This is a genomic window from Streptomyces sp. NPDC057702, from assembly GCF_042799315.1.
GTDB lineage: Bacteria > Actinomycetota > Actinomycetes > Streptomycetales > Streptomycetaceae > Streptomyces.
This window is the reverse complement of sequence record NZ_JBHVJC010000030.1, coordinates 1-57529: the sequence shown is the minus strand read 5'-3', so window position 1 is coordinate 57529 and position 57529 is coordinate 1. Positions and strand designations below refer to the sequence as shown.

The following is a 57529-nucleotide window of genomic DNA, read 5'->3' as shown; positions in this document are numbered from 1 at the left end:
GCGCACCCGGACGACGACCTGTACTTCATGAACCCGGACGCCCGGCACGTGCTGGACGCCGGCGTCCCGGTGGTCTCCGTCTACGTCACCGCGGGCGAGGCGCTGGGCGTCAACAACGCGCCGGGCCGCCCGCTGCCACCCGCCGACAAGCCCGGCTACACCTCCTCCCGCCAGCAGGGACTGCGCCAGGCGTACGCCGAGATGCTCGGGATGCACCGGTTCACCCGCTGGCAGCGCTCGGTGCTCGACCTGCCGGGCGGGCTGAGCGCCGAGAGCAACGTCCTCGCGCAGGGCGGCCGTTCGGTGCGGCTGATCTTCCTCAACATCGCCACGCTCTCCGCCGACGGCTCACGCACGCCCCACCTGTGGGACGTGCCCGGCACCACCATGGAGACCCTGCTGCCGACCGGGTCGCCGCTGCGCCGCGTCAGCACCTACCGGCACGCATCGCTGGTCGATGTCCTCGTGCACCTCATGGACCACTTCCGCCCCACCCTCATCCACACCCTGGACCCCGATCCGGACTTCCAGGTCCACGACGCCAGGCACCGGCGCGACAGCGACCAGCCGGGCTGTTCCGACCACCGCGACCACACGCCGGTCGCGCTGTTCGCCTGGAAGGCCATGTTCCAGTGGGCCGGCGACGCCGCGCGCCGCGACGGTCGCGCCCCGCGCTTCTCCACCACCGCCTTCCGCGGCTACTACAACCAGCGCTGGCCGCACAACCTGCCGGGCGACGTCGTGGGCGACAAGGCCCGCTTCCTGGCCGCGTACGGCGGCAGCCCCGACTGGCGGTGCGGCAACACGGCGGGCTGCGGCGACTACGGCCAGGGCGGCACCCGCCCGCTGCGCAACCGCAAGGGCTGGGTCCGCAGCACCCACTACCGCCACCCCGGCCCCCGGCTGGCCCCCCTCACCGAGCGCGACGGCCGGCTGGTCGCGTACGGCGTGCTCGGCACCCAGGCGGTGCGCTGGCGCGAGACCGCGCCCGGCAGCGGTCGCTGGGGCGCCCCCGGCAACCTCGGCGGCGGGCCGCTGGCCCCCTCGCTGTGCGCGGTGGTCGACCGGGCCGGCCGCCAGCTGGTCTTCGCGCTGCGCTTCGCCGCCCTGGAGGGCCAAGGAGGCGCCAACACGCGGGAGTTGGTGGTCCTTGAGCAGCGCGTCGCGGACGGCCCGTTCCGCCCCTGGCGCGGGCTCGGCACCCCGGACGAGACCCCCGAGCGGGGCCGCCGCGTGGGCTGCCCGGTCGCGATCGCGACCCCGGACGGCCAGGTGCACCTGTTCGCCCGTACGGCCGACAAGGGGCTGGCCACCCGCGTACGCGACGCGCGCGGCTCCTGGTCACCCTGGCAGCCGCTGCCCGACGCGGGGGCGCCCGGTGCCGGCTCGCCGCCCGTCGCCGAGGTCGACGAGATCCAGGACGGGCTGAGCGCGACGCTCGACGCCCACGGCCTGGTGCACGTCTTCGCGGCGGGGCGCGGCGGACTGCGGCACTGGGCCCAGCCCGGGGCCGGCCAGCCGGTCAGCGCTCGGCCGGCCACCGGACTGCCGGTCCCCGGCGAGCAGCCGGCCGCCACCCTGACCCCCTCCGGCGCCCTGCTGGTGACCTACCGCTCCCCCGCCGCGACCGAACCGGTCAGTTACACGATCGGCGCCGGCCGTGCGCGCACGCGCGCCACGCCGCTGCGCGGCTTCGCCGGATACGGGCCGCTGAGCACCTCGTACGCCCCCCTCGACACTGACGCCGAGGCGCCCGGACCGGTCGTACTCGGGCGCGGCCGGGACGGCGAGGCGATCCTGCGGTACGGCTCGGGCCCGACCGCCCGGCCGCTGCGCTCCCCGCACCGGCTCCAGCCGGTGGGCCTGCCGGCGCTGGTGCCACCCGGCCCGAGCGCCGCGCCGACCCGCGTCGTCGGCCTCTCCCCCGCCGCCACGCCCTGGCTCTGGCAACCCCGCCCCACCGGCCAGGCGTAAGGCTCCCGGCGCGCGAGGGCGGCGTGTGGCGGGCTCATGGGGCCGCGCCGCACCGCGCCGGGGGCGGGCCTCCCCTCCCCTCGCCCACGCAAAAGACCTGGGCCCCACTCGCGGTGAAGCGAGTGGGGCCCAGGTCGGTGTGCCGCGCGGGCGCGCGGCCTTCCGCTCCGGTCAGCGTGCCTCACGCGGAGGCGTCGGCTCGGGCGGGGCCGCCGCGGAGACGGTCCCGGTCCGGAGCCGGCCTCGCCCGGAGGCGGGGCCGGCTGGGGAGCGGAAGGATCAGATCACTTGTTGATCTTCGTGACCTGACCGGCGCCCACCGTCCGGCCACCCTCACGGATGGCGAACTTCAGGCCCTCTTCCATGGCGACCGGCTGGATGAGCTGGACGGACATCTCGGTGTTGTCGCCCGGCATGACCATCTCGGTGCCCTCGGGGAGGGTCACCACGCCCGTCACGTCCGTGGTACGGAAGTAGAACTGGGGGCGGTAGTTGTTGAAGAACGGGGTGTGACGGCCACCCTCGTCCTTCGACAGGATGTAGGCCTGGGCCTCGAACTCGGTGTGCGGCGTGACCGAACCGGGCTTGATGATGACCTGGCCGCGCTCGACGTCCTCGCGCTTGATGCCACGGAGGAGCAGACCGACGTTCTCACCGGCCTGGCCCTCGTCGAGCAGCTTGCGGAACATCTCGATGCCGGTGACCGTGGTGGTGGTCTTCTCCTGCTTGATCCCGATGATGTCAACGGTCTCGTTGACCTTCAGGATGCCTCGCTCGATACGACCGGTGACGACGGTGCCACGACCGGTGATCGTGAAGACGTCCTCGATCGGCATCAGGAACGGCTTGTCGACGTCGCGCTCGGGCTGCGGGATCGACTCGTCGACGGCCTTCATCAGGTCGAGGACGGACTTGCCCCACTCCGCGTCGCCCTCGAGGGCCTTGAGCGCGGAAACCTTGACGACCGGCAGGTCGTCGCCCGGGAACTCGTACTCGGAGAGCAGCTCGCGAACCTCAAGCTCGACGAGCTCCATGATCTCCTCGTCGTCCACCATGTCGGCCTTGTTCAGGGCGACAACGATGTACGGCACGCCCACCTGGCGGGCGAGGAGCACGTGCTCCTTGGTCTGCGGCATCGGACCGTCGGTCGCGGCGACCACGAGGATCGCGCCGTCCATCTGGGCGGCACCGGTGATCATGTTCTTGATGTAGTCCGCGTGACCCGGGCAGTCAACGTGGGCGTAGTGACGCGACTCGGTCTGGTACTCGACGTGCGCGATGGAGATGGTGATACCGCGCTGGCGCTCCTCAGGAGCCTTGTCGATCTGGTCGAAGGCCGAGGCCTCGTTCAGGTCCGGGTACGCGTCGTGCAGCACCTTGGTGATCGCCGCGGTAAGCGTCGTCTTACCGTGGTCGATGTGACCGATGGTGCCGATGTTGACGTGCGGCTTAGTCCGCTCGAACTTCGCCTTCGCCACTGGGGTCCTCCTGTGGACTGGTGCTGTACTCCATCCACACGGTGCGGATGGGTTCAGGTGGTCTTACCGAACCGACCAGGACCCCGAGGGGATGCCCTTGGCCGTATTCGCTTGGGGGCCGGCACCCGGGGCCCCGCCACAGGACGCGTGGTGCGTTCTGTGGCGGAATGCCCCGATGCCTTTGCTCCAGCCTAAAGGCTGAGCAACGGAGTGGGCTCATCCCCGCTGCTGCGGGGACGGTCCCTCGTTACTCGCCCTTGACCTTCGCGATGATCTCCTCGGCGACGTTCCGCGGAACCTCGGCGTAGGAGTCGAACTGCATGGAGTAGCTCGCACGACCGGAGGTCTTGCTCCGCAGGTCACCGACGTAGCCGAACATCTCCGAGAGCGGAACCAGGCCCTTGACGACCTTGGCGCCGCTGCGGTCCTCCATGGACTGGATCTGTCCACGGCGGGAGTTGATGTCGCCGATGACGTCGCCCATGTAGTCCTCGGGAGTGATGACCTCGACGGCCATCATCGGCTCCAGCAGAGCCGGCGACGCCTTGCGAGCACCCTCCTTGAACGCCATGGAGCCAGCGATCTTGAACGCGAGCTCGGAGGAGTCGACCTCGTGGTAGGCGCCGTCGAGCAGCGTCACCTTCACGCCGGTCAGCGGGTAGCCGGCCAGCACGCCGAACTCCAGGGCCTCCTGGCAGCCCGCGTCCACGGACGGGATGTACTCCCGCGGGATGCGGCCACCGGTGACCTTGTTCACGAACTCGTATCCGTCGCCCTCAAGCGGCTCGATCGCGATCTGCACCTTGGCGAACTGGCCGGAACCACCAGTCTGCTTCTTGTGCGTGTAGTCGATCCGCTCGACGGCCTTGCGCAGCGTCTCGCGGTACGCGACCTGCGGCTTGCCGACGTTGGCCTCGACCTTGAACTCGCGCTTCATACGGTCGACCAGCACGTCGAGGTGCAGCTCGCCCATACCCGCGATGATGGTCTGGCCGGTCTCCTCGTCGGTGTGGACCTGGAAGGACGGGTCCTCCTCGGCGAGGCGCTGGATGGCGATACCCAGCTTCTCCTGGTCACCCTTGGACTTCGGCTCGATGGCGACCTGGATCACCGGGGCCGGGAAGTTCATGGACTCCAGGATCACCGGGTTGCCAGCGTCGCAGAGGGTCTCGCCGGTGGTGGTCTGCTTGAGACCCATGACGGCGACGATGTCGCCGGCACCCACGCTGTCGATCTCCTCACGCTTGTTCGCGTGCATCCGGTAGATCTTGCCGATCCGCTCCTTCTTGCCCTTCACGGAGTTCAGCACCTGGGTGCCGGCGTCCATGCGGCCGGAGTAGATCCGGACGAAGGTGAGCTTCCCGAGGTGCGGGTCGCTCATGATCTTGAAGGCGAGGCCGGCGAACGGCTCGTCGTCCGAGGCCTTGCGGAAGATCTCGGTGTCCTCGTCGTCGACCTTGTGGCCGGTCACGCCCTCGACGTCCACGGGGGACGGCAGGTAGGCGACCACCGCGTCGAGCAGGGGCTGGACGCCCTTGTTCTTGAACGCGGTGCCACAGAAGACCGGCGTGAGGTTGCCGGCGATGGTGGCGCGGCGGATGCCGGCCATGAGCTGCTCCTCGGTGGGCTCCTCGCCCTCCAGGTACAGCTCCATCAGCTCTTCGTCGCCCTCGGCGGCGGTCTCCAGGAGCTTGTCGCGCCACTCGGCCGCGGCCTCGGTGTGAGTGTCCGGGATGTCCAGGGTGTCGTACATCTCACCCTTGGCGGCATCCGCGGACCACACGAGCGCCTTCATGCGGACCAGGTCGACAACGCCCTTGAAGTCCGCCTCGGCGCCGATCGGCAGCTGCATGACGAGCGGGGTCGCACCGAGACGGTCGACGATCATGTCGACGCAGCGGTGGAACTCGGCACCGACGCGGTCCAGCTTGTTCACGAAGCAGATGCGCGGAACGTTGTAACGGTCGGCCTGACGCCAGACCGTCTCGGACTGCGGCTCCACACCGGCGACACCGTCGAACACCGTCACGGCGCCGTCGAGCACGCGCAGCGAACGCTCCACCTCGACGGTGAAGTCGACGTGGCCCGGGGTGTCGATGATGTTGATGGTGTGGTCGACGTTGTTCACCGGCCAGTGACAGGTGGTCGCGGCCGACGTGATCGTGATGCCGCGCTCCTGCTCCTGCTCCATCCAGTCCATCGTGGCAGCGCCGTCGTGGACCTCACCGATCTTGTAGCTCACACCGGTGTAGAACAGAATCCGCTCGGTGGTCGTCGTCTTGCCCGCGTCGATGTGGGCCATGATCCCGATGTTGCGGACCCTGGCCAGGTCAAGTGAAGTGGTGGCCATCTGGCTCAGTCTTCTCTCGGTTCTCGATGGGGGTAGCGACTACCAGCGGTAGTGCGCGAAGGCCTTGTTGGACTCGGCCATCTTGTGGGTGTCCTCGCGACGCTTGACCGCGGCGCCCAGACCGTTGCTGGCGTCCAGGAGCTCGTTCATCAGACGCTCGGTCATGGTCTTCTCGCGACGGGCGCGCGAGTAGCCCACGAGCCAGCGCAGCGCGAGGGTGGAGGCGCGGCCGGGCTTGACCTCGACCGGCACCTGGTAGGTGGCGCCACCGACTCGGCGGGACTTCACCTCAAGGGTCGGCTTGATGTTCTCCAGCGCGCGCTTGAGCGTGATGACCGGGTCGTTGCCGGTCTTCTCGCGCAGCCCCTCCATGGCGCCGTAGACGATGCGCTCAGCGGTGGAGCGCTTGCCGTTCAGCAGCACCTTGTTGATGAGGGAGGTGACAAGAGGAGAGCTGTAGACCGGGTCGATGATGACCGGGCGCTTCGGGGCGGGGCCCTTACGAGGCATTCTTACTTCTCCTTCTTGGCGCCGTAGCGGCTGCGAGCCTGCTTGCGGTTCTTGACGCCCTGGGTGTCGAGCGAGCCACGAATGATCTTGTAGCGAACGCCCGGCAGGTCCTTCACACGACCGCCACGCACGAGCACGATCGAGTGCTCCTGCAGGTTGTGGCCCTCACCCGGAATGTAAGCGGTGACCTCGATCCCGCTGGTCAGACGCACACGCGCGACCTTACGCAGGGCCGAGTTCGGCTTCTTCGGGGTGGTCGTGAAAACACGCGTGCAGACGCCACGACGCTGGGGGGAACCCTCCAGCGCGGGCGTCTTGTTCTTCTCGACCTTGTCCTGCCGGCCCTTGCGGACCAGCTGCTGGATCGTAGGCACCGTTTCTCCGGTTTCTGTGTGCCGTCTAGTAAAGCTAACCTGGGGTTTCTCCGACCCACGCGGTCGGGTGTGTCGCACGCTCTAGACCGCCGCGATGAGCGAAAGAGTGCGGAGTTTGGTGTAGAACACCTTGGACCCCCAAAAACTTGGGGGTACTCCTCCGAGCTCCGTCCGGGACACCTCACCTCGACGGAAGCCGAGGAAGCGCGCGCGCACGGGAGCCCAGGGACACGCCAGGCACAAGGTCAGAGCGTACCTACCGCATCGGCTCCGGTCAAAACAAATGCACACGCGTAGGACACGCCGGGCGGCTCACGGCGTTGCGGCTTACCGTAGTGCGCCCGCTCCCCGCGCGAAAGCACATCTCAGCCGCTGAACACCGGCCGCGCCCCCGCCCCGCCCCACGGCCCGGCAGCGCAGCCCCCCGCCGACGGACACCGGCCGAGCAGCGACGCCGTCCGCGTCCGCCCAGGTCACAGCCCCGTCGGCGGGTCAGGTCAGAGGGCGACCGCCAACACCACGGCCAGCACCATCAACGCCACGAAGCCCATCACCACGTACCCGAGCACCAGGCCCGCGATCGCCATCCCGTCGCCCTGCTCCCCCGTACGGCGGATCTCGGCGCGCGCCTTGTGCCCCAGGATCACCGCCGGAATCGCGGTGACGCCGACCATCGTGCCGAGGATGCCGCACACCAGGGAACCCGTCGCGCTCCCGTTAGTCCGCGCCTGCGCCGGCAGGAAGGTCTGCGGCACCGCCGGCGCCATCGGTCGCGGGACGAACTGCGCCTGGGACAGCGGCCCTTGGGGAAGATCCGCGACCAACACCTGGAGTTCGCCGTACGTCTGCGCCTGGTAGGCCCGGGTGATGCGCTGCTCGTACTCGGGCTGGGGCAGCCGCCCCTCGACGAAGCCGGCCTTCAGCACGTCGACCGCCCGCTCGCGCTCGGCGTGTGAGACCCGCATCATCGGTGACTGGATCATCGGCTGGGCCGGTTGTCCGCCCTGCCACGGTTGGAACGCCACCTGAGAAACCTCCCCCAGCTAGACAGCTCCCTCCATCATCCACGACGAACCGCGGGGCGGTCATCCCACACTGGGATGACCGCCCCGCGGTTTCGGCCTTCTCGCGCCGCCCCGGCCGGCCCGGTCACGCCCCGCCGAAGCGGGCACGCACCCGGACCTGACGCCGGATCGGGTCCTACTGGTTGTACGGACCGTAGTCGTAGTCCTCCAGCGGAACCGCCTGGCCCGAACCCGTCCCGAAGGGCGAGTAGTCGATGTCGTCGTAGCCGACGGCCGAGTACATCGCGGCCTTGGCCTCCTCGGTCGGCTCGACCCGGATGTTGCGGTAGCGGGACAGGCCCGTACCGGCCGGGATGAGCTTGCCGATGATGACGTTCTCCTTGAGGCCGATCAGGGAGTCCGACTTGGCGTTGATCGCCGCGTCGGTGAGCACCCGGGTCGTCTCCTGGAAGGACGCCGCCGACAGCCACGACTCGGTGGCCAGCGACGCCTTGGTGATGCCCATGAGCTGCGGACGACCCGAAGCCGGGTGACCACCCTCCTGCACCACGCGACGGTTCTCGTTCTCGAAGCGCGAGCGCTCCACGAGCTCGCCCGGCAGCAGCTCCGCGTCGCCGGACTCGATGATCGTCACCCGGCGCAGCATCTGCCGGATGATGATCTCGATGTGCTTGTCGTGGATCGACACACCCTGCGAGTTGTAGACCTTCTGGACCTCGCCGACCAGGTGCACCTGCACGGCCCGCTGGCCGAGGATGCGCAGCACGTCGTGCGGGTTGGTGGCACCCAGCGTCAGCGCCTGACCCACCTCGACGTGGTCGCCCTCGCCGACCAGGAGTCGGGCTCGCTTGGAGACGCCGTACGCGGTCTCCTCGGAGCCGTCGTCCGGGGTGACGACGAGCTTCTTGGTCTTCTCGGTCTCCTCGATGCGCACCCGACCGGCCGCCTCCGAGATGGGGGCGACACCCTTGGGCGTACGGGCCTCGAAGAGCTCGACGACACGCGGCAGACCCTGGGTGATGTCGTCACCGGCCACACCACCGGTGTGGAAGGTACGCATCGTGAGCTGGGTGCCGGGCTCACCGATGGACTGGGCCGCGATGATGCCGACGGCCTCGCCGATGTCCACGAGCTTGCCGGTGGCCAGCGAGCGGCCGTAGCAGAAGGCACAGGTGCCGACGGCGGACTCGCAGGTGAGCACCGAGCGGGTCTTGACCGTGGTCACACCGTGCTTGACGAGCTGGTCGATGAGGACATCGCCCAGGTCGACGTTGGCCGGCGCGATGACCTTGCCGTCCACCACGACGTCCTCGGCGAGCATCCGCGCGTACACGCTGGTCTCGACGTCGTCCGTCTTGCGCAGCACGCCGTCCGTGCCCTTGGTGGCGATGGCCAGCTTCAGGCCGCGCTCGGTGCCGCAGTCCTCCTCGCGGATGATCACGTCCTGCGAGACGTCCACCAGACGACGGGTCAGGTAACCCGAGTCGGCGGTACGCAGGGCGGTGTCCGCGAGGCCCTTACGGGCACCGTGGGTGGCGATGAAGTACTCGAGAACGGACAGGCCGTCACGGTAGGACGCCTTGATCGGACGCGAGATGGTCTCGTTCTTGGCGTTGGACACCAGACCACGCATACCGGCGATCTGACGCATCTGCATCATGTTTCCACGCGCGCCGGACTCGATCATGATGAAGATCGGGTTAGTGCGCGGGAAGTTGCGCTGCATGGCCTCGGAGACCTCGTTGGTCGCCTTGTTCCAGATGACCACGAGCTCCTGGTGCCGCTCGTCGCGCGTGATCAGACCGCGCTCGAACTGCTTCTGGACGTGCAGTGCCTTGGCCTCGTACTCGTCCAGGATCGCCGGCTTCTCCGGCGGGCCGAGGATGTCGGAGAACGCGACGGTCACGCCCGAGCGGGTGGCCCAGTGGAAACCGGCCGCCTTCAGGTTGTCCAGCGTCGCCGCCACGATGACCTTGGGGTAGCGCTCCGCCAGGTCGTTGACGATCTCGGAGAGCTGCTTCTTGCCCACCGAGTAGTCGACGAACGGGTAGTCCTCGGGCAGCAGCTCGTTGAAGAGCGCGCGGCCGAGCGAGGTGGTGAGCCGGAAGCTGTCGCCCGGCTGGTACGGCCGAGCCAGCTCGCCGTTCTCGTCCTCGGTGGGCTCCGGCGGGGTCCAGCCCCGCGGCGGCATGGTGCCGACCGGGAAGCGGATGTCCACCTTGGCCTGGAGCGAGAGCTCCCGGTTGTCGAACGCCATGATCGCCTCGGCGGTGGAGCCGAAGGACCGGCCCTCGCCGACGGTCTTGCGCTCCGCCTCGTCGGTGGTGAGGAAGAACAGACCGAGGACCATGTCCTGGGTCGGCATCGTCACCGGCCGGCCGTCGGCGGGCTTGAGGATGTTGTTCGAGGACAGCATCAGGATGCGGGCCTCGGCCTGCGCCTCCGCGGACAGCGGCAGGTGCACGGCCATCTGGTCGCCGTCGAAGTCCGCGTTGAACGCGGTGCACACGAGCGGGTGGATCTGGATGGCCTTGCCCTCGACGAGCTGCGGCTCGAAGGCCTGGATGCCCAGGCGGTGCAGGGTCGGCGCACGGTTGAGGAGCACCGGGTGTTCGGCGATGACCTCTTCGAGCACGTCGTAGACGACCGTGCGACCGCGCTCGACCATTCGCTTGGCGCTCTTGATGTTCTGCGCGTGGTTCAGGTCCACCAGGCGCTTCATCACGAACGGCTTGAACAGTTCGAGGGCCATGGCCTTGGGCAGACCACACTGGTGCAGCTTGAGCTGCGGGCCGACGACGATGACCGAACGGGCCGAGTAGTCGACGCGCTTGCCGAGCAGGTTCTGACGGAATCGACCCTGCTTGCCCTTGAGCATGTCGCTCAGGGACTTCAGCGGGCGGTTGCCCGGGCCGGTGACCGGACGGCCGCGGCGGCCGTTGTCGAACAGCGCGTCGACGGCCTCCTGGAGCATCCGCTTCTCGTTGTTCACGATGATCTCGGGGGCACCGAGGTCAAGGAGACGCTTGAGACGGTTGTTCCGGTTGATGACCCGACGGTAGAGGTCGTTCAGGTCCGAGGTCGCGAAGCGGCCACCGTCGAGCTGCACCATCGGGCGCAGGTCCGGCGGGATGACCGGGACGCAGTCCAGAACCATGCCGTTGGGGCTGTTGCGGGTCTGCAGGAACGCGGAGACGACCTTGAGGCGCTTGAGCGCACGGGTCTTCTTCTGGCCCTTGCCGGTGCGGATGATCTCCCGCAGCCGCTCGGCCTCTTCCTCCAGGTCGAAGGACTCCAGGCGCTTCTGCAGCGCGGCGGCGCCCATGCCGCCCATGAAGTAGGTGCCGAAGCGGTCCCGCAGCTCGCGGTAGAGCAGCTCGTCACCCTCCAGGTCCTGGACCTTGAGGTTCTTGAAGCGGTTCCACACCTCGTCCAGGCGGTCGATCTCGCGCTGGGCACGGTCGCGGAGCTGCTTCATCTCGCGCTCGGCGCCCTCGCGCACCTTGCGGCGCACGTCGGCCTTGGCGCCCTCGGCCTCCAGCTCGGCCAGGTCGGTCTCGAGCTTCTTGGCCCGGGCCTCCAGGTCGGCGTCGCGGCGCTGCTCGACCTGCTGACGCTCGACGGAGACGTGCGCCTCCAGGGAGGGCAGGTCGCGCGTGCGGCGCTCCTCGTCCACCCAGGTGATCATGTACGCGGCGAAGTAGATGACCTTTTCCAGGTCCTTCGGCGCGAGGTCGAGCAGGTAGCCCAGGCGCGACGGGACGCCCTTGAAGTACCAGATGTGGGTGACGGGGGCGGCCAGCTCGATGTGGCCCATCCGCTCACGGCGCACCTTGGCGCGCGTGACCTCGACGCCACAGCGCTCGCAGATGATGCCCTTGAAGCGAACGCGCTTGTACTTGCCGCAGTAGCACTCCCAGTCCCGGGTGGGGCCGAAGATCTTCTCGCAGAAGAGTCCGTCCTTCTCGGGCTTCAGGGTGCGGTAGTTGATGGTCTCCGGCTTCTTGACCTCGCCGTGGGACCACTGCCGAATGTCGTCCGCGGTGGCCAGGCCGATCCGCAGCTCGTCGAAGAAGTTGACGTCGAGCACTTGTCGTCAATCCCTCTTTCAGGGTCGTGCCCCTCGCGTCAGCGAGAATTGGGGCTCTTCATCATGGTCTGTACGGGTCCTGGGCGACCGGGGCACCCGGGCGAGTGCCCCGGTCAGGCCCGTCAGACCTCTTCGACGCTGCTCGGCTCGCGCCGGGACAGGTCGATTCCGAGCTCCTCCGCCGCGCGGAAGACATCTTCGTCAGTGTCACGCATCTCGATGGACATGCCGTCCGAGGAGAGCACCTCCACGTTCAGGCACAGGGACTGCATCTCCTTGATGAGCACCTTGAAGGACTCCGGGATGCCGGGCTCCGGGATGTTCTCGCCCTTGACGATGGCCTCGTAGACCTTCACGCGACCGGTGACGTCGTCGGACTTGATGGTCAGCAGCTCCTGGAGGGCGTACGCGGCGCCGTACGCCTCCAGCGCCCACACCTCCATCTCGCCGAATCGCTGGCCACCGAACTGGGCCTTACCACCCAGCGGCTGCTGGGTGATCATGCTGTACGGGCCGGTGGAGCGGGCGTGCAGCTTGTCGTCCACCAGGTGGTGCAGCTTGAGGATGTACATGTAGCCGACCGAGACCGGGTCCGGGAACGGCTCGCCGGAGCGGCCGTCGAACAGCCGCGCCTTGCCGGACGGCTGGACCATCCGCTCGCCGTCCCGGTTCGGGATGGCGGCCTCGAAGAGACCGGCGATCTCGTCCTCGCGGGCGCCGTCGAAGACCGGGGTCGCGACGTTGGTGCCCGAGGCCACCTCGTCGGCGCCGATCGCCTGGAGACGCCGCATCCACTCCGCGTCGCCGTCGACCTTCCAGCCCTGCGAGGCCAGCCAGCCGAGGTGGATCTCCAGGACCTGTCCCGGGTTCATTCGGGACGGGACGCCGAGCGGGTTCAGGATGATGTCGACCGGGGTGCCGTCCTCCATGAACGGCATGTCCTCGACCGGCAGGATCTTGGAGATGACGCCCTTGTTGCCGTGGCGGCCGGCGAGCTTGTCACCGTCGGTGATCTTGCGCTTCTGTGCGACGTAGACACGGACGAGCTGGTTGACGCCGGGCGGCAGCTCGTCGCCCTCCTCGCGGTCGAAGACGCGGACGCCGATGACCTTGCCGATCTCGCCGTGCGGCACCTTGAGCGAGGTGTCGCGGACCTCACGGGCCTTCTCACCGAAGATCGCGCGCAGCAGCCGCTCCTCGGGGGTCAGCTCGGTCTCGCCCTTCGGGGTGACCTTGCCGACCAGGATGTCGCCCGCGACGACCTCGGCACCGATGCGGATGATGCCGCGCTCGTCGAGGTCGGCCAGGACCTCCTCGGAGACGTTCGGGATGTCCCGGGTGATCTCCTCGGGGCCGAGCTTGGTGTCGCGCGCGTCGACCTCGTGCTCCTCGATGTGGATCGAGGAGAGGACGTCGTCCTGCACCAGCCGCTGGCTGAGGATGATCGCGTCCTCGTAGTTGTGGCCCTCCCACGGCATGAACGCGACCAGGAGGTTCTTGCCGAGCGCCATCTCCCCCTCGTCGGTGGAGGGACCGTCGGCGAGCACCTGACCGGTGACCACGCGGGCGCCCTCGTCCACGACGACCTTCTGGTTGAAGGAGGTGCCCTGGTTGGAGCGGGAGAACTTGGCGACCCGGTAGGTCGTGTACGTGCCGTCGTCGTTGGCCACCGTCACGTAGTCGGCGGACACCTCCTGGACGACACCGTTCTTCTCGGCCTTGATGACGTCGCCGGCGTCGACCGCGCAGCGGTACTCCATGCCGGTGCCCACCAGCGGGGCCTCCGCCTTAATCAGCGGCACAGCCTGGCGCATCATGTTGGAGCCCATGAGCGCGCGGTTGGCGTCGTCGTGCTCGAGGAAGGGGATCATGGCGGTGGCGACCGACACCATCTGACGCGGCGAGACGTCCATGTAGTCGACCTCCTCGCCCGGGATGTAGTCGACCTCGCCACCACGGCGGCGCACCAGCACGCGGGACTCGGCGAACCGCAGCTCGTCGGTGAGCGGCGCGTTGGCCTGCGCGATGACGAAGCGGTCCTCCTCGTCGGCCGTCAGGTAGTCCACCTCGTCGGTGACCTGGCCACCGGTGACCTTGCGGTACGGGGTCTCGACGAAGCCGAAGGCGTTGACCCGGCCGTAGGAGGCGAGCGAGCCGATCAGACCGATGTTCGGGCCTTCCGGCGTCTCGATCGGGCACATCCGGCCGTAGTGCGAGGGGTGCACGTCACGGACCTCGAAGCCGGCCCGCTCACGGGAGAGACCACCGGGGCCGAGCGCCGACAGACGCCGCTTGTGCGTCAGGCCCGACAGCGGGTTGGTCTGGTCCATGAACTGCGACAGCTGGCTGGTGCCGAAGAACTCCTTGATGGAGGCGACGACCGGCCGGATGTTGATCAGCGTCTGCGGCGTGATCGCCTCGACGTCCTGGGTGGTCATGCGCTCACGCACGACGCGCTCCATCCGGGCCAGGCCGGTACGGACCTGGTTCTGGATGAGCTCGCCGACGTTACGCAGACGACGGTTGCCGAAGTGGTCGATGTCGTCGGTCTCGACGACGATCGAGGTGCCGCTCTCACCGGCCGTCTCGGTCTCGCCCGCGTGCAGCTTGACCAGGTACTTGATCGTCGCGATGACGTCCTCGGTGGTGAGCACGCCGGCGTCCAGCGGCTGGTCGGCACCGAGCTTCTTGTTCACCTTGTAGCGGCCGACCTTGGCGAGGTCGTAGCGCTTGGGGTTGAAGTACAGGTTCTCAAGGAGCGTCTGCGCGGCCTCACGCGTGGGGGGCTCGCCCGGACGCAGCTTGCGGTAGATGTCGAGCAGCGCGTCGTCCTGCCCCTGGGTGTGGTCCTTCTCCAGGGTGGCGCGCATGGACTCGTACTCGCCGAACTCCTCCAGGATCTGCTCGGTGGTCCAGCCGAGCGCCTTGAGCAGGACGGTGACGGACTGCTTGCGCTTACGGTCGATACGCACACCGACCATGTCGCGCTTGTCGACCTCCATCTCCAGCCAGGCACCCCGGGACGGGATGATCTTGGCGGTGAAGATGTCCTTGTCGGAGGTCTTGTCGATCGAGCTGTCGAAGTAGACGCCCGGCGAGCGGACCAGCTGCGAGACGACGACACGCTCGGTGCCGTTGATGCAGAAGGTGCCCTTGTTGGTCATGAGCGGGAAGTCGCCCATGAAGACCGTCTGCGACTTGATCTCGCCGGTCTCGTTGTTGGTGAACTCGGCGGTGACGAAGAGCGGCGCGGCGAAGGTGAAGTCGCGCTCCTTGCACTCGTCGATCGAGTTCTTCGGGGGCTCGAAGCGGTGGTCACGGAACGTGAGCGACATCGACCCGGAGAAGTCCTCGATCGGGGAGATCTCCTCGAAGATCTCCTCCAGACCGGACTTGGTGGGGACGTCCTGCCCACTCTCCAACGCGGCCTCGACGCGAGCCTTCCAGGCGGCATTGCCGAGCAGCCAGTCGAAGCTTTCGGTCTGCAGCGCGAGGAGGTTCGGGACCCCGAGGGGTTCCTTGATCTTCGCAAATGAGATGCGCAGCGGGGCAGTGCTGTCGCCGGTGTTCGTATTGGCAGTCGAGGCGTTGCGCGAGGCGGCCAAGAGGGGGTCCTTCCGAGGGCTCGGACTCACTACGCGCATACCGGTCCCCTACGGAGCACACAGAGAGAAATCCCTGGTCAGGGTGTTTCGGTCGGCGTACTCACGTGCGGGCTTGCCCCTGGTGACGGGCAGGGGGCAGCTAAACGGCAGCGCAAAGGGTCAGTGTAGCCACTTGGCCCACTGATGTCCAGAGCGGATATCCGGAGACTGGCAGTGCCAACCTCTCCCTCCGGGAGGGGTCTCCCCCTCGTTGTCTTCCAACGCCGTCTTCCAACGCCTGCGGCAAGGCTTCCCGCTTCGCGCTCGTTCCATGCCTCGGGTCGTCGACCGATCTGAGACCGGCCCGACCTCGCGTCCTGAGAATTGCGCGCCACGTGCCGTTCGTCAAGGGCCACCCGGGCGCCGAGATCATCACAGGCACACCGGCGGAGGAACGAAGATCACCATACCCGCAGGCACCGACAGCCGACCGACAAGACACCGTACCCCGTGCCCGAACGCGCCAGGGCGACCACCCGCTTGGGTGATCGCCCTGGAAACACTCGAGTCAGCGACTCAGGCCACGCGCGACAGCGCGCGGAGGGGTGAGGTCTTACTTGACCTCGACGGAGGCGCCGGCGCCCTCAAGGGACTCCTTGGCCTTGTCCGCGGCCTCCTTGTTGACCTTCTCCAGAACCGGCTTCGGGGTGCCGTCGACGAGGTCCTTGGCCTCCTTCAGACCCAGCGAGGTCAGCTCACGCACGACCTTGATGACCTGGATCTTCTTCTCGCCCGCACCGGTGAGGATGACGTCGAACTCGTCCTTCTCCTCGACGGCCTCGGCAGCGGCGCCACCGGCGGCACCCGCGGCGACCACGGCGGCCGGGGCGGCGGCGGTGACGTCGAACTTCTCCTCGAAGGCCTTCACGAAGCCGGCGAGCTCAAGGAGGGTCATCTCCTCGAACTGGGCAAGCAGGTCTTCCTGGCTGAGCTTCGCCATGATGGCGGTCCTTCCACTAATTCGGCTGGTGCCGGATGTACATGTCGGCGGGCGTGTGCCTGACGGCATTGCTCCGTAGACGGGCCCGCTGCGACCGTCGCGCTGGGCGACGGTCAATGCGTGAGCCGAATTACTCGGCACCGCCCTGCTCGGCCTGCTTGGCGCGAAGCGCTTCCGCGGTGCGGACGAACTTCGACGGAAGCGCCTGGAAGAGCGCGGCAGCCTGGGACTGCTTGCCCTTCATGGCGCCCGCCAGCTTGGCGAGCAGAACCTCGCGGGACTCAAGTTCCGCAAGCTTGTTGATCTCGTCAGCCGTCAGCGGCTTGCCGTCAAGGACACCGCCCTTGATGACGAGATGCGGGTTGTCCTTGGCGAAGTCGCGCAGACCCTTCGCCGACTCCACCGGGTCACCGGTGACGAAGGCGATCGCCGTCGAACCCTTGAACAGGTCGTCGAGCGAAGTGATCCCGGCCTCGTTGGCCGCGATCTTGGTCAGCGTGTTCTTCGCCACGCGGTACTGGGCGTTCTCACCGAGAGCGCGTCGCAGCTCCTTGAGCTGCGCGACACTCAGGCCGGTGTACGCCGTGACCACTGCGGCGTTGGAGCTGCGGAACTTGTCCGTCAGCTCGGCAACCGCGGCAGCCTTGTCGGGCCTCGCCATGAGCCTCGGCCTCCTTCCGGGTGATCGGACCGCACTGGCTGAAGGAAGGAGACTGGGCAAAACGAAACGCCCCGGCGTAGGCGCTCGGGGCGTAGCTCAACCGGAGAGACTCCGGGAACTCATCCACAGTCACCTACGCGGGCCGTCCGCAGCTAGCGGAATCCTTCGGTCACCGTGCCTCTCGCGAGACACCGTGACGACCAGCGGTCTTTGGCTTCTGTGGAAGAGTACGCGAACGAATCGCGAACGGGCAAATCGGTGCCGTCAGCCCTGCTGCATGACCTCTTCGAAGTTCAGCGTGTCCGAGGCGGGCGGCTCCTCGACGCTGACCTGGGTGCCGTAGTCGGAGTAGAAGACCGTGGCGTCGAACTTGCCCTGGCTGCTGTCGGCCTGCTCACGCTTCTTGACCAGGAGGTTGTCGCCGTCGATCCACAGGTCGATGGTCTCGGTCTCCATGCCGGACTGCTGGAGCTGCTCCTGGAGGTCGCTCAGGTCCTGCTTGGACAGGTCCTCGGACTGCATCTGGGCGAGCTCGGAGACGTTCACCACGCCCGTGTAGTGGGTGGCCTTCGTGCCCCGCACGTCCTCCTTGCCGACCTCGCGCACCTTGCCGGTGGCGATCAGCACCTGCACGGCCCGCGCGGGGTCCGTGTTCTGCATCTGGTCCTTGAGGAACTTGCCCGAGGGGCCGGCCTTCTCGGCGAGGGTGGCGTAGTCGTACTTGACCCAGTGCTTGCCACCGGCCTGCGGCGTCTTGGCGAACTCGTCGCCGAGGTTCATGTACATCGCGTCGGGGGTGTAGCGGGCCTCCCGCTTCTGGCCGCTGGCGCCGGCCTGCTCCGCCGCGCCCCCGCTCTGCGTGATGGTCATCGAGGCGCGCATGCCGTTCGACCAGTCCATGCCGCCGGACATCTCGGAGGTCGCGCCGGCCATCGTGGTGTTGCCGTCGACCTTCGCCGAGTGCTGCTTGTTGGTGCTCTGCGAGGCGAGCTGCAGCGCGGCTATCGCGTTCTTGGCGGGCGCCGCCTCCTCGCTGCTGTTCGTCTTCTTCGCGTCCCGCTTGTCGCCGGACTCGCTGCCACACGCCGTCAGGCCCGCCAGCAGCGCCAGGCCACCCACCGCGGCCGCGGTGCGGGTGCCCCACCGTGCCGCCATCCGAGAACTACGCACACATCCCCCTCTTTAACTTCTGTTTACATCCTCTAGCAGGGTAGCCGAGGGTCGCCGCGACGCAACGCGCGAGCCCCGCATCTCCACGAAGATGAGATGCGGGGCTCGCGCGCTGGGACCGTCGAGGATCAGACGGTCTCGTCCTCCACGAGGAGGTTGCGGGTGCGGTTGGAGTCGAGCGGGATGCTCGCGCCCATGGTGGTGGTCACCGCGGCCTTCTTGATGTACCGGCCCTTGGCCGCGGACGGCTTCAGACGGAGGATCTCCTCCAGCGCCGCCGCGTAGTTCTCGACCAGCTGCTGCTCACCGAACGACACCTTGCCGATGATGAAGTGCAGGTTCGAGTGCTTGTCGACGCGGAACTCGATCTTGCCGCCCTTGATCTCCGTGACGGCCTTGGCCACGTCCGGCGTGACGGTGCCGGTCTTCGGGTTCGGCATCAGGCCACGCGGGCCGAGCACGCGGCCGAGGCGGCCGACCTTGCCCATCAGGTCCGGGGTCGCGACGACGGCGTCGAAGTCGAGACGGCCCTTGGAGACCTCGTCGATCAGTTCGTCGGAGCCGACGATGTCGGCGCCCGCGGCTTCCGCGGCGGCAGCACGGTCACCGGTCGCGAAGACCAGGACCCGGGCGGTCTTGCCGGTGCCGTGCGGCAGGTTCACGGTGCCGCGGACCATCTGGTCGGCCTTGCGCGGGTCGACGCCCAGACGCATGGCGACCTCGACGGTCGCGTCGAACTTGGTGCTGTTGGTGTCCTTGGCGAGACGGACGGCCTCGAGCGGGGCGTACAGCCGCTCCCGGTCGATCTTCTCGTCCGCGCCGCGGAGAGCCTTGCTGCGCTTCACTGCTGCTCCTGGTAGTCACACCCACGGCTGCCGCCGCGGGTCAGGGATGGAGTCGTGGTGCGGGCCAGCGCCTGGCCCTTCCACTGGTGGGGCCGTGGCCCCGGGGACGTGGAGGTGCTCAGCCCTCGACCGTGACGCCCATCGAACGGGCGGTGCCCGCGATGATCTTCTCGGCGGCGTCGAGGTCGTTGGCGTTCAGGTCGGGCATCTTCACGGTGGCGATGTCACGGACCTGGTCGCGGGTGATCTTGGCGACCTTCGTCTTGTGCGGCTCGCCGGAGCCCTTGTCCACGCCCGCGGCCTTGAGGATCAGCTTGGCGGCCGGCGGAGTCTTGGTGATGAAGGTGAAGGAACGGTCCTCGTAGACCGTGATCTCCACCGGCACGACCATGCCACGCTGCGACTCGGTCGCGGCGTTGTAGGCCTTGCAGAACTCCATGATGTTGACGCCGTGCTGACCCAGGGCGGGGCCGACCGGCGGAGCCGGGTTGGCGGCGCCGGCCTGGATCTGGAGCTTGATAAGCCCCGTGACCTTCTTCTTCTTGGGAGGCATGTGCTCTCTCCGGGTCTAAGTGAGAGGTTTTCGCCTGGCCCATCCGACCTTCCGGATGGAGGCATACCGCACAACGATAACGGGTATAGCTATGCGGCCAAAAACCGAGCAGGTCAGAAGGGCTGCCCGAGTCCCTTGCGGGCGCCTCGGACGGGCCGTTCCGACCTGCTCGGCAGTGGCTGTGTGATCCGGGGGATCAGTTCTTCTGGATCTGGTCGAAGCTGAGCTCGACCGGCGTCTCGCGGCCGAAGATCTCGACGAGACCCTTGACCTTCTTCGAGTCGGCGTTGATCTCGTTGATGGTCGCCTGGAGCGTCGCGAACGGGCCGTCGGTGACGGTGACCGAGTCGCCCACCTCGAAGTCCAGGACCTGGACCTCGACCTTGCGGCTCGGCATCGGGGTGCCGGACTCGGCGGCGGCGGCCTTGGCCGCGGCCTCCTCGGCCTCGGGGGCGAGCATCTTGACGATCTCGTCCAGGGTCAGCGGGTACGGGTCGTAGGCGTTGCCCACGAAGCCGGTGACGCCCGGCGTGTTCCGCACGACACCCCAGGACTCGTTCGTCAGGTCCATGCGGACCAGGACGTAGCCGGGGAGCTTGTTCTGCCGGACCGTGCGGCGGTCGCCGTTCTTGATCTGGACGACCTCCTCCTGCGGCACCTCGGCCTGGAAGATGTAGTCCTCGACGTTGAGCGAGACGGCGCGCTGCTCGAGGTTGGTCTTCACACGGTTCTCGTAACCCGCGTAGGTGTGGATGACGTACCACTCGCCGGGCAGCGTGCGCAGTTCCTCGCGCAGCGCCTCGACCGGGTCCACGGCGACCTCTTCGGCCACGGCCTCGGCCGCCTCGTCCGCTTCCTCGACGGTCTCGCCCGACTCCGCGGCCTCGTCGGTCGCCTCGGCGTCGGCCTCCTCGGTGACGTCCTCGGCCGACGCGTCGTCAGCGGCGCCCTCGGTCTCCGCCTGATCGGCCTGCTCGACGTCCGTCCCCTCGGCGCTGTCGAGCGCGGCGTCCTCCTCGACCGGGGCAGCCGCCGGGTCGGCCGTCGCCGCAGCCTCCTCGCCCTCTCGGGGCTCGATGGCGTCGTTCAGGTTCGGGTCAGACACGGTGGCTGCTTCTTCCTGGCTACAAGAGGGGTGGAACGTGCGATAGGGGCGCCGCACAGGTGCGCGGTGCCCTACGCGGGATCAGCCGAAGATGTACTTGACGGCTTCGTTGAACCCGTAGTCAATCACGGTAACAAGACCGATCATGATGACGACGAAGACGATCACTACGGTGGTGTACGTCGTGAGCTGGTTACGCGAAGGCCAGACGACCTTGCGCAGCTCCGCGACGATCTGACGATAGAAGAGCGCGAGGCGGCCGAATGGCCCCTTCTTCCCGCGCTTGCCACCACGGCGGCCCTTCTTGGCGGCCTCGTCGTCTTCGGGACGACCGCTTTCAGGCGTTGCGGTGGAGCCAAGGGCTTCCGTCACTCGTCCTCACCTGAATCCGGATCGTGGCCGTGCCGCGTGCCGGACCGGCCCCACAGCGGTGCATTTGAGTTCTGCGCATGCACACACCCGTTGGTGCTGGATGTGTGTAGCAGGGCCGGAGGGACTTGAACCCCCAACCGCTGGTTTTGGAGACCAGTGCTCTACCAATTGAGCTACGACCCTTTGTGGCCCCCAACGTACAGCATCCGGCCGGTTCCACGGAGTTCGTGGACGGATACGGTTGTTGGGACCCGACGACGGATGAGTGTACGTGCTGAACGGCCAACCGTCGAACGTTCGGCTGCGCGGCGGCCCACCAAACCCCTGTGCCGCTCCCGTGGGCGGTCTGCGACGATGCAGACATGAGCGCTGCTACTCCGCAAGAGACCGCCCCCACCGACCGTCGGGTGTCCGTCCGCGTCGGTTCGATCTCCGAGTCCGCCACCCTCGCCGTGGACGCCAAGGCCAAGGCCCTCAAGGCCGCCGGGCGTCCGGTGATCGGATTCGGCGCGGGCGAGCCGGACTTCCCGACGCCCGACTACATCGTCGACGCCGCGGTGGAAGCCTGCCGCGACCCGAAGAACCACCGCTACACGCCGGCCGGTGGGCTGCCCGAGCTCAAGGCCGCCATCGCCGCCAAGACGCTGCGCGACTCGGGGTACGAGGTCGAGGCGTCCCAGGTGCTGATCACCAACGGTGGGAAGCAGGCGATCTACGAGGCGTTCGCCGCCATCCTCGACCCGGGTGACGAGGTCATCGTCCCCGCCCCGTACTGGACCACCTATCCCGAGTCGATCCGGCTCGCGGGCGGCGTGCCGGTGCCGGTGGTCGCGGACGAGACGACGGGGTACCGGGTCTCCGTCGAGCAGCTGGAGGCCGCGCGCACCGACCGGACCAAGGTCGTCCTCTTCGTCTCGCCGTCGAACCCGACCGGCGCGGTCTACCCGCGTGAGCAGGTCGAGGCCATCGGGCGCTGGGCCGTCGAGCACGGCCTGTGGGTGCTGACCGACGAGATCTACGAGCACCTGGTCTACGGGGACGCCGAGTTCTCCTCGCTGCCGGTGGTCGTGCCGGAGCTGCGGGACAAGTGCGTCGTGGTCAACGGTGTGGCCAAGACGTACGCGATGACCGGATGGCGGGTGGGCTGGGTGATCGGCCCCAAGGACGTCGTCAAGGCCGCGACCAACCTCCAGTCGCACGCCACCTCCAACGTCTCCAACGTGGCGCAGCGGGCGGCGCTCGCGGCGGTCTCCGGCGACCTGGACGCGGTGGCGCGGATGCGGGAGGCGTTCGACCGGCGGCGTCAGACGATCGTGCGGATGCTGAACGAGATCGAGGGTGTCGAGTGCCCCGTGCCCGAGGGCGCGTTCTACGCGTACCCCTCGGTCAAGGCGCTGCTCGGCAAGGAGATCCGTGGCAGGCGCCCGGCGACGTCGGTGGAGCTGGCCGAGCTGATCCTGGAGGAGGTCGAGGTGGCTGTCGTGCCGGGCGAGGCGTTCGGCACCCCCGGCTACCTGCGACTGTCCTACGCGCTGGGCGACGAGGACCTGGCCGAGGGCGTGGCGCGGATGCAGAAGCTGCTGGCCGAGGCGCGCTGACGCGGCATCCGGGCCGCACGGCGGCCCAGGCGTTCCAAACGGGCGTCCGGCACGCGCCGGGCGCCCGTTCGCGTGTGCGGCCTCCGTGCCGATCGGGGAATCCGGCTTCCGGGCGCGTCGGGCATACGGCAAGATCTGGGGATGTTGCACTTCCCCGCCTCCGCCGCCACGGGTGGGCGTGCCGTCGACGTGCCCGCCGGGCGCGACCTGCGGCTGCTGCCCAAGGCCCATCTGCATCTGCACTTCACCGGCTCGATGCGTACGGACACGCTGCTCGAACTGGCCGACAAGTACGGCGTTCACCTGCCGGAGGCCCTCAGCGGCGGTGAGCCGCCCCGGCTGCGGGCGACCGACGAGCGCGGCTGGTTCCGCTTCCAGCGGCTGTACGACATCGCGCGCTCGTGCCTGCGGACGCCGGAGGACATCCAGCGGCTGGTGCGCGAGGCGGCCGAGGAGGACGTGCGGGACGGCTCGCGGTGGCTGGAGATCCAGGTCGACCCGACCTCGTACGCGCCCCGGCTCGGCGGGCTGATCCCGGCCCTGGAGATCATCCTGGACGCGGTGGACAGCGCCGCGCGCGAGACGGGCCTCGGCATGCGGGTGCTGGTGGCCGCCAACCGGATGAAGCACCCGCTGGACGCGCGCACCCTGGCCCGGCTCGCGGTGCGCTACGCGGATCGCGGCATCGTGGGTTTCGGGCTCTCCAACGACGAACGGCGCGGCCTGGCGCGCGACTTCGACCGGGCGTTCGCGATCGCCCGCGAGGGTGGCCTGTTGGCCGCGCCGCACGGCGGCGAGTTGGCCGGTCCGAACAGCGTGCGCGACTGCCTGGACGACCTGCGCGCGGCCCGCGTGGGGCACGGCGTACGGGCCGCGGAGGACCCTCGGCTGCTGCGTCGCCTGGCCGACCGGCAGGTCACCTGCGAGGTGTGCCCGGCGTCCAACGTGGCACTGGGGGTCTACGAGAAGGCGGAGGACGTGCCGTTGCGGGCGCTGTTCGACGCCGGGGTGCCGATGGCGCTGGGCGCGGACGACCCGCTGCTGTTCGGGTCGCGGCTGGCCGCCCAGTACGAGCTGGCCCGCGCGCACCACGGGTTCACCGACGTGGAGCTGGCCGAGCTGGCCCGCCAGTCGGTGCGTGGTTCGGCGGCTCCGGCGCAGGTCCGCGACGGGTTGATCACGGAGATCGACAGCTGGCTGGCGACGGCGGCGTAGGCGGTACGGAGCGGGGGCGCTCGCGCGGCCCGCGATGGCGGGTGGCCCGCGTCGCACGGCCCGCGCGGGGTCAGCCGATGCCGCGCAGTACCGTGCGGGCCAGGTCGGCGACGAAGTCGTCGAGTTCGGGCTCGTTGGCGTCCGCGCCGAGCAGGAACGCGCGCTGGCAGCAGGCGCCCAGGAGCAGTGCCGCCGCGCTGTCGCAGTCGGCGTCGGGGCGGATGCGGCCGGCTGCACGCTCGGCCCGCAGGTAGTCCGCGAGCCCGTCCAGGGGGCGGCGCGGGCCCGCGTTGATCTCGCGCAGCCCCTCGTTGTGGCGCCTGAGCAGGGTCGGCTCCGCGTACAGCGCCGCGATGATCGGCACGCTGGAGGCATAGAACTCGGCCGCCCGTCGTGCGATTTCGGTCAGATTCTCGGTCACGTCCCGCTGCCCCGGATAGGCGGTCAGCTCGGCGAGGAGCGGTCCGAGTGTGGGGAGCCGCTCTTCCAGGACGCGGACGAAGATGTCCTCTTTGTTGCGGAAGTGCTTGTAGAGGGCCGCCTCCGAGCACCCCGCCGCGCGCGCGATCTCCTTGGTGGTGGTGCGGGCCAGGCCGATGGTGCGCAGCAGTCGCTCGGCGGCGTCGAGAATCCGGGCCCGGGTGGGGGTCATGAGGGGGCTCCCTGGTGGCGGCGGTGCTGACGATCGGCGCGAGCGGGTTCCGGCGCGGCTTGACGTAGCGGTGAGTAGATACTCACCCTAGTGGTGAGTGAATACTTACCCACCTACAAGGGGGAGCTGTGCGACTCACGGTGTTCGGTGCGACCGGTGGCACGGGTGGCCACGTCGTACGACAGGCCCTGGACGCGGGCCACCAGGTCACGGCCGTGGTCAGGGACCCTGCCCGGCTCACGGTGACCCATCCGGAGCTGACGGTCGTCACCGCCCGCGACCTCACGGACGCGCGGGCCCTGCGGCCCGCCGTCGAGGGTCGGGACGCGGTGCTGTCGGGCGTCGGCGCGCCGACGAACAAGCGGGCCGGGATCGCCTCGGCCGGCACCCGTGGCATCGTGCGGGCCATGGAGGCCGGCGGCGTACGGCGCCTGGTCGCGGTCAGCGCGGCCCCGGTCGGCGCGATCCCACCGGGCGAGGCGATGCTGGGGCGGGCGGTGATGTGGCCCGTGATCAGGGCGGTCTTCCGGAAGATCTACGCGGACCCGGCGGTCATGGAGCGGGTTATCGCCGAGTCGGCCACGGACTGGACCGTCGTCCGACCGCCCCGCCTGCTCGACAAGCCGCTGACCGGCACGTACCGCACGGCGGTCGGCGCCAACGTACGCGACGCCCGCACTCTCGGGCGCGCCGACCTGGCCCACGCGATGCTGGCCCTGCTCGACGACCCGGGGGTCGTGCGGCAGGCCGTGGGCGTGGCTGACTAGGCGCCCGCGCGACGGGGCGGGCCGCGCCGGGTCCGGGCCACGGGGGTGGACGTCGGACAAGCCTCCGGCCGGTGGCCCCGCCAGGTGGACCCCGTCGGACGGCGCCCGGCAGGCGGTTGCCGCCTAGAGGCCGACGCCGACCATGACCGGCTCGTTGACCAGCGTGATCCCGAAGGCGGCGTGGACGCCGGCCACCACCTCGCGGGCGAGGGCGAGCAGGTCCTCGGTGGTGGCCGCGCCCCGGTTGGTCAGCGCCAGCGTGTGCTTGCCGGAGATGCGGGCCGGTCCCTGCCCGTACCCCTTGGTGAAGCCGGCCTTGTCGATCAGCCAGGCGGCGGACGTCTTGGTCAGTCCCTCACCCGCCGGGTAGGCCGGCGCCTGCGCGTCGGGGCCCAGCCGCTCGGCGACCCGGGCCGCGAAGGCGGCGTGCTCGGCCTCGGTGAGGATCGGGTTGGTGAAGAACGACCCGGCCGACCAGGTGTCGTGGTCCTCCGCGTCCAGCACCATGCCCTTGCCCGCCCGCAGCCGCAGCACGGTCTCGCGCGCCGCGCCGACCGGCACCCGCTCGCCCGGACCCACCCCGAGCGCCCGCGCCGTCTCGGCGTACCTCAGCGGCGCGGACAGCCCGCCCGCGTCCTCCAGCGCGCACCGCACCCGCAGCACGACGTGCCGGTCCGGGTGCTGCTTGAAACGGCTGTGCCGGTAGGAGAAGCCGCACTCGGCGTTCGGGATCGTGACGACCTCGCCGGCCTGCCGGTCGTACGCCACGACCTCGGTGATCACCGAGGAGACCTCCTGCCCGTACGCCCCCACGTTCTGGATCGGCGTGGCCCCGGCCGAGCCCGGGATGCCCGCCAGGCACTCGATGCCGGCGAGCCCGGCCTCCACCGTGCGGGCCACCGCCCGCGACCAGTTCTCGCCCGCCGCCAGCTCCAGGTGGGTGGCGCCGCCGGCCTCGGGGCCCGCGGTGTGGAGCGCGAAGCCGGTGGTGGCGATGCGCAGCGCGGTGCCGTCGAAGCCCTTGTCGGAGATGACCAGGTTGCTGCCGCCGCCGACGAGGAGCAGCGGGGTGCCCGTGGCGTCGGCCTCGCGGACGGCGGCGATCACCTCGGCGTCGGTGGTGGCCGTGACCAGCCGCGTGGCGGGGCCGCCGAGCCGGAAGGTGGTCAGCGGGGCGAGGGGGGCGTCATGGAGTTCCTGCACGGGCCCAAGCGTACGGAACCCCTCCGACAGTCGGCGCCGGGCCGCCCCCCTCGGCCCGCTAGACCCGGGCGGGGCGCGGCGCCGGCTCGGGCGCCGCCGGCATGTCCGCCGCCGGCTGCTCGGTGACCCGGCGGCGGCGCGGGGCCAGCAGGATCAGCAGCGCCCCCAGGGCCAGCGCGCTGGCGCCCACCCACAGCGCGGGCGTGAGGCCCTCGGTGAAGTCGTGGGGCGTGTCGTGGCCGCCCCGCGCGCTGAAGATCGAGGCCAGCAGGGCGACGCCGAGGGTGCCGCCGCTCTCGCGCAGCGCGTTGCTGGCTCCGGAGGCGATGCCCTGCTCCTGGGGCCGTACGGAGTTCATGACCAGGGTCGCGATGGGGGCGAAGAACAGGGCCATGCCCGCGCCGGTGATCGCGAAGGGCGCCACCTGCGCCGCGTACGAGACGCCGGGGTCGGCGATGGCCGCCTGCCAGCCGATGCCCGTCGCCATCAGCGCGAGGCCGGTGGCGACGATGTACCGGCCGTCGATCCGGTCCGTGAGGATGCCGGCCAGGGGCGCGATGATCATCGGCATCGCGGTCCACGGCAGCATCCGCACGCCGGCCTCCAGCGGCGAGTAGCCCTGGATGAGCTGGAGGAACTGGGTGAGCAGGAAGATCGAGCCGAACATGCCGAGGTACATCAGCACCCCCGCGGCGTTGGCCAGGCTGAACATGCGCGAGCGGAAGAGCCGCATCGGCAGCATCGGCGCGTCGGTGCGCAGCTCCCAGCGGACGAAGGCGACCAGGAGCACGACCCCGACCCCGAAGCCGACCAGCACCGAGGCGCTCGTCCAGCCGTCGATGTTGCCCTGGATCAGCGCGAAGATGACGCCCAGCAGGCCGAGGCTGGCCAGCACGGTTCCCACGACGTCGAGCCGGTCGGCCGCGCCACGGCTCTCCACCAGCCGCAACCGGGCCAGCGGCAGCAGGGCGATGCCGATGGGCACGTTCAGCCAGAAGATCCACTGCCAGGAGATGTGCTCGACGACGGCCCCGCCGATCAGCGGCCCGGAGGCGATCGCCAGCCCGTTGACCGCGCCCCAGATGCCGTACGCCGCCCCGCGTCGCTCGGGTGGGATGGAGCTGGCCAGCAGGGTCAGGCTCAGCGGCATCAGCAGCGCACCGCCGGCGCCCTGCGCGGCGCGGGCGGCGATCAGGAACTCGATGTCGGAGGAGAGCGCCGCGGCGGCTGAGGCGGCGGTGAACAGGGCGATGCCGACCAGGAACATCCGGCGGCGCCCGAAGCGGTCTCCGAGCGCGGCGCCGAGCATGAGCAGCACGGCGAAGCTGAGGGTGTAGCCGCTCACGGTCCACTCGAGCGCCTCGAGCCCGCCCCCGAGTTCCCTGCCGATGTCGGGGATGGCCGTGGTGACGATGAGGTTGTCCAGCGCCGCCATGAACCCGGCGACGCTGGTGATGACCAGGGTCCACACCATGGTGGCCCGGCTTGTTGTCCGCTCTGCCCGCACGGAAGACTCCAAAGATTAGTTATTGATTACTAATTTTCTGGGTTACAGGAACGCGCGGACCCCACGAGGGCGCGCGCCGGTCTCGTACGGGGCACGACACCGAAGCGTCTGGCACCCCGTCAGGGTTGATGTCCGTTTCGCCGCTCACCGCCACTGGCGGTCGGCCGTCGGTTTTCGAGGAGGGGAGGGGAGCTACTCGGCCCGCGCCGGGGCTGGCCCGCCCGGTCGGCGCCGACTCACGGCGACCCCGGTCCGGCGGGTCGGTTCGGATGGACGCCGGCGGCCTCGGCCGCCTGCGTCGCGGCGATCTTGCTGTACTCGTCGAAGGCCGCCCAGCACTCGTTGTTGCCGGGCACCCCCATCGCCACCAGCACGTTGATGAGCATGCCCCGGGAGAAGAACTGGTCGAGCTCCTCGTTCGAGGCGCCGGTGAGCGTGCGCACGGCCTCCCACATCTCCGTCCACGCCTGCCGCACGTAGGTGACGATGGCCTCGTCGTCCGTGCCACCGACCGTGACGTAGAGCTGCATCTGCATGAGCAGCAGCTCGCGGTCGACGATGAGCTCGGAGTACGCCTTGCCCATCGCCTCCAGCGCCTCCTCGCCGCGCAGCCCCTCGGCCGCCTGGACGAAGACGTCCGTCGTCCGGGTGAAGCACAGCTCGGCGGCGGCCTGGAAGAGGGCCCGCTTGTTGGGAAAGAGCCGGAACAGGTACGGCTGGGAGACGCCCACCCGACGGGCGATGGCCTCGGTGGACGTGCCGTAGTACCCGCCCTTGGCGAACTCCGACATCGCCACACGGACCGCGACCTCGCGTCGCTCGTCCGCGCTCATACGGGGTGTGGAGTGCGCCATAGAGCTAAGTTATTACTCAATAACTTCCGGCGTCAAGGGGGCCTCCCGCCGCTCGGGCCGAGGGGCCGGGGCGTGGGGGTGTGGGGCGCGGGCTCGTGGGAGGCGTCGTCGCGGCCCAGGCCACGCGCGGGGGCTCGCGGGCCGGCGAGGCCGGCCGGCGGGCCGGGGGTTCTCGCACTCGGGGCCGCTCGCGGAGATCGCCCACGGTGGCGGGGTGGGGGCACGCGGGCCACCGACCGCGGGCACGCGGGTCGCCGGCGGGCGGCCGGGCCCCGCGTGGGCCCGGCCGCCCGGCGCCGCTCAGGCCAGGCGGACGACGGCGCGGGAGCGGCCGAGCACCTTCTGGTCGGCGCTGACCGCCGTGAGGTCGACGCGCACCGTACGCGCCTCGTCGTCCAGCTTGGCGCTGACCTTGGCACTGACCTCGATGAGCGCGCCCTTGTCGTCGTTGGGCACGACGACGGGCTTGGTGAAGCGCACCCCGTACTCCGCGACGGCCGCCGGGTCCCCCACCCAGTCGGTGACCACGCGGATCGCCACCGCCATGGTGTACATGCCGTGCGCGATCACGTCGGGCAGCCCGACCTCCCGGGCGAACTTCTCGTTCCAGTGGATCGGGTTGAAGTCACCGGACGCGCCCGCGTACCGCACGAGCGTCTCGCGGGTCACCGGAAAGGACTGGCCGGGCAGTTCGGTGCCGACCTCGACCTCGTCGTACGAAACCTTCGCTGTCATCTGTCTCACTTCCCGTCAGCGCCACGGGCCACGAGCATCGTGCGCGCGGTCACCACGAGTTCGCCACCCTTATCGTGCACGTCGCCGCGCACGACGAGGATGTCGTTACCTGCCATGGTTCTGACCGACTCGATGGTGGAAGTGACCGACAGCCAGTCGCCGGCCCGCACCGGGCGCACGTACTGGAAACCCTGGTCGCCGTGGACGACCCGGCTGTAGTCGAGGCCGAGCTGGGGGTCGTGAATGACCTGATGGGCCGCGCGATAGGAGAGGGAGAACACAAAGGTCGGCGGGGCGATCACGTCAGGATGCCCAAGCGCCCGCGCCGCCTTCGGGTCGGTGTAGACGCCACTGGTCTCCCCGATCGCCTCGGCGAACTCGCGGATCTTCTCGCGACCCACCTCGTACGGCTCGGTGGGCGGATAGGCCCGTCCGACGTAGCTCTCGTCGAGCGGCATCGCTCGCACCTCCTGCGACTGTCGTGATCTGTACGTAGAACGCCACGAGGCCGCCCCCAGGCTGGGAGCGGCCTCGTGAACGAGCCTGAATTATCGCGTCTCGCGGTGCGCGGTGTGCGAGTTGCAACGAGGGCAGTGCTTCTTCATCTCAAGACGGTCCGGGTTGTTACGCCGGTTCTTCTTGGTGATGTAGTTCCGCTCCTTGCACTCCACGCAGGCCAGCGTGATCTTCGGGCGGACGTCGGTGGCAGCCACGTGAGTGCTCCTTGAACGTGGGGCCGCCCCAGGGGATCAGCCCGAGGGGACGGATGGATGAACGCAGAAAAGAGTAGCCGATCGAAGGACCGACCCCACAATCGGCTACTGTCAGTAGCGGTGACCGGACTTGAACCGGTGACACAGCGATTATGAGCCGCTTGCTCTACCGACTGAGCTACACCGCTGTGATGCGAGTGGCACCTACCCGATTAAACCGGGTAGGCAACCTCACACATCAGAGCCCCAATACGGAATCGAACCGTAGACCTTCTCCTTACCATGGAGACGCTCTGCCGACTGAGCTATTGGGGCGAGCGATGAAGACATTACACGCTCTGCGGCCGATCGTGAAATCCGTATCCGCCCGCCTGGTGGCGGCCGGTGAACGCCCCGCCACCACACCGGTACGACTATTCGGCTCCTCCGCGAAGCCGTCCCGACCTCGCCCTAGGCTCGGGGCACGCCGAGTGATCTTGGCGCGGCGCCACCGTGCGCCCGCGCACGCCCCGTCGCCCGCGCTGGCCCCCACCCCGGAGACCAGCATCCGCCCCCGCCCGGCCCCCGACCCGCCCCCGCGACCACCGGGCCGCCGGAAGCCACGGGGCACGGCCCTCCCCCGACCCGCACTTCTCGCCACTCACAGGAGCGCGATGCCCGACAGCCAGCCGCAGCAGCCCCCCAGAAACGACGGTGCGGCATCCGACGCGACCGCGCTGCTGCTCAGCGGCGCCCGGCTCGCGGACGGGCGCACCGTCGACGTACGGCTCAGTGGCGGTCGCGTCGAGGCGGTGGGCACCGCGGGCAGCCTCGCCCCCGGGACCCGCGTCGACCTCAGCGGCTACCTGCTGCTGCCCGCCCCCGCCGAACCCCACGGCCATGTGGACCTGGCCCTCACCGCCGAGGCGGACGGCCCCGCCGCGTACGCCCCCGACGATGTCCAACGCCGCGCCACCGAGGCCGCGCTGCTCCAGCTCGGCCACGGCGCGACCGCGCTGCGCACCCACGTGCGCGTCGGGGACGTGTCCGGCCTCGGCGCGCTGGAGGCGGTGCTGCTCGCCCGCCGCGCGCTGGGCGGGCTCGTCGACGTGTCGGCGGTGGCCATGCCGCGCACGCTGACCGGCATCGCCGGCGCCGAGGGGCTCGCGATGCTGCGGGACGCGGTGAAGATGGGCGCCGGTGTCATCGGTGGCTGCCCGGACCTCGACCCCGATCCGACCGGCCACGTGGAGGCCGTGCTGGAGCTGGCCGCCGAGCACGGCTGCGCCGTCGACCTGCATCTGGACGGGGACGATCCGGCGCTGCTCGCCCGGTTCGCGGCGATGGCCGGCGGGCTGCGCCCCGGCGTCACGCTCGGCCCCTGCGGCGGCCTGACCCGGCTGCCGCACCAGCTCGCCGCGCGCGCGGCCGACCAGCTCGCCGCGGCCGGCATCACCGTGTGCTGCCTGCCCCAGGCGGAGTGCGGCGCGCTGGAGGAGCGGCGCTCGCCCGTCTCCCCGTGCGCGCCGGTGCGGCTGTTGCGCGCGGCGGGCGTACGCGTCGCAGCGGGGAGCGGCGCCCTGCGGGACACGGCCAACCCGGTGGGTCGCGGTGACCCGTTGGAGGCCGCGTTCCTGCTCGCCTCGCGCGAGGGGCTGACGCCACCGGAGGCGTACGAGGCGGTCAGTGACCAGGCCAGGGCGGCGATGGGGCTGCCCGAGGTGCGAGTGGAGGCGGGGTTTCCCGCGGAGTTGCTGGCCGTGCGCGGCGAGAGCGTGGCCGGCGCGCTCTCCCTCGCGTACAGCCGGGTGGTGGTGCACCGGGGCCGGGTGGTGGCACGGACCAGCGCGGTGCGCGAGTACTGCGACTCGGCCGCCGTGGTCGCGCTCGACCTCCCCCGCCAGGCGCGTACGCCGCACGGCGACGGCCGCCAGCCGCCCCGGGGCTAGACCTCCGCGCCCTCCCGCACACGCCGCCGCCCCGCCGGTCCACCCGAAGGCGGGCCGGCGGGGCGGCGGGGGTAGTCGCGTGGGGCGTACGGGGCACGGTGGTGGGCGTCCGTACGGCCGGGTGCGGCTGACGGTCAGTCGAGGCCGGCGAACTCCTCGTCCAGGGCGGTCTCGTCGGCGAAGGGGTCGCCGCCGTCGGCCATGTCCTCCTCGCCCATGCTGCCGCTGAACAGCGAGCCGAGGCCCGTCATGAGCTGCTTGATGTCCACCTTGACGGCGCCGGCGGGGGCGCTGACGTCGACGGGCTCGTCGAACGACAGGTTCATCAGCAGCTTTCCGTCACCGTGGCCGGCCAGCTTCTTCTTGGTCTCGACGTCGAACTCGGCCAGGTCCAGCGTGGCGCCGCTGAGCTCGTTGCCCTTGAGGGCGAGGTCGACCGTGGCCTTGTTGTCCGGCAGCTCCCGCAGGTCCTTCTCGGTCGGCAGTTCCTTCTCGCCGCCGGGCAGCTCCTTGGCGATCGGCCGCAGGCCGTTGACGATGGCCGTCGCCAGCGGGCGGACGGGCACCGTGGCCAGCACGCGGTCCGCGCCGTCCTTGCGCCCGTTCTCCTTCAGGGTGACCTGGCCGGCGAAGGCCTTGCGGAGGGACTCCATCAGCTTCTTGCTGGTCTCCGCGCTCAGCGTGGGGTCGTCCGTGGGGGTGGCCGAGCCCGGCTCGCCCTTCTCGGACTCCGAGAGCTCGGTCATGTCGCGCCGCATCGTCTCCAGGTCAGCGGCGTCGATCTTGACCCACTTGCCGTCGAGGATCGCCTTGCCGGCCTCGAAGCCCTCCGGGAGCTGGCTCTTGAGCTCCTCGACCGGGGGTGCCGTCTCGCCGCTGAGCTTGGCGAACTGCTTCAGGTTCAGCCGGTAGTAGGCGGACTTGTCGACCAGGCGGTACTCGGCCACGTCGCCGCCGGGGCCCGACAGCTTGAGCTGGCTGCTCGTCACGTCCTTCTCCCCGGAGGTCTCCAGGGACTTGTTGGACCGCGCCGAGAACGTCACCTCCATCTTGGACAGGAACTCGGCCGCCTCCGGCGGCATCGGGTCGTCCTTGTCCTCGGCGAACAGGCGCATCTGCTCGGGAGTGGTGTCGAAGGCCAGCTGAACGGATATCGCGTCCCGCTCGCCGAAGCTGTTGGTGGCGCGGGAAACGCGCTGCTCCGAGGAGAGCTTCTCCTCGCTACCGCAGGCAGTGGAACCGGCTGCGAGCGCGACAGTGCAGCCGACAGCGACCAGGGACTTACGGATGGCGGTAATGGCTAGCTCCTCTAGCGTGGCGGCACGAAAGAGGCTGCCCTCCCCCGCGCTCCCCTTCTTGACCACATGTGGTTCTCATGTGGATCACGACGTGTCCCCGGCCGGCGGGTCGGCGCACCTCGCACCACCACGCGCTCACCGCGAGACAACTGACCTGAAGATGGTACGTACACGGCGCGCCGCTGGCGCCCGCGTAACGGCCACCCCGCACGGCTCCCACCCCGGTCGCGACCAAAGCCGCTGTCGTACGCACCGCCCCGCGCCGGTGTGCCCGTACGCGATGTGGCGGCCCAGCCGCGAGCCCCGCGCACGCCGAGCCCCGCGCCCGAGCCCCGTCGTACGCCCGCGTGCCGCGTCCGGCCCGTCGCCGACAAACGGTCGCATCGCCGACATACGACCAGGGACGAAAGAGGAGACCCACGAGTGGCGCTAAAGGTTGCACGGGGCCGCGGCGTACGGTCGGAGCATGCGCATTGTCATCGCAGGTGGACATGGTCAGATCGCGCTACGGCTGGAGCGGTTGCTCGCCGGGCGCGGAGACGAGGTCGCGGGGATCATCCGCAGGCCGGAGCAGGCCGGGGACCTGCTGGCGGCGGGCGCCGAGCCCGTCGTGTGCGATCTGGAGCGGGCGACGGTCGCCGAGGTGGCCCGCCATCTGGAGGCCGCGGACGCGGCGGTGTTCGCGGCCGGGGCCGGTCCGGGCAGCGGTACGGAACGCAAGCGCACGGTCGACCACGCGGCGGCGGTGCTGTTCGCCGACGCGGCCGAGAGCGCCGGCGTACGCCGCTTCGTCGTCGTCTCGGCGATGGGCGCCGACCGGGAGCCGACCGCCGACACCGATCCGGTCTTCGCGGCGTACCTGCGGGCCAAGGGCGCGGCCGACGCGGACGTACGCGCCCGAGCCGGGCTCGACTGGACCATCCTGCGCCCGGGCCGCCTGACCGACGAGCCCGGCACCGGCCTGGTCACCCTCGCCGAGTCGACGGGCCATACCGAGATCACCCGGCAGGACGTGGCCGCGGTCCTGGCCGCCCTCCTCGACGAGCCGGCCTCCGTCGGCCGGACCCTGGAGCTGGTCAACGGTACGACGCCCGTCGCCGACGCGGTGAAGGCGCTCGCGGGACGCTGAGCGGGCGCGGCGCGCGGCGCCGGGCGGCGGCCGGGGGCTGAGCGCGCGCCGCCGGGCGGGGTGCGGCGGACCGGTCGCGGGGCTGGGGCCCCCGGCTGGGGCCGCACGGGGGCGGGGTCGACGTGCCCCGGCCCCGCCGGCCGCGCGCCACGGTGCCGGGCGCGGGGGCTGCGGAGCGATATCGGACACGCCCCGTACGACGGACCGCGCTCCCCCACCCCGCCCCCGCCGTGGGGCCTCCGAGCGGGGCAGGGACCTCTGTGGCCCGACGGGGTGCCGCTGCCGGTGGGGCCGCACCGGAGCGGTGAGGCGCGTGGGGTGGGCCGGGCGTGGCGGATGGGGCGAAGCGGGGCCGCTGGGGCTCGGGGTGCGTACGTCGTGGTCGGCGGCGGCGCCACGCCCCGCGCCGAGGAGCCCCCGCCGCGCGCCGGTCCGTACCGATCGCCCCCGCGCGGGCGGCGCCACGAGAGAACGCGACCCCTGGCCACGCCCACGCCGGCGAGCGCCTTCGCGACGGACGCGAACACGCCCCGCTCCGCACGGCCCGCGACGCTCGCCCCTGGTGAGAAGCGGTGGCCGCGCCCCGGGCTCGCCGCGTGGCATTCGGGATCATGACGACGCGATCAGCGAACGCCTTTTCCTCGCACAAGAGGAAACGATACGTCCCGGCAAGTGATCGCTTCCTTTCCTTTGGCGTGTTTATACCCCGCGTGGACCGCACCTAATGGGTAGCGTGATAAAGCCTGACGGGTGCCCCACGCATATCGAAACGAGAGTTCGATGGGGAGGGGAATGAACGCCAAACACACGCTGGGAGTTTCCATATCCTTGGCCGCCGTTCTCGGCAGTACAGTGGCCCTCGCCCCGCCGGCGAGCGCGACGCCGGCGGGCTGCGGAAAGCTGACCAACGGTTCGCTCTGCATCAAGGGCGGGAAGATCGGAAAGACCGGGACTTTCACCTGGCGAGCCCGGTACGTACGCGACAGGGGCGGGGAGATCACCGTCCGACTCGGCTCGCAGCGAAAAGACTCGAACGTCACGGCATGGGAACTCTGGTTCGGCAACAAGAGAACAACGAACGGTGTCGCCGAACTGAGCAGGAGACACGAGATCAACAAGGACGAGTGCATTCGCGGCGTCATGGAGTACCGGGAGCGGGTCTTCGTGACCAAATGGCGCTGCCCCTGAGTCAGCGCCGGGCCGAACACGGCCCGGGCATCCGTGGGACAGGGCGCTTGACCGCGACGCCCTCCACACCAGAACGCCTTACCGACTAGGACGTGCGCATGTGGCGAGTCGTGCTGTACGTGAGCCCGGCGACGATCGCCCTGTTCCTCACGGCAACCGTCGGGCTGTGCCTGGCCGGCTCCTGGTGGCTCACCCGCGGCGACGGGAGCCGCGCCGCACGCGCGACGCGGGCCCTTCTCCTGTGCTGGGCCGGCCTCACCCTGGCCGCCACCGTGGCCCCCACCCAGCCGCTGGGCACCGGCGGCCACGCGATCACCTGGATTCCCGGCGAGGGAATGTGGGAACCGAGCGGCTACGCCGGCGCCGGCCTCTTCGCCGAGGAACGCGACATGATCGTGCGTCTCCAGATCGCCAACGCCGTCATGTTCACCCCCCTGGCCGCCCTTCTGACCCTTTCGTTTCCCGCCCTCGGCGCCCCTTTCACCATCGGCTCCTGCTTCCTGGCCAGCGCGGCCATCGAGACCACCCAGTTCGTCATGGCCGCGGGCCGCACGGTCGACGTCGACGACCTGCTCTTCAACACTCTCGGCGGAGCCCTGGGCATACTCGTCGCCCGCCTTTCCCGCCAGGCCGTACGGATCTACGAGCCCGCCGGAAAGCACCGCGCCTGAGAGCGAGCGTCCGCACCCGCTCGCACCGGCCCCGAAAGCCGGGTGGGCCACCGATACGCACCACCGAATTCCGCCCGCGGTGGCGCATCACCCAACGGCGAATTCGGCACGGTATTCGACTCGTCGCACACTCCAGTCATTCCCGGGAGTTTCCCCGCTGTGCGCCAGGAATCTCCCCGAGCGCACGTCACGGGGCGGCGGTGTTCTCCTCGATTCCCCGTGGCGAGCAATCCTTGTGGCCGGCCAGCGACCCCGGCAACGGATCACTGGCCCCACGGAGTACGTGGCCGGGCGGTTCGTGGCGCGTGCGCAGCGTGTGGCGCCTGCCGCGTCGAGCTGGCGCCTACTTTCCGGGAAGGGCACAGGTATCGCGGGTGTGGATGTTTTCCGGCGGGCGGCCTGGCCCGGCCCGATACCTCCGGGCGGCTTACGGCCGGCGCGGATCGCACATATGCGACGGGTGCCCACAGGGCTTGGGACGACCCCTGTTCGGCGGACGAATGCGGCGGGCGGGGCACCTCGGCCGAAGCGCTCACCGGGAGCCGTCTTTCCCAGGCACAACAAAACGGCCCCTGATCCGCGTCTCCGCAGATCAAGGGCCGTCTCCCATAGCGTGGCGGCGCCAGGATTCGAACCTGGGTAGGCTAAGCCGACGGATTTACAGTCCGCTCCCATTGGCCACTCGGGCACACCGCCTGGGATGTGGCCAGGAATTCCGCCCCTTGCCTCACTTGCTTGGGGCTCCCTGGCAACGACGTAAACCATACCCGATGCCAGGGGGTGGTCCGCCACCGGGTTGATCGCCGCTGGAGTGCGACCGAGGTGGCTAGGCTGGCAGCGCGGTCCGCTGGGCCGCTTCCCTGACGGATCTACGTACGAGGAGCCAACTCACCATGGCCGACTCCAGTTTCGACATCGTCTCGAAGGTCGAGCGGCAGGAGGTCGACAACGCCCTCAACCAGGCCGCCAAGGAGATCGCGCAGCGCTACGACTTCAAGGGCGTGGACGCCTCGATCGCCTGGTCGGGCGAGAAGATCGAGATGCGGGCCAACGCCGAGGAGCGGGTGAAGGCCGTGCTCGACATCTTCGAGACGAAGCTGGTCAAGCGCGGCATCTCGCTGAAGGCACTGGACGCGGGCGAGCCGCAGGCGTCCGGCAAGGAGTGGAGGATCTCCGCCTCGCTGCAGGAGGGGATCTCGCAGGACAACGCGAAGAAGGTCGCCAAGATCATTCGCGACGAGGGCCCCAAGGGCGTCAAGGCGCAGGTCCAGGGCGAGGAACTGCGGGTCTCCTCGAAGAGCCGCGACGACCTGCAGGCCGTCCAGGCCCTCCTGAAGGGCAAGGACCTCGACTTCGCGCTGCAGTTCGTGAACTACCGGTAGCTCCCGCCGCCGGGTTGTCGACGGTCGATGGGACCCCCGACAGCCCGGCGCCCGAGCGCGCGCACGGCGCCGCGAGCACCGTTCGACGCCCGCGTTCGGGCCCGGGGCCCTGGCGGGCCGCACCCGGTGCCGTCCCAGACCCCCGTCACTGCCCTCACGCGCGGCCGCGACCGCGCCGGCCGCGCGCCCGCCCTGGTGGCCGCGTTGGGACGGGCGCGCCTCGCACGCGTACCGCGCCCCAGGTCAGGCCGCGTTGTCAGTGGTGTCGCCTACGGTGCGTACATGGCCTTACGAGAGATCACCCGCGCGGAGGTGCTCCGCGCCATCGAGGAGTGCGACCGGCTGGGCCGGGACGTCTTCCTCCGCGCGTACGGGTTCGGGCGGGCCCGTCGGCTGCGGCTCTCGTACCAGGGCGGGCTCTACGACTCCAAGGCGATCGTCGGCGCCGCGCACGGCTTTCTGCCGGGAGGGTCCGCGTTGGCGCCGAAAGACTTCTCCGGTGGCCTGGCGACCGTCGTGTCGCTGCCGCGGCGGCTCGGCTTCACCGTGGTCGACGCGGAGGTGCCCGCCCCGGCCGGACGGGGAGCGGGGCCAGCGGAGGCGCCCGACGGTGCGGGGCAGCCGGCCGCGCGGGCGTACAGCACGTTCGAAGCCGCGATCGCCGAGTTGCGCGTGCGATCGACTCCGCACGGACCTGCGCTCTACCAGCCGATACTGCTGCTGTGGGCCATCGGGCGGGCCCAGCGTGGCGATGAGCGGCTCGCCCCCTGGAGCACCGTCGAGCGGGAGGTGGGGCGGCTGGTGTCCCGGCACGGGGCGCGCGGCGAGCCTCCCCGCCCCGACCACCCCACGGCGGCCTTGCACCGCGCCGGCCTGTGGGTGATGCGCGACCACTCCGGCGCGGCTCCCAGCGCCCCCGGCGACAGCGGGCTGGCGACGTGGTTCGCCACGCACCAGCCGAGCACGGGACTGTCCTCGGCCGTGTACGCGAGGGTGCGTGGCTCGGCTTCGGACCGCGCCCGCTGCGTGCGCGTCCTGCTCGCGTACTTCGACGGCGTAGCCGTGGAGCGCGTGGGGGCCCTGCTCGCCGATGTCGGGCTCCAGCGGGAGCCGTCCGCGCCCTCGCCCACGGGCAGGTCCGCGGCTCCCCTCCCGCCCGTACCGCCCACGCGGGCGGCCGAGGCCGGCGTCGACCGGGACGAGGTCCCCCGCGACGCGCTGATCGCCGCGCGGTACGAGCGGTTGTGTCAGCTGGTCGACCAGGACGAGGAGGCCCGGCACGGACAGCGCGTGCCACGCCGGTCGAAGGTGCCGCTGCGTTCGCGACGGGCCCGCGAGGCGGTCCTCGTCCGCAGTCACCGACGCTGCGAGAACCCGCGGTGCTCCGGCCAGCCAGAGGACGTGACGGACAGCGGCCAACCCCTCCTTGAGGTCGACCACGTCCAGGACATATCCACCGGCGGGCGCGACCACCCCTCGCGGATGGTCGCCCTGTGCCCGAACTGTCACGCGGTCAAGACGCGTGGGAGGACCCGCGAGAGCCTGCGAGCCGAGCTGCTCGCGATCGCCGAGGGGCGGCACCACCACGTGCGTTCCCTGGCCTCACGGTGACAGCCGGCCCGACGTACGCCTCCCTGCCCAGCGGGGCGCTCCACGCCGGGTGACGTCAGGCCGCGCGAAACCGGCATCGGCATCGGCATCGGCATCGGCATCGGCCGAGGGTCGCCGGTGGTTGGGCAGGGGACCGCCACGGCTCCTGGTCCTGCGGGCCTACGGCACGGTTGCCCCGCCCCGCCCCCTGCCGCGTCGCCCGCTCAACGCACCGCGAACGGCTGGTCCGAGGGGACGATGTCACGGCCCAGGGGGGTCAGCGAGATCGGGATCAGCTTGAAGTTGGCCACGCCCAGCGGGATGCCGATGATCGAGACGCAGAGCAGGAGCCCGGTGACGATGTGGCTCAGTGCCAGCCACCAGCCGGCCAGGAGCAGCCACAGCACGTTGCCGACGCAGGAGGGCGCACCGGCGTCGTGGCGCTCGACGGTGGTGTAGCCGAAGGGCCACAGCGCGAAGCGGGCGATGCGGAAGGAGGCGACGCCGAAGGGAATGCCGATGATCGTGATGCAGAGGATGAGGCCCGCCACGACGTACGCGCAGGCCAGCCAGAAGCCGGACAGGACCAGCCAGATGACATTCAGGATCGTCTTCATCGGGTTAGTGTCCCGCCATTTTTTCGAGGCGGCGGATGCGTTCCGCCATGGGTGGGTGGGTGGAGAACAGTTTGGTCATGCCGCTACCCGGGCGGAAGGGGTTGGCGATCATCATGTGGCTCGCCGTTTCCAGTCGCGGCTCCGGCGGCAGCGGAAGCTGTCGCGTGCCCGCGTCCAGCTTGCGCAGGGCGTCGGCGAGGGCCAGCGGGTCGCCGGTGAGCTGCGCGCCCGACGCGTCCGCCTCGTACTCGCGTGAACGGCTGACCGCGAGCTGGATGACGGAGGCGGCCAGCGGGCCCAGCAGCATGATCAGCAACATGCCGAGGAAGCCGGGGCCGTCGTCGTCGTCGGACCGGCCGATGGGGATCAGCCAGGCGAAGTTCACCAGGAACATCACCACGCTCGCGAGGGCGCCCGCGATGGAGGAGATGAGGATGTCGCGGTTGTAGACGTGGCTCAGCTCGTGGCCGATGACGCCGCGCAGCTCGCGTTCGTTCAGTATGCGCAGGATGCCGTCGGTGCAGCACACGGCCGCGTTGCGGGGGTTGCGGCCGGTGGCGAAGGCGTTCGGGGCCTCGGTCGGCGAGATGTACAGCCGGGGCATCGGCTGGCGCGCGGCCGTGGAGAGCTCGCGGACCATGCGGTAGAGGTCCGGCGCCTCGAACTCGCTGACCGGGCGGGCTCGCATCGCTCGCAGGGCGAGTTTGTCGCTGTTCCAGTACGCGTACGCGTTGGTGCCGAGCGCGACGACGACGGCGATGACCAGTCCCGTGCGGCCGAACATCCCACCGATGACGATGATGAGTGCGGACAGTCCCCCGAGGAGTACGGCTGTCTTGAGCCCATTGTGCCGGCGGTGCACGGTACGCCCTCCAAGTGGTACGGCAGGGGGGAACCTCTCGCGGTTTCTCCAGCTTCCAGTGGACCCTCCATCACTGGTCAACGCGAGATGAGAGGGCCTAGTTCCCCCGCGCCGGGCGGCCGGAACCCGGCCGGCGCGGTGCCCGCGAGGGCCGACGGAACGGCCCGGCGATCGCCCGTGGCGACGGACGGGATTCCCGGTGTTCCAGCGTCTGTGCAGGTCACGTGGGTGTGTCGAGGAAGCGGAGGCGGGCCCTGATGGCCGAAGGGGGCTCCTTGCCAGCGGCTCGGTTCGCGCACACGGGGCCCGGGGACAGGGTGGCGGGTGAGGCCCGTCACGCCCCGGCGAGGTGGCCGATATGTGGGGTTCGCCCGGCCGGACCCCGGCCGCGCTGCCGCCTCCGGGCTCGGGCTCGGGGAAGGCTGAGGCTCGGGGAAGGGTCAGGGCACCGGGAGGCTCGCTCGGGTTAGAACAGCGTGCCCGACGCGAAGCGCAGCACCAGTTGCGGGGCGCCGGACAGGGCGATGCCGATCGCGGTGGTCAGGACGACCGTCGCGGTCAGAGTGGCCGGGACGCGCGGGCGTACGCGATCCGGAGTGGCCCCTGTCGGGAGCGGCTGACCGTCGGCCGGGGCCGGTGCTCGCAGCGCGAGCCCGCCGGCGGCCGGGCTCGCGGTCGTGGTGGCGTCCGTGGCCGGGCCGGGTGGCGTGGCCGCCTCGCCCGGTGGGTCGGCCGGCGTGGCCGGGCGGGCCGGCGCGGCGGTGGGGCCGCTCGCGGGGGCCGGGGCCTCGGTGGGGGCGGGTGCGCGGAAGAGGGCCGCCGTCCACTGGAGGTAGTAGTACAGCGCGATCACGACGTTGACGGCCATCACGACGGCGAGCCAGCCAAGGCCCGCGTCCACCACCGCGGAGAAGACGGCGACCTTGGCGAACAGGCCGATGACGCCCGGCGGCAGTCCGGCCAGGCACAGCAGGAGGAAGCCGAGCGCGAGGGCGGCCAGCGGGTGGGTGGCGTACAGGGCGCGGTGGTCGGTCAGGCGGTGGCCGGTGCCGTCGTCGGCGCGCCGGGTGGTGTGGGCGACGAGCGCCACGACGGCGAAGGCCCCGAGGTTGACGGCGGCGTACATCAGCGCGTAGGCGACGGTGGCGCCGATCGCGTGCTCCGCGTCGGCCGTGGAGTCGGCGTAGCCGGCCGCCGCGATGGGGACCAGCAGGTAGCCGGCCTGACCGACGGAGGACCAGGCCAGCAGGCGTACGGCGCTGTGCGCGTGCTCGGGGCGCTGCCGGAGGGCGGCCACGTTGCCCACCGTCATGGTGAGCGCGGCGAGTACGGCGATCGCCGGGCCCCACACGTCCGCGTACGAGGGGAAGGCGCGGACGGTCACGACGATCAGGCCGGTGAAGCCGACGGCCTTGCCGATGACGGAGAGGTAGGCGGCGATGGGCAGGGGGGCGCCGACGTAGGTGTCGGGGACCCAGAAGTGGAAGGGCACGGCCGCCGTCTTGAAGGCGAAGCCGATCAGGGTGAGGGCCACGCCCGTCCGCGCGAGCGTCTCCAGTCGCGGGTCGACCTGGGTGAGGCCCTCGGCGACGGTGGCGACGTGCATGCCGCCGGTGGTGGCGTAGACGAAGCTCACGCCCAGCAGGGTGACCGCCGTGGCGACGACGGAGGAGAGGAAGAACTTGAGCGCCGCCTCGGAGGAGCGGCGGTCGTCCCGGCGCATGCCGACGAGGGCGAAGGCGGGCAGGGAGGCGACCTCCAGGGCGATGACCAGCGTGGCCAGGTCGCGGGAGGCGGGCAGCAGCGCGGCGCCGGCCGCCGAGGACAGCAGTAGGAACCAGTACTCGCCGGCCGGCAGCTTCTGCTCCGTCACGGTGTGCAGCGACAGCAGGGCCGTCAGCAGGGCCCCGCCGAGCACCAGGAGCTGGATGGCGACGGTGAAGTCGTCGGCGACGTAGCTGCACACGTCCCCGTCGGAGACCAGGCAGAACGTGGACCTGTCGCCGGCTCGCAGCGGCAGCAGGGACAGCCCGGCGACGGCGAGCCCGGCCACCGCGACCCAGCCGAGCAGCGGCTTGTGCCGTTCGGCCAGGAACAGGTCGGCGACCAGCACGACGAGGCCGACGAGGGCGGTGAGGGTGGGCGGGGCGATGGCCAGCCAGTCGATGGACTGGACGGCGCTCGCGGCGGTGGTGTTCATCAGCTCCCGCCTCCGAGGAGGTGCTGCACGGCCGGGTCGGTCAGCCCCAGCAGGGCCGCGGGCCAGAGCCCGGCGAGGACGGTGAGGACGACGAGCGGCGTCCAGGCGGCGAGTTCGTGGCCTCGGACATCGGGGATGGCGTCACCGCCGCGCGCGCTCGCGGGCGCCTGGCCCCCGGTGGCGTCGGTGGCCGACGCGGCGGGCGTCGGCGTGGTGGCGTCGGGCGTGGTCGTACGGCTGGCGGGAGCGGTGCCGTCCGGTGTGCCGGACGCGCCGATGACCGCCGCGACGGCGGCGGGCACCGCACCGCCCGAACCCGGGGCACCGGCCGCGACGACAGCGCCGCCACTCGTGTCGTGCTCGCCCATGCACACCCGTCGCACCACGATCAGCAGGTACGCGGCCGTCAGCAGGGTGCCGAGGCCGGCGAGCGCGAGGAAGGTCAGGTAGGCGGGGCGGCTGAGGCCGGCGGCCGGTTCGTACGCGCCGAACATGGCCAGCATCTCGCCCCAGAAGCCGGCGAGGCCGGGCAGGCCGAGGGAGGCGATGGCGCCGAAGGCCAGCAGCCCGCCCAGGCGCGGGGCCCTGCCGTACAGCGCGGCGCCCGAGGCCCGCGCGCCCCCTGCGAGCTGGTCCAGGTCGGTACTGCCGAAGCGCTCCTTCAGGCCGCCGACCAGGAAGAACAGCAGGCCGGTGATGAGGCCGTGGGCGATGTTGGCGAAGAGCGCGCCGTTGACACCGGTGGGGGTGAGGGTGGCGATGCCGAGGAGGACGAAGCCCATGTGGCCGACCGAGGAGTAGGCGATCAGGCGCTTGAGGTCGGCCTTGGGCCGGGTGGGGGTCAGCGCGGCGGCGGGCCCGCTCGCGCCCGCGCCGGATGCGGGCAGGGCCAGGGCGAGGCAGGCCAGCGAGCCGTAGAGGATGCCGACGACGGCGAACGCCGCGAGGTAGGGGGCCAGGGTGTGGGCGCCGTCGGGGGCCATCGGCAGCGCGATGCGCACGAGGCCGTAGGTGCCCATCTTCAGCAGCACACCCGCCAGGAGGACGGAGCCGACGGTGGGCGCGGCGGTGTGCGCGTCGGGCAGCCAGCTGTGCAGCGGCCACATGGGCGCCTTCACGGCGAGGCCGATGCCGATCGCGAGCACGGCGATGACCTGCGTGGAGTGGCTGAGCCCGGCCCCGTGGTCGGCGGCGAGCTCCACCATGTCGAAGGTGCCGGCCTTGAGTCCGATGAGCAGGAGGCCCAGCAGCATGACGACGGAGCCGAGCAGCGTGTAGAGGATGAACCGCCAGGCGGCCCGCTCGCGCTCGGCGCCGGGGCGGGCGCCGTCGGCCGGGGTGGCCGGGGGCGTGCCGGTCGCCGCCGTGGCGGTGGGGCTCGCCGCGCTCTCCTGGCCGCCCCAGCGGGCGATCAGGAAGTACATCGGGATGAGCACCATCTCGAACGCGAGGAAGAAGAGGATCAGGTCGAGGACGGCGAAGGTGGCGAGGGTGCCGGCTTCCAGGACGAGCAGCAGCGCCACGAACGCTGCCGGCGAGGGGCCCGCGGGCATGCGGTAGTAGCTGTAGAGCGCGCAGAGGAAGGTGAGCAGCGTGGTCATGACCAGCAGCGGCAGCGAGATGCCGTCGACGCCCAGGTGGATTCGGATGTCCAGGGCCGGAATCCACCGGATGTCGGTGGTCGCCTGCATCGCCTCGGAGCGGTCGTGGTCAAAGCCGACCGCCAGGGCGATGGACAGGGCCAGGACCAGCCCGGTGACGGTGACGCCGTGGCGCAGTACGGCCTGCTCCGGGTCGCGCCCGCGCAGTCCGGGCGGGGCGGGCAACAGCGCGGCGACCGCGCCGATCAGCGGAAGGACGACGATGGCCGCGAGGAGGAGTTGCATCACGTTCTGACTCACCTCAAAGGCTCCTCGGGGTGGCGGCCGGCCGCCAGGGCCGGGTGCGTCGCGGTGACCGGCCCGGGCGGGGCCGGCCGGGTGCGGCGGGTCGGCCCCTGGCGGTGGGTTCGGTGGGCGGGCCCGGGGCGGTGGGCGTACGGGGGGCGCGGCATGGGTCAGCCTCCCGTCGCGGTGACGACGACGGCGACGACGAGCACCAGCGAACCGGCCAGCAACGCGCTCAGGTACGTCTGCACGTTGCCGGTCTGCGTCCTGCGTACGGCCGCGCCGAGCAGGCCGGGCGCGGCGGAGGCGCCCTTGACGTACGTCTCGACGACCTCGCGGTCGAGGAAGCGGACGAGGCGGGCGGCGGCCCGCACGGGGCGGACGAACACCGCCGCGTACACCGCGTCCAGGTGGAAGCCGACCGCCGCGTGCCGGTGCAGCGGGCCGAGCAGCAGCCGGCCCGGGTCGGCCGGGTCGGGCGCCGTGGCGATGCTGCCGTAGGCCGGTTCGTGGCTGGCGATGGCCTCGATCTCGGACACGGCGGGCTCGGCTCGCGGGTGCGCGGCGACGGCGCCGAGCGGGGGCCGGTCGCCGAGTGCGGTGGTGTGCCGCCAGGTCGCGTACGTCATCAGACCGCCGACCAGGGCGAAGCCGGTGCCGAGTACGGAGGTGGTGAGGGTCGGGTCGAGCGAGTGGTCGTCGAACCAGCTCGGGAGGTGGCCGGTGGCCACCCCGAGGCCGGCGGCCGGCACGAACAGGACCCACAGCACGACGTTCATGACCAGCGGCTGCCTGCCGTGGTCGGGGGCCTCCGGGCCGCTGCCACGGAAGGCCAGAAGCCACAGCCGGGTCGCGTACCCCGCTGTGAGCAGGGCCGTGACCAGGCCGGCGATCAGCACGACCCAACCGACGGCGCCGGGCACGTCGTACGCGGACTCGGTGGCGCCGTGTCCGGTGGCGACGGACTCGGCCGCGCCCAGCACGGCCTCCTTGGAGAAGAAGCCGGCGAACGGCGGGATCGCCGCGAGCGCGAGCAGGGCCACGCTCATCGTCCAGTACGCGTCGGGAATGCGTCGGGCGAGGCCGCTCATCCGGGACATGGCGGCCAGCGAGTTGGTGCCTGCGGCGTGGATGATGACGCCGGCCCCCAGGAAGAGCAGGGCCTTGAACGCGCCGTGCGTCATCAGGTGGAAGACGGCGGCACCGCGGTCGCCGACGGCCAGCGCGCCGGTCATGTACCCGAGCTGGCCGACGGTCGAGTAGGCCAGGACCCGTTTGATGTCGTCCTGGGCGAGCGCGGCGAGCGCGGAGCCCACCATGGTGATCGCGGCCATGACGGCGAGGGTGGCCAGCGCGGCGGCGGACGCGGCGAAGACGGGCAGCAGTCGGGCGATGAAGTAGACGCCGGCCGCCACCATCGTCGCGGCGTGGATGAGCGCGGAGACCGGGGTCGGGCCGGCCATCGCGTCCGGCAGCCAGGTGTGCAGCGGGAACTGGGCTGACTTGCCCGCGACGCCGGCGAGCAGCAGCAGCGCGATGACGGTGGGGTGGTCGAGCTCGAAGCCGCTGCCGGACTGGCCGGGGCCGCCGGCGGTGAGCCCGGCGTAGATCTCGCTGATCCGGAACGTCCCGGTGTCGGCGGCGAGCGCGAAGACGCCGATCAGGAACGGCACGTCGCCGAGCTTGGTGACCAGGAACGCCTTGAGCGAGGCCGAGCGCGCGGCGGCCGTCTCCCAGTAGTGCCCGACCAGGAAGTACGAGCAGATGCCCATGACCTCCCAGCCGACGAGCAGCACGATCAGGTCGTCGGAGTAGACGACGAGCAGCATCGCGGAGGTGAAGAGCGAGACGAGCGCGGCGTACGAGGGGTAGCGCGGGTCCTCGCGCAGGTAGCCGACGGAGTAGCTCTGGACGCAGGTGGCGACGACCGCGACCAGGATGGCGACGAGGGCGGCGAAGCCGTCGACGTGCAGGGCGAGGGTGATCGGGATCGAGCCGGTGTCGGTGAGCTTGGTGGCCGCGTCGACCGGTGTCTCGCCGCCCTGGCGGACGGCGACGACGACGGCGAGCACGGCGGCGGCGAGCGTGGGCAGCACGGCCAGCGGCCGGACGAACCCGGGGGCACGGCGGCCACAGAGCAACCCCGCGACGGCGCCCAGGAAGGGCAGCAGGGGGACGAGGGCGGCGGTGGTCGTGGTCGTCACGCGGCGGCCTCTCCGCTGGTCAGACGCTTGCCATCGGCGAGGTCGGCGGCACTGTCGGGGGTGGCTGGCGCGCTGTCGGCGGTGGGGACGTCGGCGAGGTCGCGGAGTCTGTCGACGTCGGAGGTGCCACGGTTGCGGTACACGAGCAGCACGATGGAGAGGCCGATGCCGATCTCGGCGGCGGCGACGGCGATGGTGAACAGGGTGAGCGCCTGGCCCGCGTGCAGGGTGTCGCGGAGCCAGACGTCGAAGGCGACGAGGTTGAGGTTGACGGCGTTGAGCATGAGCTCGACGGACATCAGGACCAGGATCGCGTTGCGCCGGGCGAGCACGCCGTAGAGGCCGACGCAGAAGAGCAGGGCGGCGAGCACGGCGGGGTAGACGAGGTGCATCAGCTGGTGCCCTCCCTGGGAGCGCGCTCGGCGGCGCCCCCGTCGGTGGTGCCGGTGCCGGTCGCGGGGCGGCGGCCGGATCGGCCGCTGAGCCGTGCCGGGCCCGCGCCGCCGGTGCGGGATGCGCGACCCGCGGCGCCGCCCTGGCCGCCGCCGGTCACCCGGTCCTCGCGGTCCTTGCGGGAGAGCACGATGGCGCCGACCAGTGCCGCGAGCAGCAGGACGGACAGCGCCTCGAAGGGCAGCACCCAGTGGCGGAAGAGGAACTCGCCGGTCACCCGCGTCGAGCCGGCCCCGCCCTCCCCGGCCGCCGGTGTGTCCAGGTCGATCCAGGTGGAGCGGAAGGCGTCCACGACCACCCACACCAGAGCGCCCGCGGCGGCGACCGCCACCGCGAGGGCGGCCCACCGGTTGCCCGAGTCGGCGTCCGGCGAGCGCCCGATGGGCGCCTTGGTGAGCATCAACCCGAACAGCAGCAGAACCACCACGGAGCCGACGTAGATCAGCACCTGCACCCAGGCGATGAACTCCGCCGTGAGCAGGAGGTACTCCACCGCGAGGCCGCCGAGCGCCACCACGAGCCACAGCGCCGCGTGCACGAGCTGCTTGGTGGTGACGGTGATGACGGCCGCGCCGAGCGTCACGACGCCGACGAGGAGGAAGGCGATCTCGACTCCGGTGGGCGAGAGAAAGCCCTGGCCAGCGGCGAGCGTCATGAGGGCGCCCCTTCGCCCGGGGCGCCGGACGCGCCGGGCCCCTCCTGCGCGGCGCCACCCGCGCCGGGCGTACCCGGCTCGCTCGGCGCGGCTGGCGCGGCCGAGTCGGCCGCGGCAGCGACGGCGGCGAGCTTGTCGGCCGTCTTGCGGGCGGCGGCGATCTCCTTGGGCTCCTCCGCGCCGGGGTCGAGGGCGGGCGGCGCGGGCACGGTCCACATCCACTCGCGGAGCTTGTCCCGCTCGTGGGTCAGCTCACGGATGTCGGTCTCGGCGTACTCGAACTCCGGCGACCAGAACAGCGCGTCGAAGGGGCAGACCTCGATGCAGATGCCGCAGTACATGCACAGGGCGAAGTCGATGGCGAAGCGGTCGAGCACGTTCTGGCTGCGCTCCCGGCCGCCGGGGGTCGCGGCGGGCACCGTCTCCTTGTGGGAGTCGATGTAGATGCACCAGTCGGGGCACTCGCGCGCGCAGAGCATGCAGACCGTGCAGTTCTCCTCGAACAGCCCGATCACGCCCCGGCTGCGCGGAGGCAGCTCGGGCAGTGCGTCGGGGTACTGCGCGGTGTGCGTCTTGCGGGTCATCGTGCGCAGCGTGACAGCCAGCCCCTTGGCCAGCCCGGAGCCGGGCCAGCCGGACTTCTTCTGCGGCAGGTTGTCCAGTGCCATCAGGAGATCACTACCTTCACGACGCCGGTCAGGGCGATCTGGGCCAGCGCGAGCGGGATGAGGACGGTCCAGGCGAGCTTTTGCAACTGGTCCTCGCGCAGTCGCGGATAGGTCGCCCGGAGCCAGATCACGACGAACGCCAGAGCCAGCGTCTTGAGCAGCATCCACAGCCAGCCGAGCCCGTCGGGGAAGGGCCCGTGCCAGCCGCCGAGGAAGAGCACGGCCGTGAGCGCGGAGAGCACGACGATGCCGGCGTACTCGGCGAGCAGGAACAGCGCAAAGCGGAGTCCGGTGTACTCCGTGTACGCGCCGAAGATGATCTCGGAGTCGGCCACCGGGGCGTCGAAGGGCGGTCGTTGCAGCTCGGCCAGGCCGGCGACGAAGAACACCACACCGCCCACGATCTGCCACGGCACCCACCACCACTCGAAGGCGTCGAGCATGCCGGGCAGCGAGACGGTGCCGGCGGCCATCGCCACGGAGGCGGCGGTGAGCAGCATGGGCAGCTCGTAGGCCAGGAGCTGGGCGGCGGTGCGCAGGCCACCCAGGAGGGAGAACTTGTTGGCCGACGCCCAGCCCGCCATGAGGGAGCCCAGCACGCCGACCCCCATCACCGCGAGGACGAAGAAGATGCCCGCGTCGATGACCTCGCCGACCGCGTTGTCGGGGCCGATCGGGATGGCGACGAGGACCAGCAGGTAGGGCAGCAGCGCGACGGCGGGCGCGAGTTGGAAGACGCGTCGGTCGGCGTCCGCCGGTACGACGTCCTCCTTCTGCGCGAACTTCACGCCGTCCGCGACGAGCTGGGCCCAGCCGTGGAAGCCACCGGCGTACATCGGGCCGAGGCGGCCCTGCATGTGGGCCATGACCTTGTGCTCGGTCTGGCCGACGACCAGGGGAAGCACCAGGAAGACCGCGAAGACGGCGAGGAGTCGCAGCGCGACGTCGAGGGTGTCGTTCACGCGTCGCCTCCGTCGGTCCGCCCACCGTCGTCCACGGCCTCGGGCCGGGTCTCGGGCCGGGCCTCGGGTTCGGCCCGGGGCGCCGTCGTGTCGCCCGGCCGGGCCTTCTGCTCGGGGGCGGGCTCCTGCCCCGCCGTGGCCTGCGACGCGGCGGCTGCCTCGGACTCGGAGGCGGGCTCGGACCCGGAGGCGGGCCCGGGCGGTGCGCCGGGCCGCCGCCCGGCGGCGGGCCGCCGCGCGGGCTCCGGTCGAGGCTCGGTCTCGGCCGTCGGGGCCGCCGACCGCGCGTCCCCTGGCCCGGCGTCCGTCGCGGAGGGGGTCGGTGTCGGAGCCTGCGCCGCTGTGCCGGTCGCGGCGGAAGCGGGCGCGGCTGGCGCCGCGGGTGAAGCCTCCGGGCTCGTGGTGTCCGAGAGGTCCTGAGCGGGAGGGGCGGGCAAGGCGGGCGCGGCGTCCGTACGGGACGGGGCGGCCGTCACCGGCGCGGCGTCCGAGGTCGACTCGGCCGGGGTGGGCTCCGCCGAGGTCGGCTCCGCCGGACGATCCCCGCTTGCCGACGGCTTGTCGGTTGCCGGCCGGGGGTCGTGCCAGGGGGCGTCGGGGGAGCTGCGGGCGGGGCGGGCCGCACCCTCGGGCGCGTCGGTGCCTGCCTGGCTCGCGTCGCGCTGGCTCGCCGAGCCGGCGCCCGCGCTACGGGTGCGCCGGGGTGGGCGGGCCGGGGCCTCCCGGGTCGGGGCGGCCTCGGCTGCCGAAGCGTCGGTCCCGGCCTGTTGGCTGGCCGAACCGGCGCTCACCGAGCGAGAACGCCGCACCGGGCGGTCACCTCCCGCACCGGCCGCGCGGGCACCGCGCGCCGGGCGCGCGGGCGGGGGCGGGAGCTGGCCCTTGAGCGGGCCCCAGTCGTTGGGGTCGGGCACGCCGGGCGGCAGCATCTGCCGTCGCTTGGGCCCACCGTGGTCGGACTCCCCCGGCTCCTTGGCGCCGGGCCACGCCTTCGCGACCCGTGCAGCCAACACGAAGTCCTTGCGCAGCGGGTGGCCCTCGAACCCGTCGGGCAGCAGCAGCGGCGTCAGGCCCGGGTGGTCGGTGAAGTCGATGCCGAACATCTCGTGGGTCTCGCGCTCGTGCCATTCAGCGCCCGGGTAGACGTCGACGGCGCTGGCCAGGACGGCGGCGTCGTGCGGGACGGTCGTCCGGACCAACAGCCGTCGCAGCCGCACGGGCTCGGCCTGTGGGTCGGCTGTGGAGTGCGCCCCGCGCTCGGCTCGGGCCACGTCCTCGGCGTCCGGCAGGGCGGCCACGTGCGCGGCGACACGCAGGCCCGTGCCCGGCTCGTCCACCGCGCTCAACCAGTCGAAGTACGTGCAGCCCAGCGTGGTGCGGGCGGCGAGCAGGGCGGAGATCCAGGACTCGGCGGGCACGTCGACGGTCAACAGCTCGTACGTCTCCTCGGCCCGCGCGCCGGCCCCGAAGAGCACGTCGGCGGAGTCCGGCAGCCAACCCACCGGCGGCGTCGGCCGCGGCGCTTCGGCGGCGGGCCGGGCCGCTTCGCTCCCGTCGGCCGGCGGGCCCACCGCGCCGGCGGCGTCGGCGGCGCCGGCCGCGCCCGGGGGGCGGCCGGGGTCGTCGGGCGTGCTCATCGGGCGTCCTCCCCGGCCGGCTTCGACGGCTCCGGCGCCGGGACCAGCGCGCTGCGCAACGCGTCGGCGGAGGGGGACGGCACGGGCCCGTGCGGGTAGCGGCCCGCCAGGGACTCGCTGGCGATCTTCTCCTGGAGCTTGAGGATGCCCTGCAGGAGCGCCTCGGGGCGGGGCGGGCAGCCGGGCACGTACACGTCGACGGGGATGATCTGGTCGACGCCCTTGGTGACGGAGTACGAGTCCCAGTACGGGCCACCGCAGTTGGAGCAGGCGCCGAAGGAGATCACGTACTTGGGCTCGGGCATCTGCTCGTACAGCCGCTTGATGGCCGGCGCCATCTTGTCCGTGACCGTGCCGGAGACGAGCATGAGGTCGGCCTGGCGCGGTCCGGGCGCGAAGGGGATCACGCCAAGCCGGATGAAGTCGTGTCGGGCCATCGACGCGGCGATGAACTCGATCGCGCAGCAGGCCAGCCCGAAGTTGAAGACCCAGAGGCTGTAACGGCGGCCCCAGTTGAGGATGACCTTCATCGGTTCGGGTGCGAGTCGGGCCAGCGGGCCGAGCCGACTCGTGCCACTGGCGGGCCGCGCGAACGTGGGCGCGGGGAGGTCCACGGGGGTCGCCCGGGGGGTCACGTCCATTCGAGGACGCCCTTCTTCCATGCGTACAACAGGCCGACGGTCAGGAAGCCGAGGAAGACGAACATCTCGACCAGGGTGGTGCCGCCGAAGCCGGGTTCGGCGAAGACGGTCGCCCAGGGGAAGAGAAAGATCGAGTCCACCGCGAAGATCACGTACAGGAAGGCGTACACGTAGTAGCGGACCTGGGTGTGGGCCCAGCCCTCGCCTACCGGGTCGACGCCGCACTCGTAGGCGAGCAGCTTCTCCGGCGTCGGCACCACGGGGCGCAGCAACCGGCCGCCCACGAAGGCGACGGTCACGAAGAGGACGCCGACGACCGCGAGCAGACCAACGGTCGAGTAGCTGTCGAAGTACGCCGCGGCCAGCCGCACGGGGGTGTCGGCGACGGAACCGTCGGTATGGCCTGGAGACCCGGCGACGGGCGTGATCACCGTCCCCGGCACGTCCGTCACATACGTCACGTCCGTCCCTCGCTCCCTCTGCCGCATTCCTGCTTGGTGGATTGCTTGCCGCCCAGCTCACCGCCACTTTCCGCAGATATGCGGCACTGGCGATCCATACGCACGGGAGTCTAGGCCCTGCGCGCGACCCGATGGCCAGCTTGTCCACAGGGGTGGGGTTATCCTCAGCTTGTCGTACCAGCGTTCCCCATGGCGTTCTGGCGACCTGGCCCGGCAGGCTTGGGGTATGAGCGCCAGACCTGCGGCTGATTCTCCCGTGAATGTGGCCGGTGCCACGTTCCGCAATGCCGGCCCCGATAGCCGGACGGGTGACCGTGCCGCTCCTCGCGGCCATTCCACGTCGAGTCCGGGGGGCGACACCATGAGCGGTGTGACGAGCGGGGCCGAGAGCGCCGAGCCATCGTTGCCACGCCCGCCCGCCTTCGCGTTCCCGGCGGCGACCTGGCGCGAGATCGCGCACCTGCTGACGAACCTGCCCGTGGGGATCTTCGGCTTCGTCTACGTGTCCAGCTGGGTGTTCGCCGGCCTCGCCCTGTCGGTCACCGTCATCGGGCTGCCGATGCTGGCGCTCGGGCTGCTCGGCAGCCGCCAGATCGGCAAGTTCGAGCGGGCGCGCGCCCGGCGGCTGCTCGGCGTCCACGTGGACAAGCCGAGCCGGCTGCGACACCGCGCGCACGGCGGTTTCCTCTCCTGGTTGTGGACCAGCCTCAAGGACACGGTCGGCTGGCGACACACGCTCTACCTGTTCATTCGCCTGCCGTGGGCCGTGCTGACGTTCACCCTCACGCTGGTGGGCCTGTTCGTCGCCTGGCCGGTACTGCCCTGGATCGCGCGCGGACTCAGCCACGGGGACCGGGCGATGGTGCGTGGCCTGCTCTCCCCCTCCGACGAGCTGGAACGGCGTATCGCCGAGTTGGAGTCGGATCGTGGGGTGGTAGTGGACACCGCCGCCGCCGACCTACGCCGCATCGAACGCGACCTCCACGACGGCGCCCAAGCACGACTGGTCGCCCTGGCCATGGACCTCGGCATGGCCAAGGAAAAACTCACCGAAGACCCCGAAGCCGCCGCCAAAATGGTCGACGAAGCACACGGCGAAGTAAAAATCGCCCTCCAAGAACTCCGCGACCTCGCCCGCGGCATCCACCCCGCCATCCTCACCGACCGCGGCCTAGGCCCCGCACTCTCCGCCCTCGCCGCCCGCTGCACCGTCCCCGCCACCATCTCCGTCGATCTCCACGAGCGGCCAGCTCCGGCGATCGAGGGCATCGCGTACTTCACGGTCTCCGAACTGCTCCAGAACATCAGCAAGCACAGCCAGGCCCGGGCGGCGACCGTCGAGCTGTGGCGCACCGAGCACCGGCTGCTGCTCCAGGTGTGGGACAACGGTGTGGGCGGGGCCGACACCAGCGGCGGCGGCCTGGCCGGGCTCGCGGAGCGACTCGGCTCGGTCGACGGCCTGTTCGTCATCGACTCACCGCCCGACGGGCCGACGACGATCACCGCCGAACTCCCCTGGCGCGACCGCGCCTGACGCCCCCGGCGCGCGGCGCGGCGCGTCCCGCCCTCGCCCCATCCTGGCGTTGCCCCCGCGTCCCTACGGCGCGGCGCGGCCGGGTGCCGTGCTCCGGCGCGTGCCCGCGCGGCCGTACCCACCGCCGCGTGCCTGGCGTACGCGCCGGCGCGGGTGGGCGGGACCGCGCGGTTCGGGGTGCGGTGGGCGTACCCGCGTGGCCGGGGCGGGCGCGGGCGCGTGGGGCGCCTCTCGTACGGTCGGCGGGGCCGTGGGATTACGGTCGGGTGCCGTGGCCCCACCGAGGGGGTAGGGAAAACCCCCTCCCGAAGAGGGCGACGACCTCCATGGCCGGGGCGGGTCCCGTCCGCCAGCCTTGAGGTAGCTCAGGGCGAGCCGCCCTCCGCGCCGCACATGGCGGCGTGGACGATGGACCGAAGGACGGACGAAGTGATGGCCACCGCATACGGATCTGATCGGCACAGCGCCGAGCTGCGCAGCCACCGGTTGCCCGCGGGGCTGCGCGCCCCGTTCGAGGCCCGCACCTGGCGCGAGCTGTGCTACCTCGTCCTGAACCTGCCCATAGCCGTCATGTCCTTCACGTACGCGATCACGATGTTCTCGCTCGGCGTCGGGCTGCTCGTCACCTTCCTCGGCGTGCCGGTCCTCGCCCTGATGCTCCTGGGCGTGCGCGGGTTCGGCGTGTTCGAGCGGGCGCGCGCCCGGCTCCTGTTGCGCCACGACGTGGCCGGTCCCGCGCCGGTGCTACGCCGGGGCGCCAAGTCCGGGCCGTTCGCCTGGATGGGAGCGATGCTCAAGAACGGCGACTCCTGGCGACAGCTGCTCTACGCCGTGCTGTTGCTGCCGTGGTCGGTGTGCACATTCGTCATCACCGTGGTCGTCACCATGAACGGCTGGGGCCTGCTGACCTACCCCCTGTGGCGCTGGGTCTTCCCCCGTTACACCGACGACCCGGGTCTACAGCTCTGGGGCAGCGAGGACCACGGCTTCTACCTCAACACGCCCTTCGAGCTGGCGCTCACCTGTGCCGTCGGCGCCGCGTTCGTCCTGACCGCCCCGTGGCTGATCCGTGGCATGGCGTACGTCGACCGGCTGATGGTCTCCGGGCTGCTGGGCCCCTCACAGCTCGCGAACCGGGTCACCGAGTTGGAGTCGGATCGTGGGGTGGTGGTGGACACCGCCGCCGCCGACCTACGCCGCATCGAACGCGACCTCCACGACGGCGCCCAAGCACGACTGGTCGCCCTGGCCATGGACCTCGGCATGGCCAAGGAAAAACTCACCGAAGACCCCGAAGCCGCCGCCAAAATGGTCGACGAAGCACACGGCGAAGTAAAAATCGCCCTCCAAGAACTCCGCGACCTCGCCCGCGGCATCCACCCCGCCATCCTCACCGACCGCGGCCTAGGCCCCGCACTCTCCGCCCTCGCCGCCCGCTGCACCGTGCCGGTGAAGGTGGTCGTGGACCTCACGGCGCGGCCGGCCCCGGCCATCGAGGGCATCGCCTACTTCACGGTCTCCGAACTGCTCCAGAACATCAGCAAGCACAGCCAGGCCCGCACCGCTGGGGTCGATGTCTGGCGAACCGACCACCGGCTGATGCTGCAGGTCAGCGACGACGGCAGGGGCGGCGCCGACACCTCGTCGGGTTCCGGTCTGGCCGGACTGGCGGAGCGGCTGGACGCGGTGGACGGGCTGCTGGTCGTGGACTCCCCCGTGGGTGGGCCGACGACGGTCACGGCCGAACTGCCCTGGCGTGGCTGACCCCGCCCGGCGGACGGCGCCGGTCAAACCTCCGGCTGCCCCGTAACAGCGCGACCTCCTCCCCCTTGTCGCCCCCTCCGGCGCGTGGCGTGAACCCACCCGTCCCCCAGGCCACCTCTCACCCCTGGTCATCCGGTGGGGAAACGTCCCCCTACATCTCGGCAATCGGTCCCGGAGCCCACCGCTCCGGGACCGATTGCTGAGATGCTGTGCCCAAGGTGTCGACGTCGGGGGGCTGGAACATTGTGGAGGCAAGGGTGCGGGTGGTCATCGCCGAAGATTCGGTACTGCTTCGGGAGGGCCTGACCCGGCTCCTGACCGACCGCGGGCACGACGTCGTCGCGGGGGTGGGTGACGCGGAGGCGCTGCTGAAGGCGGTGGCGCGGCTGGCCGCCGACGGCGCGTTGCCGGACGTGGTGGTGGCGGACGTGCGAATGCCGCCGACACACACCGACGAGGGCGTACGCGCGGCCGTGCAGCTCCGCCGCGACCACCCTGACCTGGGCGTGCTGGTGCTGTCGCAGTACGTCGAGGAGCAGTACGCCACGGAATTGCTGGCCGGCAGCAGTCGCGGGGTGGGGTATCTCCTCAAGGACCGGGTGGCCGAGGTGCGGGAGTTCGCCGACGCGGTGGTGCGGGTGGCCCAGGGAGGCACGGCGCTCGACCCCGAGGTGGTCGCCCAGCTCCTGGGCCGCAGTCGCAAACAGGACGTGCTGGCCGGCCTCACCCCGCGCGAACGGGAAGTCCTAGGACTCATGGCCGAGGGCCGCACGAATTCCGCCGTTGCCCGCCAGCTCGTCGTCAGTGACGGCGCGGTGGAGAAACACGTCAGCAATATCTTCCTGAAACTGGGCCTCTCGCCGAGCGACGGAGATCACCGCCGCGTGCTGGCCGTACTCACCTATCTCAAGTCCTGACGCCCGGAGAACCAACGCGACTCCGCGCGTCCCGCGATCGGCTCGACGCACCGGAATACACGCCGGTCGACCGAGCAAGTCGTACAACAAAAGTCCGGCGGGGAGCACCACTATCGCGATGCCCCCGCCGACCCGGAAATGGACATCGGGGGTGGACAAGTCATGGCAAATCCCTCCATACATATGAGCTGTGCCGCCGTCCACCATGTGATCCAGCCCGGGGAAGGTGACCCTTACCCCCGTACGATGGGCGAGGGACGACCCATTGGCATCGCCTGGGCTCCGGGAATTACTCCCGGCGCCAACCAGCCCGTCGCGAGCCGCCGCCTCGAAGGAGGTCCGAAGCAGTGACCAGCCAGGTCAACAGCACGGCCGAGCAGGCCGAAAACGCCGAGCAGGCCGGTTCGGCCGCACCGAGCCAGGACGGGCCAGAACCCGTCGACGGCCAGCGTGAGTCCGCTCCGGCCAAGGAAACGCGTCAGTTGGATCGGGTCATTATCCGTTTTGCGGGTGATTCGGGTGATGGTATGCAGTTGACGGGTGATCG

Annotated in this window: 47 protein-coding genes, 4 tRNA genes and 1 pseudogene (1 of these 52 cut by a window edge); 14 read left to right on the top strand and 38 right to left on the bottom strand. The window is 70.9% G+C overall.

The genetic code is table 11. The features are described 5' to 3' along the window. A protein-coding gene (locus ACFVFR_RS22805) for a PIG-L family deacetylase (RefSeq protein WP_383704573.1) crosses the window boundary here: on the top strand, positions 1-1974 show its 3' portion. The gene continues 228 nt to the left of window position 1, outside the view; the window shows 1974 of its 2202 coding nt (coding positions 229-2202); its start codon lies beyond the left edge, outside the window; its stop codon occupies positions 1972-1974. A 284-nt stretch (positions 1975-2258) separates the two neighbouring features. On the opposite strand, the gene tuf is transcribed toward ACFVFR_RS22805, so the two are convergent. The 15 genes from tuf to ACFVFR_RS22730 all read right to left on the bottom strand — a co-directional run bounded on the left by tuf (position 2259) and on the right by ACFVFR_RS22730 (position 21274). Next, complete coding sequence (tuf, locus tag ACFVFR_RS22800) at positions 2259-3452, bottom strand: elongation factor Tu (RefSeq protein ID WP_176163497.1); 1194 nt, start codon at positions 3450-3452, stop codon at positions 2259-2261. Positions 3453-3699: 247 nt separating this feature from the next. Further along, the gene (gene fusA / locus ACFVFR_RS22795; RefSeq protein WP_383704571.1) at positions 3700-5802 is read right to left on the bottom strand and encodes an elongation factor G; all 2103 of its coding nucleotides are present in this window, start codon (positions 5800-5802) and stop codon (positions 3700-3702) included. 39 nt (positions 5803-5841) lie between these two features. Next, positions 5842-6312, bottom strand: a complete 471-nt coding sequence (rpsG, locus tag ACFVFR_RS22790) for a 30S ribosomal protein S7 (RefSeq protein ID WP_176163495.1) — start codon at positions 6310-6312, stop codon at positions 5842-5844. A gap of 2 nt (positions 6313-6314) precedes the next feature. Then, positions 6315-6686, bottom strand: a complete 372-nt coding sequence (rpsL, locus tag ACFVFR_RS22785; protein ID WP_003948652.1) for a 30S ribosomal protein S12 — start codon at positions 6684-6686, stop codon at positions 6315-6317. 497 nt (positions 6687-7183) lie between these two features. Next, entirely contained in the window at positions 7184-7651 is a 468-nt protein-coding gene (locus ACFVFR_RS22780) for a DUF1707 and DUF4190 domain-containing protein (protein WP_383704685.1), read from the bottom strand. Between the two features lie 235 nt (positions 7652-7886). Continuing rightward, positions 7887-11801 (bottom strand): DNA-directed RNA polymerase subunit beta', encoded by a 3915-nt coding sequence (locus ACFVFR_RS22775; RefSeq protein ID WP_383704568.1) that lies wholly within the window; start codon positions 11799-11801, stop codon positions 7887-7889. Positions 11802-11923: 122 nt separating this feature from the next. Beyond that, positions 11924-15406 carry a DNA-directed RNA polymerase subunit beta gene (rpoB, locus tag ACFVFR_RS22770; protein ID WP_383704566.1) on the bottom strand — a complete coding sequence of 1161 codons (3483 nt, stop codon included), beginning with the start codon at positions 15404-15406 and terminating at the stop codon, positions 11924-11926. Positions 15407-15998: 592 nt separating this feature from the next. Further along, the gene (gene rplL, locus ACFVFR_RS22765) at positions 15999-16385 is read right to left on the bottom strand and encodes a 50S ribosomal protein L7/L12 (RefSeq protein ID WP_383704564.1); all 387 of its coding nucleotides are present in this window, start codon (positions 16383-16385) and stop codon (positions 15999-16001) included. A 130-nt stretch (positions 16386-16515) separates the two neighbouring features. Continuing rightward, positions 16516-17046 carry a 50S ribosomal protein L10 gene (gene rplJ, locus ACFVFR_RS22760; RefSeq protein ID WP_383704562.1) on the bottom strand — a complete coding sequence of 177 codons (531 nt, stop codon included), beginning with the start codon at positions 17044-17046 and terminating at the stop codon, positions 16516-16518. Between the two features lie 264 nt (positions 17047-17310). Then, positions 17311-18216: a hypothetical protein gene (locus ACFVFR_RS22755; protein ID WP_383704560.1), complete on the bottom strand. Its 906-nt coding sequence runs from the start codon at positions 18214-18216 to the stop codon at positions 17311-17313. A 128-nt stretch (positions 18217-18344) separates the two neighbouring features. Next, positions 18345-19061 carry a 50S ribosomal protein L1 gene (rplA, locus tag ACFVFR_RS22750; RefSeq protein ID WP_383704558.1) on the bottom strand — a complete coding sequence of 239 codons (717 nt, stop codon included), beginning with the start codon at positions 19059-19061 and terminating at the stop codon, positions 18345-18347. 118 nt (positions 19062-19179) lie between these two features. Continuing rightward, positions 19180-19614 (bottom strand): 50S ribosomal protein L11, encoded by a 435-nt coding sequence (rplK, locus tag ACFVFR_RS22745; RefSeq protein WP_383704556.1) that lies wholly within the window; start codon positions 19612-19614, stop codon positions 19180-19182. 196 nt (positions 19615-19810) lie between these two features. Then, positions 19811-20719 carry a transcription termination/antitermination protein NusG gene (nusG, locus tag ACFVFR_RS22740; RefSeq protein ID WP_383704554.1) on the bottom strand — a complete coding sequence of 303 codons (909 nt, stop codon included), beginning with the start codon at positions 20717-20719 and terminating at the stop codon, positions 19811-19813. Positions 20720-20800: 81 nt separating this feature from the next. Then, positions 20801-21091 (bottom strand): preprotein translocase subunit SecE, encoded by a 291-nt coding sequence (gene secE / locus ACFVFR_RS22735; RefSeq protein ID WP_383704552.1) that lies wholly within the window; start codon positions 21089-21091, stop codon positions 20801-20803. A 110-nt stretch (positions 21092-21201) separates the two neighbouring features. Continuing rightward, positions 21202-21274 (bottom strand) — tRNA-Trp (locus ACFVFR_RS22730). A 179-nt stretch (positions 21275-21453) separates the two neighbouring features. Between ACFVFR_RS22730 and ACFVFR_RS22725 the strand changes: the two genes are divergently transcribed. Together ACFVFR_RS22725 and ACFVFR_RS22720 are read left to right on the top strand one after the other, a co-directional pair. After that, positions 21454-22689 (top strand): pyridoxal phosphate-dependent aminotransferase, encoded by a 1236-nt coding sequence (locus ACFVFR_RS22725; protein ID WP_383704550.1) that lies wholly within the window; start codon positions 21454-21456, stop codon positions 22687-22689. Positions 22690-22830: 141 nt separating this feature from the next. Continuing rightward, the gene (locus ACFVFR_RS22720) at positions 22831-23904 is read left to right on the top strand and encodes an adenosine deaminase (protein WP_383704548.1); all 1074 of its coding nucleotides are present in this window, start codon (positions 22831-22833) and stop codon (positions 23902-23904) included. Between the two features lie 70 nt (positions 23905-23974). On the opposite strand, the gene ACFVFR_RS22715 is transcribed toward ACFVFR_RS22720, so the two are convergent. Then, positions 23975-24556, bottom strand: coding sequence for a TetR/AcrR family transcriptional regulator (locus tag ACFVFR_RS22715; RefSeq protein ID WP_383704546.1), 582 nt, complete (start codon positions 24554-24556; stop codon positions 23975-23977). Between the two features lie 128 nt (positions 24557-24684). On the opposite strand from ACFVFR_RS22715, the gene ACFVFR_RS22710 reads away from it, so the two are divergent. After that, positions 24685-25323, top strand: coding sequence for an NAD(P)-dependent oxidoreductase (locus ACFVFR_RS22710; RefSeq protein ID WP_383704543.1), 639 nt, complete (start codon positions 24685-24687; stop codon positions 25321-25323). A 123-nt stretch (positions 25324-25446) separates the two neighbouring features. Here the strand turns inward: ACFVFR_RS22710 and ACFVFR_RS22705 are convergent, their stop codons facing one another. The 8 genes from ACFVFR_RS22705 to ACFVFR_RS22670 form a co-directional block, all read right to left on the bottom strand. Beyond that, positions 25447-26526 carry a UDP-N-acetylmuramate dehydrogenase gene (locus ACFVFR_RS22705; RefSeq protein WP_383704541.1) on the bottom strand — a complete coding sequence of 360 codons (1080 nt, stop codon included), beginning with the start codon at positions 26524-26526 and terminating at the stop codon, positions 25447-25449. A 58-nt stretch (positions 26527-26584) separates the two neighbouring features. Then, the gene (locus tag ACFVFR_RS22700) at positions 26585-28000 is read right to left on the bottom strand and encodes a DHA2 family efflux MFS transporter permease subunit (RefSeq protein ID WP_383704539.1); all 1416 of its coding nucleotides are present in this window, start codon (positions 27998-28000) and stop codon (positions 26585-26587) included. A 269-nt stretch (positions 28001-28269) separates the two neighbouring features. Beyond that, a complete protein-coding gene (locus ACFVFR_RS22695) occupies positions 28270-28887 on the bottom strand; it encodes a TetR/AcrR family transcriptional regulator (RefSeq protein WP_383704537.1) in 618 nt (205 codons plus the stop codon). A gap of 300 nt (positions 28888-29187) precedes the next feature. Next, positions 29188-29622 (bottom strand): MaoC family dehydratase, encoded by a 435-nt coding sequence (locus ACFVFR_RS22690; protein WP_383704535.1) that lies wholly within the window; start codon positions 29620-29622, stop codon positions 29188-29190. 5 nt (positions 29623-29627) lie between these two features. After that, on the bottom strand, positions 29628-30080 hold the full coding sequence (locus ACFVFR_RS22685) for a MaoC family dehydratase N-terminal domain-containing protein (protein ID WP_383704533.1): 453 nt from the start codon (positions 30078-30080) through the stop codon (positions 29628-29630). A gap of 90 nt (positions 30081-30170) precedes the next feature. Then, entirely contained in the window at positions 30171-30335 is a 165-nt protein-coding gene (gene rpmG, locus ACFVFR_RS22680) for a 50S ribosomal protein L33 (protein WP_003956487.1), read from the bottom strand. Between the two features lie 115 nt (positions 30336-30450). Continuing rightward, a tRNA-Met gene (locus tag ACFVFR_RS22675) sits at positions 30451-30523 on the bottom strand. Positions 30524-30577: 54 nt separating this feature from the next. Then, positions 30578-30650, bottom strand: a tRNA-Thr gene (locus ACFVFR_RS22670). Positions 30651-30988: 338 nt separating this feature from the next. Between ACFVFR_RS22670 and ACFVFR_RS22665 the strand changes: the two genes are divergently transcribed. Beyond that, complete coding sequence (locus ACFVFR_RS22665; protein WP_383704531.1) at positions 30989-32263, top strand: amidohydrolase family protein; 1275 nt, start codon at positions 30989-30991, stop codon at positions 32261-32263. Between the two features lie 134 nt (positions 32264-32397). Here ACFVFR_RS22665 and ACFVFR_RS22660 read toward each other — a convergent pair whose 3' ends face one another. Next, the gene (locus ACFVFR_RS22660; RefSeq protein WP_383704529.1) at positions 32398-33627 is read right to left on the bottom strand and encodes a hypothetical protein; all 1230 of its coding nucleotides are present in this window, start codon (positions 33625-33627) and stop codon (positions 32398-32400) included. A gap of 400 nt (positions 33628-34027) precedes the next feature. On the opposite strand from ACFVFR_RS22660, the gene ACFVFR_RS22655 reads away from it, so the two are divergent. The 3 genes from ACFVFR_RS22655 (at position 34028) to ACFVFR_RS22645 (ending at position 36549) form a co-directional block, all read left to right on the top strand. After that, on the top strand, positions 34028-34690 hold the full coding sequence (locus ACFVFR_RS22655; RefSeq protein ID WP_383704527.1) for an NAD(P)H-binding protein: 663 nt from the start codon (positions 34028-34030) through the stop codon (positions 34688-34690). Between the two features lie 828 nt (positions 34691-35518). After that, positions 35519-35878 (top strand): hypothetical protein, encoded by a 360-nt coding sequence (locus ACFVFR_RS22650; protein WP_383704525.1) that lies wholly within the window; start codon positions 35519-35521, stop codon positions 35876-35878. A gap of 98 nt (positions 35879-35976) precedes the next feature. Further along, complete coding sequence (locus tag ACFVFR_RS22645; protein ID WP_383704683.1) at positions 35977-36549, top strand: VanZ family protein; 573 nt, start codon at positions 35977-35979, stop codon at positions 36547-36549. 614 nt (positions 36550-37163) lie between these two features. Here the strand turns inward: ACFVFR_RS22645 and ACFVFR_RS22640 are convergent. Further along, positions 37164-37245, bottom strand: a tRNA-Tyr gene (locus tag ACFVFR_RS22640). Between the two features lie 197 nt (positions 37246-37442). On the opposite strand from ACFVFR_RS22640, the gene ACFVFR_RS22635 reads away from it, so the two are divergent. Continuing rightward, positions 37443-37931 carry a YajQ family cyclic di-GMP-binding protein gene (locus ACFVFR_RS22635; RefSeq protein WP_383704523.1) on the top strand — a complete coding sequence of 163 codons (489 nt, stop codon included), beginning with the start codon at positions 37443-37445 and terminating at the stop codon, positions 37929-37931. Between the two features lie 282 nt (positions 37932-38213). Beyond that, positions 38214-39542, top strand: coding sequence for an HNH endonuclease (locus tag ACFVFR_RS22630; RefSeq protein WP_383704520.1), 1329 nt, complete (start codon positions 38214-38216; stop codon positions 39540-39542). A 203-nt stretch (positions 39543-39745) separates the two neighbouring features. Here the strand turns inward: ACFVFR_RS22630 and ACFVFR_RS22625 are convergent, their stop codons facing one another. The 12 genes from ACFVFR_RS22625 to ACFVFR_RS22570 all read right to left on the bottom strand — a co-directional run bounded on the left by ACFVFR_RS22625 (position 39746) and on the right by ACFVFR_RS22570 (position 52794). Then, complete coding sequence (locus ACFVFR_RS22625; protein WP_383704518.1) at positions 39746-40138, bottom strand: YccF domain-containing protein; 393 nt, start codon at positions 40136-40138, stop codon at positions 39746-39748. Positions 40139-40142: 4 nt separating this feature from the next. Continuing rightward, positions 40143-41000 (bottom strand): zinc metalloprotease HtpX, encoded by an 858-nt coding sequence (htpX, locus tag ACFVFR_RS22620; RefSeq protein WP_383704516.1) that lies wholly within the window; start codon positions 40998-41000, stop codon positions 40143-40145. 466 nt (positions 41001-41466) lie between these two features. Next, on the bottom strand, positions 41467-43200 hold the full coding sequence (locus tag ACFVFR_RS22615) for an NADH-quinone oxidoreductase subunit N (protein WP_383704514.1): 1734 nt from the start codon (positions 43198-43200) through the stop codon (positions 41467-41469). Further along, on the bottom strand, positions 43200-45086 hold the full coding sequence (locus tag ACFVFR_RS22610) for a NuoM family protein (RefSeq protein ID WP_383704681.1): 1887 nt from the start codon (positions 45084-45086) through the stop codon (positions 43200-43202). Before ACFVFR_RS22610 ends, ACFVFR_RS22615 begins: the two co-directional genes overlap by 1 nt. Before the next feature lie 170 nt (positions 45087-45256). Further along, positions 45257-47290, bottom strand: a complete 2034-nt coding sequence (locus tag ACFVFR_RS22605) for an NADH-quinone oxidoreductase subunit L (protein ID WP_383704512.1) — start codon at positions 47288-47290, stop codon at positions 45257-45259. Further along, positions 47287-47682 carry an NADH-quinone oxidoreductase subunit NuoK gene (gene nuoK, locus ACFVFR_RS22600; RefSeq protein WP_383704510.1) on the bottom strand — a complete coding sequence of 132 codons (396 nt, stop codon included), beginning with the start codon at positions 47680-47682 and terminating at the stop codon, positions 47287-47289. The genes ACFVFR_RS22605 and nuoK overlap by 4 nt, the downstream gene beginning before the upstream one ends. Then, positions 47682-48398 carry an NADH-quinone oxidoreductase subunit J gene (locus tag ACFVFR_RS22595; protein ID WP_383704508.1) on the bottom strand — a complete coding sequence of 239 codons (717 nt, stop codon included), beginning with the start codon at positions 48396-48398 and terminating at the stop codon, positions 47682-47684. The genes nuoK and ACFVFR_RS22595 overlap by 1 nt, the downstream gene beginning before the upstream one ends. Beyond that, positions 48395-49066 (bottom strand): NuoI/complex I 23 kDa subunit family protein, encoded by a 672-nt coding sequence (locus ACFVFR_RS22590; protein WP_383704506.1) that lies wholly within the window; start codon positions 49064-49066, stop codon positions 48395-48397. Before ACFVFR_RS22590 ends, ACFVFR_RS22595 begins: the two co-directional genes overlap by 4 nt. Beyond that, complete coding sequence (locus tag ACFVFR_RS22585; RefSeq protein WP_383704504.1) at positions 49066-50028, bottom strand: NADH-quinone oxidoreductase subunit H; 963 nt, start codon at positions 50026-50028, stop codon at positions 49066-49068. Before ACFVFR_RS22585 ends, ACFVFR_RS22590 begins: the two co-directional genes overlap by 1 nt. Further along, on the bottom strand, positions 50025-51665 hold the full coding sequence (locus ACFVFR_RS22580) for an NADH-quinone oxidoreductase subunit C (RefSeq protein ID WP_383704502.1): 1641 nt from the start codon (positions 51663-51665) through the stop codon (positions 50025-50027). Before ACFVFR_RS22580 ends, ACFVFR_RS22585 begins: the two co-directional genes overlap by 4 nt. Further along, on the bottom strand, positions 51662-52306 hold the full coding sequence (locus ACFVFR_RS22575; RefSeq protein WP_383704500.1) for an NADH-quinone oxidoreductase subunit B: 645 nt from the start codon (positions 52304-52306) through the stop codon (positions 51662-51664). Before ACFVFR_RS22575 ends, ACFVFR_RS22580 begins: the two co-directional genes overlap by 4 nt. After that, on the bottom strand, positions 52297-52794 hold the full coding sequence (locus tag ACFVFR_RS22570; protein WP_383704498.1) for an NADH-quinone oxidoreductase subunit A: 498 nt from the start codon (positions 52792-52794) through the stop codon (positions 52297-52299). Before ACFVFR_RS22570 ends, ACFVFR_RS22575 begins: the two co-directional genes overlap by 10 nt. 334 nt (positions 52795-53128) lie before the next feature. Here ACFVFR_RS22570 and ACFVFR_RS22565 point away from each other — a divergent pair, with 334 nt between their 5' ends. From ACFVFR_RS22565 to ACFVFR_RS22550, 4 genes and pseudogenes are all read left to right on the top strand, one after another. Beyond that, a complete protein-coding gene (locus ACFVFR_RS22565; protein ID WP_383704496.1) occupies positions 53129-54301 on the top strand; it encodes a sensor histidine kinase in 1173 nt (390 codons plus the stop codon). A gap of 432 nt (positions 54302-54733) precedes the next feature. Beyond that, positions 54734-56065 (top strand): sensor histidine kinase, encoded by a 1332-nt coding sequence (locus ACFVFR_RS22560; RefSeq protein WP_383704494.1) that lies wholly within the window; start codon positions 54734-54736, stop codon positions 56063-56065. Between the two features lie 257 nt (positions 56066-56322). Further along, positions 56323-56982: a response regulator gene (locus ACFVFR_RS22555; protein WP_383704492.1), complete on the top strand. Its 660-nt coding sequence runs from the start codon at positions 56323-56325 to the stop codon at positions 56980-56982. Between the two features lie 347 nt (positions 56983-57329). Next, positions 57330-57529, top strand: a pseudogene (locus ACFVFR_RS22550) (2-oxoglutarate ferredoxin oxidoreductase subunit alpha); the annotation flags it as partial.

What these genes read in the sequence shown, in the direction of transcription:
- ACFVFR_RS22690 (WP_383704535.1), bottom strand. Translation starts at nt 29,622, where the DNA reads ATGACAGCGAAGGTTTCGTACGACGAGGTCGAGGTCGGCACCGAACTG.
- rplJ (WP_383704562.1), bottom strand. Translation starts at nt 17,046, where the DNA reads ATGGCGAGGCCCGACAAGGCTGCCGCGGTTGCCGAGCTGACGGACAAG.
- ACFVFR_RS22610 (WP_383704681.1), bottom strand. Translation starts at nt 45,086, where the DNA reads ATGCAACTCCTCCTCGCGGCCATCGTCGTCCTTCCGCTGATCGGCGCG.
- ACFVFR_RS22645 (WP_383704683.1), top strand. Translation starts at nt 35,977, where the DNA reads ATGTGGCGAGTCGTGCTGTACGTGAGCCCGGCGACGATCGCCCTGTTC.
- ACFVFR_RS22615 (WP_383704514.1), bottom strand. Translation starts at nt 43,200, where the DNA reads ATGAACACCACCGCCGCGAGCGCCGTCCAGTCCATCGACTGGCTGGCC.
- ACFVFR_RS22635 (WP_383704523.1), top strand. Translation starts at nt 37,443, where the DNA reads ATGGCCGACTCCAGTTTCGACATCGTCTCGAAGGTCGAGCGGCAGGAG.
- ACFVFR_RS22685 (WP_383704533.1), bottom strand. Translation starts at nt 30,080, where the DNA reads ATGCCGCTCGACGAGAGCTACGTCGGACGGGCCTATCCGCCCACCGAG.
- rplL (WP_383704564.1), bottom strand. Translation starts at nt 16,385, where the DNA reads ATGGCGAAGCTCAGCCAGGAAGACCTGCTTGCCCAGTTCGAGGAGATG.
- rplK (WP_383704556.1), bottom strand. Translation starts at nt 19,614, where the DNA reads ATGCCTCCCAAGAAGAAGAAGGTCACGGGGCTTATCAAGCTCCAGATC.
- ACFVFR_RS22560 (WP_383704494.1), top strand. Translation starts at nt 54,734, where the DNA reads ATGGCCACCGCATACGGATCTGATCGGCACAGCGCCGAGCTGCGCAGC.
- ACFVFR_RS22570 (WP_383704498.1), bottom strand. Translation starts at nt 52,794, where the DNA reads ATGCGGCAGAGGGAGCGAGGGACGGACGTGACGTATGTGACGGACGTG.
- ACFVFR_RS22630 (WP_383704520.1), top strand. Translation starts at nt 38,214, where the DNA reads ATGGCCTTACGAGAGATCACCCGCGCGGAGGTGCTCCGCGCCATCGAG.
- ACFVFR_RS22665 (WP_383704531.1), top strand. Translation starts at nt 30,989, where the DNA reads ATGCCCGACAGCCAGCCGCAGCAGCCCCCCAGAAACGACGGTGCGGCA.
- ACFVFR_RS22565 (WP_383704496.1), top strand. Translation starts at nt 53,129, where the DNA reads ATGAGCGGTGTGACGAGCGGGGCCGAGAGCGCCGAGCCATCGTTGCCA.
- ACFVFR_RS22655 (WP_383704527.1), top strand. Translation starts at nt 34,028, where the DNA reads ATGCGCATTGTCATCGCAGGTGGACATGGTCAGATCGCGCTACGGCTG.
- rpsG (WP_176163495.1), bottom strand. Translation starts at nt 6,312, where the DNA reads ATGCCTCGTAAGGGCCCCGCCCCGAAGCGCCCGGTCATCATCGACCCG.
- ACFVFR_RS22580 (WP_383704502.1), bottom strand. Translation starts at nt 51,665, where the DNA reads ATGAGCACGCCCGACGACCCCGGCCGCCCCCCGGGCGCGGCCGGCGCC.
- ACFVFR_RS22590 (WP_383704506.1), bottom strand. Translation starts at nt 49,066, where the DNA reads ATGGCACTGGACAACCTGCCGCAGAAGAAGTCCGGCTGGCCCGGCTCC.
- fusA (WP_383704571.1), bottom strand. Translation starts at nt 5,802, where the DNA reads ATGGCCACCACTTCACTTGACCTGGCCAGGGTCCGCAACATCGGGATC.
- ACFVFR_RS22595 (WP_383704508.1), bottom strand. Translation starts at nt 48,398, where the DNA reads ATGACGCTCGCCGCTGGCCAGGGCTTTCTCTCGCCCACCGGAGTCGAG.
- ACFVFR_RS22725 (WP_383704550.1), top strand. Translation starts at nt 21,454, where the DNA reads ATGAGCGCTGCTACTCCGCAAGAGACCGCCCCCACCGACCGTCGGGTG.
- ACFVFR_RS22700 (WP_383704539.1), bottom strand. Translation starts at nt 28,000, where the DNA reads ATGGTGTGGACCCTGGTCATCACCAGCGTCGCCGGGTTCATGGCGGCG.
- nuoK (WP_383704510.1), bottom strand. Translation starts at nt 47,682, where the DNA reads ATGCACCTCGTCTACCCCGCCGTGCTCGCCGCCCTGCTCTTCTGCGTC.
- ACFVFR_RS22695 (WP_383704537.1), bottom strand. Translation starts at nt 28,887, where the DNA reads ATGGCGCACTCCACACCCCGTATGAGCGCGGACGAGCGACGCGAGGTC.
- ACFVFR_RS22720 (WP_383704548.1), top strand. Translation starts at nt 22,831, where the DNA reads ATGTTGCACTTCCCCGCCTCCGCCGCCACGGGTGGGCGTGCCGTCGAC.
- ACFVFR_RS22780 (WP_383704685.1), bottom strand. Translation starts at nt 7,651, where the DNA reads ATGCGGGTCTCACACGCCGAGCGCGAGCGGGCGGTCGACGTGCTGAAG.
- ACFVFR_RS22575 (WP_383704500.1), bottom strand. Translation starts at nt 52,306, where the DNA reads ATGGACGTGACCCCCCGGGCGACCCCCGTGGACCTCCCCGCGCCCACG.
- ACFVFR_RS22625 (WP_383704518.1), bottom strand. Translation starts at nt 40,138, where the DNA reads ATGAAGACGATCCTGAATGTCATCTGGCTGGTCCTGTCCGGCTTCTGG.
- ACFVFR_RS22715 (WP_383704546.1), bottom strand. Translation starts at nt 24,556, where the DNA reads ATGACCCCCACCCGGGCCCGGATTCTCGACGCCGCCGAGCGACTGCTG.